Genomic DNA, 57530 nt, shown 5'->3' on the forward strand with positions numbered 1-57530 from the left:
GCGACCCACCAGATGAAGAAGCTCACGCTCGAGAACCTCAAGCAGTTCCGCGACGTGATGCGCATTCCGATCACGGATGCCGTGCTCGAGGAGAACCCGTACCTGCCGCCCTACTACCACCCGGGCGAGAACGACGAGGCGATCCAGTACATGCACGAGCGTCGCCGCGCGCTCGGCGGCAACGTGCCCGAGCGCCGGTCGAACCACGTCGCGATCTCCCTGCCCGACGAGTCGGCCTATGCCATCGCGAAGAAAGGCTCCGGCAAGCAGGAGATCGCCACCACCATGGCCTTCGCGCGTCTGCTGAAGGACCTGCTGAAGTCGAAGGACTTCGGTCACCGCATCGTGCCGATCATCCCGGATGAGGCCCGCACCTTCGGCATGGACGCCTACTTCCCCACGGCGAAGATCTACAACCCCAACGGCCAGCAGTACACCTCGGTCGACCGCGAACAGCTGCTCGCCTACAAGGAGAGCCCGCAGGGCCAGATCGTGCACGTCGGAATCAACGAGGCCGGAGGTTTCGCCGCGTTCACGGCCGCCGGCACCGCCTACGCCACCCACGGCCAGCCGCTGATCCCGGTCTACGTGTTCTACTCGATGTTCGGCTTCCAGCGCACCGGCGACGCCATGTGGGCCGCCGGAGACCAGATGGCGCGCGGATTCGTCGTGGGTGCCACCGCCGGCCGCACGACGCTCACGGGCGAGGGGCTGCAGCACGCCGACGGCCACTCGCCGGTGCTGGCCTCGACCAACCAGGCCGTCATCTCGTACGACGCGGCTTACGGCTACGAACTCGGCCACATCGTCAAGGACGGCCTCGACCGCATGTACGGAGGGTCGCACCCGCACCCCAATGTCATGTACTACCTCACGGTCTACAACGAGCCGATCGTGCAGCCGGCCGAGCCGGAGAACCTGGACGTCGACGGGCTGCTGCGGGGAATCTACCTCCTGAAGTCGGGCGAGTCGCAGGGACCGAAGGCGCAATTGCTCGCCTCCGGTGTCGCGGTTCCCTGGGCCCTTGAGGCCCAGCAGCTGCTCGCAGAGGACTGGGGAGTCTCGGCCGATGTCTGGTCCGTCACGTCCTGGACCGAGTTGCGCCGTGACGGCCTCGCCGCCGACGAGCACAACTTCCTCAACCCGAACTCCGAGAGACTGCTGCCGTATGTCACCCAGAAGCTCGCGGGGGCCGAGGGACCGTTCGTCGCGGTGACCGACTTCATGCATGCGGTTCCCGACCAGATCCGTCCGTTCGTGCCCGGCGACTTCGCCACCCTCGGCGCCGATGACTTCGGCTTCTCCGACACCCGGGCGGCCGCACGCCGGTTCTTCAAGATCGACGGACCGTCGATGGTGGTTCGCACCCTCGAGTCGCTCGTCGCGCAGGGCAAGCTGCACCCGGGCATCCCGCAGCAGGCGATCGAGCGTTACCGGCTGCACGATGTGACCGCGGGAACGACCGGCACGGCCGGCGGCGAGAGCTAGGGCGCCCGGCTCGACTACAGATGACACCGGTGGCGAAGACTAAGGAGCAGACGCTCGCGTGGCTCCGCGCTATCTCCGGCGAGCTCGCCACCGCGACGCTTAAGCGACTCGACGACACGCTGCCCTGGTATGGCGAGATGCCACCGGGGCGGCGGTCGGCGGTCGGACTCGTCGCGCAGGCGGGCATCACGTCGTTCATCCACTGGTACGACGAACCGACCTCCACGCCCTGGATCGCCGCCGACGTGTTCGGGGCGGCACCGCGGGAACTGCTCCGTTCGGTGAGCCTCACCCAGACTCTGCAGCTGATCAAGGCGACGGTGGAGGTCGTGGAGGACCGCGTGAAGGGCTCTGACGAGTCCGTGCGCGAGGCGATCCTGCTCTACTCCCGCGAGATCGCGTTCGCCGCGGCGGATGTCTACGCCCGGGCGGCGGAGGCCCGCGGCCTGTGGGACGCCCGCCTCGAGGCCCTCGTCGTGGACTCGATCCTCAGCGGCGAGTACGACGACGAACTGCCCAGCCGCATCGCGGCCCTGGGCTGGCACGGCCACGGCGAGGTGTCCGTGCTCGTCGGCACCGCGCCGAAGATGCTCGACGTTGACATGCTGCGGCGCACGGCGCGCCACCTCGATGCCGACGTGCTCATCGGGGTGCAGGGAAGCCGGCTCGTGCTCGTGATCGGCCGCGCGCATCCGACCCCCTCGGACGACGAACCGGCTGGCGCCACCCTCACCCCCTTCCTCGACATCGCCACGGCGCTCGAGCCGGGATTCGGCGACGGCCACCTCGTGCTCGGCCACGAGGTCGCGAGCCTCGTCGAGGCGTCGCGCAGCGCAAAGGCCGCCCTCGCCGGATTCGCCGTCGCCCGGTCGTGGCGCAACGCCCCGCGGCCGACCCTCGCCGACGACCTGCTGCCGGAGCGTGCCCTCGCCGGGGACGCCCTGGCCCGGTCGACGCTCATCAACCGCATCTACAAGCCCCTCCAGGCGCACTCCACCGAGCTGCTGGCCACGCTCTGGTGTTACCTCGACAACGGCCGATCCCTCGAAGCCACGGCCCGCGAACTCTTCGTGCACCCGAACACCGTGCGTTACCGCCTCAAGCGCGTCACCGAGGTCATCGGCTGGGATGCGACCGGGGCCAGGGAGTCCCTCATCCTGCAGTCCGCCCTCATTCTCGGCTCGATCGCCGAACCCGACGGCCCGCTGCGCCGCCGCTAGCCCGCGAGGCGCACGCGCCGATCGAACGCGTCCCCGGCCGGCTGGCCGGCGATCGCCCGCGCCAGCAGCTCGAGGGTCGGCCCGAGGTCGAGTCCGGCGCTTGCGGCATCCAGATCGGCGTAGAGGCGCTCCTCGATCTCGCGCACGCCCGCCTCGGCCGTGCGCCCGGCCGCGGTGAGCGTCAGCGTCACCTGCCGGCGGTCGTCGAGCGCGGTGGCGCGCGCCACGAGCCCCGCCCCGACGAGTCGGTCGACAAGCCGGCTGGGGTTGGTGCCGCTCTCGCAGATGAGCAGTTCGCCGAGGCCGGTGAGCGTGAGCGGCTGTCGGTCGGCCAGGATGCGCAGCACCTCGGACTGCGACGGGGTGAGCCCGAGAACCCGCAGGTTCTGGGTGAGGCGCCGGTTTCCCTCCCTCTGGGCCGCGAGCACCAGGTAGCGCAGCCTCTCTGCCGGTCTCACCGGGCACCGTTCCGATCGAGCGCCCGCCGAAGGAGGCCGGCCGCCGCCGGATCGTGCGCCGCGAGGATCACCAGGTCGGGGAGGCGCTCCCTGAGAGCGAGCACCTGGCGCGTGGACGCCAGGAGGCCTCCGCGCCCGCCCACGCCGGGCACCCGCTCGGCGACGAGGCGCTCCACGTCGTAGGTGAGGTCGCCCACGAAGAGCATGGGCGGCATCCCCTCCTGTCGAAGCAGCAGCGAAAGCGAACCGGGGGTGTGGCCGGGAGTCGGCAGCAGAACGAGGCTGCCGTCGCCGAAGAGGTCGTGCGACTCGGTGAACGGCGCGATCGACGGGTCGTCGACCGGGGCGGGTGTCACGGGCTCCCAGTGCAGCCCCGGGAGCCGGATGTGCCGCTCGAGCAGACCGTCGACCTCGGCGAACCGGCGGTCGAGCCGTGCCCACTCCCGACCGCTGACGATGATGCGCGCGTCGGGGAGCTGCGGGAGGCCGCCGATGTGGTCCTGGTGCAGGTGGGAGAGCACGACGGTGTGCACGTCCTCTGGCGCGTGGCCAAGCGCGCGCAGTCGGGCGGTGAGCGTCTCGTCGGCAGCGATCGAGAACCGCGCGAGCCGTGAGTAGAGCCAGCCGACGACGCCGCGGGGAAAGTAGCCGGGGTCGGTCACCGAGTGCCGGTCCTGGCCGGTGTCGAACAGCACGACGCCTCGCTCGTGCTCGATCAGGTAGACGTTGATCGGCCGCGCATCCGTCCACCGCCGCGAGGTGAGGAGCCACCACAGCATCGGCGACCCCGTCGACTCGACGTGCTGAGGCCTGATCCGCACGCTGCCCGTGCTCAGCACCGAAACCCGGCCGATCGGCTTCATCGTTCCGCCTCTATTCATGTCGTGTCATTCAATGTCGTGTCATGTATATCACCTTCCCGTTCCGAAATCCATGCATTTCTTCCCCCCTTGCGGCGTGGGGTCGCAGTTGAGCGGCGTGTTGAGGCGGATTGCATGGATTTCGGAAAGGGGCGGAGGTCGCCCGGCTCGCCTGGCCCGCCCGCCCGGCACGGCCGTTCCGCCCGCCGCGCTTTGCCCGCCCCACTCATCCGTCAACTAGTGCTGCCCGGAGCGCGCCAGAGAGCAGTTGCTGACGGTTGAGTTGTCCGGGCGGCCCGGCACCTGGCCGGGGCGGCGGTACCCCTTCCGAAATCCATGCATTTCTTCCCCCCTTGCGGCGTGGGGTCGCAGTTGAGCGGCGTGTTGAGGCCGAGTGCATGGATTTCGGAATGGGGGCGGACGAGGGCGGAGGCGGGAGAGGTGTGGATGCTCACCAAAGGTTCCCCGCGTTCTTGGTGCGCTTCTACAACCCGGCTCGTGCCGGATGGCACGATACTTGGTAAGTGATTGTCGTCGTCTGCCCGGGTCAGGGCTCCCAAACTCCCGGATTCCTCTCCCCCTGGATCGCCGAACCGAGATTCTCGGACCACCTGGGCGCCATCTCCGACGCGGTCGGCATCGACCTCGTCGCGCACGGCACGGTCTCGGATGCCGACACGATCCGCGACACGGCGGTCGCCCAGCCGCTCATCGTGGCCGCGGGGCTTCTCACCCTGTCGGCACTGCTCGACGGGCGCCGAGACCGCATCGGCGGGGTCGCCGGCCACTCGGTGGGCGAGATCACCGCGGCGGCGGCCGCGGGCATCCTGAGCGAACCGGATGCCATGACGCTCGTTCGCGAACGCGGTTCGGCGATGGCGAAGGCCGCCTCGCTCGTGGAGACCGGCATGAGTGCCGTGATCGGCGGGGACGAGGCCGAACTGCTGCAGAAGCTCGCCGAGCTGGGGCTCGAACCGGCCAACTTCAACGGCGGAGGACAGATCGTGGTGGCCGGCGAACTCGCCGCGTTGGACGCCCTCAAGGCGAGTCCGCCCACCGGTGCCCGGGTGATTCCGCTTCAGGTCGCTGGCGCATTCCACACCCGGTATATGTCTCCGGCCGTCGACCATCTCCGCGAGGTTGCCGACGGCATCGAGTCGCACGACCCGACCCTTCCGATCTGGACCAACCGCGACGGTTCCCGTGTCACCGAGGGGGCCGCCTTCGTCGACCTGCTCGTCGGCCAGGTCTCATCGCCGGTACGGTGGGACAAGACAATGGACGCATTCGCGGCCGCTGGCGTGACCGGACTTATCGAGATCGCCCCGGCAGGAGCCCTCGTCGGACTCGCGAAACGCGGCCTCAAGGGAGTGCCGACGGTGGCCGTCAAGACCCCGGATGACCTGGCAGCAGCCTTCGAACTGATTGATGGAAACTCATGACCCAGCTCCAGCAGTCCCACGGACCGCAGTTCACCCGCATCTACAGCTACGGCGCGGCGCGCGGTGACCTCGTCGTGCCCAACGACGAGCTCGTCGGCCCGATCGACTCGAGCGACGAGTGGATCCAGCAGCGCACCGGCATCATCACCCGCACGCGCGCCTCGGCCGGCATCCTCGCCGTCGACCTCGCCACCGATGCCGCCCGTGAGGCCATCGAGAAGTCCGGCGTACCGGCCGACCAGATCGACGTCGTGATCGTGGCCACCATCAGCAACGTGCAGCAGACTCCGTCGATGGCGGCCGTGGTCGCCGACCGCGTCGGCTCCAACCCTGCCGCCGCCTACGACACGAACGCGGCGTGCGCGGGCTTCAGCTACGCCGTCACCCAGGCCGATGCCCTCATCCGCGCCGGCGCCGCCCACTACGCGCTCGTCATCGGCGCCGAGAAGCTCTCCGACGTGGTGGACCCCACCGACCGCTCCATCTCGTTCCTGCTCGGCGACGGCGCTGGAGCCGTCGTGATCGGGCCGAGCGAGACCGTGGGCATCTCCCCCGCCGTGTGGGGATCAGACGGCTCCAAGGCGGATGCCGTGGGCATGAACGCGACCCTCACCGAGTTCCGCGACGGCGAGGCCCCGTGGCCCACGCTGCGCCAGGAGGGCCAGACCGTGTTCCGTTGGGCAGTCTGGGACATGGCCAAGGTCGCCAAGCGCGCCCTCGAGCTCGCCGGAATCACGGCGGACGACCTCGCCGCCTTCATCCCGCACCAGGCCAACATGCGCATCATCGACGAGTTCGCGAAGCAGCTGAAGCTGCCGGATTCCGTCGTCATCGCCCGCGACATCGCCACGACCGGCAACACCTCGGCCGCGTCGATTCCGCTGGCCACCCATCGCCTTCTTCAGGAGCACCCCGAGCTCAGCGGCGGTCTCGCCCTGCAGATCGGTTTCGGCGCCGGCCTCGTCTTCGGGGCCCAGGTCGTCGTCCTCCCGTAAGATAATCAACGGTCAAACGACACACCCCCAAGGAGAAAACACAATGGCATTGTCCACAGAAGAAGTTCTGGCAGGTCTCGCGGAGCTCATCAACGACGAAACCGGCATCGCCACCGACTCGGTCGAGCTCGGCAAGTCGTTCACTGACGACCTGGACATCGACTCCATCTCGATGATGACCATTGTCGTGAACGCAGAGGAAAAGTTCGACGTGAAGATCCCGGACGAAGAGGTCAAGAACCTCAAGACCGTCGGAGACGCCGTGAGCTTCATCGTCGGAGCACAGGGCTAACTCCCACGCACGACGCGGCTGGCCAGTCCTGGCCCTGGTCCGGGCTGGCCGCGCCCGCGTAACGATGCAGAATCGTTGATCCACAAGAGAGATGCCGTTATGACCAAAAAGATCGTTGTTACCGGAATCGGCGCGAGCTCCCCCCTGGGCGGAACCGCCCCGGAGTCGTGGAGCGCCCTGCTGGCCGGCGAGTCCGGCGTTCACTCGCTCACGCACGACTGGATCGACCAGTACGAGCTTCCCGTCACCTTCGCCGCCGAGGCCAAGGTACGCCCGGAGGACGTCCTGGAGCGGCCAGAGGCCAAGCGCCTCGACCCGTCGTCCCAGTTCGCCCTCATCTCCGCCCGCGAGGCCTGGGCCGATGCCGGATCGCCGCACGTCGCCCCGGAGCGGCTCGGCGTGGACTACGCCACCGGAATCGGCGGCCTCTGGAGCCTGCTCAACGCCTGGGACACCCTGCGTGAGAAGGGACCGCGGCGCGTCCTGCCGATGACCGTCCCCATGCTCATGCCGAATGCGGCATCCGCTGCCATCTCGATGGCCCTGCACGCTCGCGCGTTCGCCCACACCGTGGCGTCGGCCTGCGCGTCGAGCACCGAGTCCATCCACAACGCGTACACGAACCTGCAGCTCGGTCTCGCCGACGTGATCATCGCGGGTGGCACCGAGTCGGCGATCCACCCCATCACGCTCGCGTCGTTCTCGTCCATGCAGGCGTTGTCCCGCCGCAACGACTCCCCGGAGACGGCGTCGCGCCCGTACAACATCGACCGCGACGGCTTCGTCATGGGCGAGGGTGCCGGCAGCATCGTCATGGAGACCGAGGAGCACGCGCTCGCTCGCGGCGCGAACATCTACGCCGAGGTCGCCGGGGGCGGTGTCACGGCCGATTCGTACCACATCACCGCCAACGACCCGGAGGGCCGCGGGGCTTCGCGCGCGATCGCCCTCGCACTCGCCCAGGCCGGCGCGACACCGGACGACGTGGACCACATCAACGCGCACGCCACCAGCACCCCGGTCGGCGACATCGCCGAGTATGCGGCGCTCAAGGCGGCGTTCGGTGACCGGGTGCACAGCATCCCGGTCTCCGCCACCAAGGGCGCCACCGGCCACCTGCTCGGTGGAACCGGTGCCCTCGAGGCGATCTTCACGATCCTCGCCCTGCGCGACCGCACGGCGCCGCCCACAATCAACCTCACCGAGCAGGATCCGGCGATCCCGCTCGACGTGGTGACCTCGCCGCGCGCGCTGCCCGACGGGCCGCTGCTCGCGATCAGCAACTCATTCGGATTCGGCGGCCACAACGCCGTCCTCGCCTTCAGGAGTGTTTAGTCGGGCGAACCCCGCGTTGCCCATGCGAATTGCCATCCTCAGCGACTACTACTTCGACTATGTCGGAGGCGCCCAGACCTCCATGAGACAGCAGAAACTTGCCCTCGAGGAGGCCGGCCACACCGTGGTCGTGGTCTCCCCCGCCCGAGGTGCCTTCGGTGCGCGCTACCAGAGCGTGGCGGACGGGCTGCAGATCAAGCCCCTGTTCCGCCTGCCCGTGCTCGACCTCGCGGTGATCCCGAACACCGCCAAGAACGTGGCCGCGCTCGAGCGCTATCTGCGGGACGAGCACATCGACGTCGTGCACATCCAGACCGAGTTCGGCCTGGCGCACGTGGCGGATGCCGCGGCGGAGGCCATCGGAATCCCTCTCGTCCACACAGTGCACAGCTTCTATTGGGCGAGCGAGGGGCCGCCCCAGGCGTCGGTCGCCTGGTTCATCCGCTGGGCCCTGGAGAAGGCGATCGGCGAGAAGATCCCGAATGTGCTCTTCACGCCGCGCAAGACGGACAACCTGCTGCGCAACCTCGTGCTCGCCATGGCCCGCAAGGCCAAGCGTGTCGTGTCGCCGTCGGCGCACCAGGCTGCCGACCTGAAAGACGCGGGCGTCACCGGCGAGATCTTCGTGATCCCCAACCCGATCGCCACTCCCGAGTTGCCCTCCCAGGCGATCACGCTGAAGAGCGGCCAGCGTCCGCACTTCCTCTGGGTGGCGCGCTGCGAGCCGGTGAAACGCCCGCTGCCGTTCGCTCGCGCGGTGATCGACGCCCTCGCCCGCACCGACAATGGCTTCACGGTCGACTTCGTGGGCGAAGGCTCCGACCTCGCCGCCCTCAAGCGGCTCGCCGCCGGCCATCCCGAGATCCGCATCCAGGGCGCCCTTCCGCACGACGAGGTTCTCGCTCTCATGGACGCCTCCTCGGCCATCGCCCTCACCTCGCTCGGCTTCGACAACCAGCCGATGACGATCGCCGAGGCGGTCAGTCGCGAGCGCGGCGTGCTCTACTGCGACCCCAAACTCAGCGAGGGTCTGCATAACTCGGGATTCCTGGCCGACTCGCCGGATGACGCCGGCCTGGCCGACGCGCTCGTCACCCTGGTGACCACCCCGTCGCTTCTCGTCGAGCTGTCCAAGGGCGCGGTGATCGACCGCGAGCTGTTCTCGCCGAAACGCTACGTCGAGCGCATCACGAAGGTCTACACGGCCCGCTGAGGCCCTCAGCCGACCTTGTGCAGCCACACCACCTGGTTGGTGTCGCTGGCGTGGCGGAACGCCTCCAACTCGTCGTCCCAGGCCTGGCCGAGGGCGAGTCGCAACTCGCGGTGCAACTCGAAGGCGTCGGAACCGGCGATCTCCATCGCGTACCGGATGCGATCCTCGGGGATGACGACGTTGCCCACCGTGTCGGTCTGGGCGAAGAAGATGCCGAGGTCCGGAGTGTGCAGCCAGCGCCCGCCGTCGCTGCCGGGCGTCGCGTCCTCGGTGACCTCGAATCGCAGGTGCTCCCAGCCGCGCAACGCGGAGGCGAGCGCCGCACCGGTGCCCTGCACGCCCTCCCAGTAGAACTCGGTGCGCATGGAGCCCTTGAGCACGGGCTGCTCAACCCACTGGAAGTTCACGGCACGATCAAGGGCGCCTCCTGCGGCCCACTCGATGTGGGGGCAGAGCGCGCGAGGAGAAGAGTGCACATAGAGCACTCCTCGTGCCATAGCAACACTGTTGTGATCAGTGAGACCGGCATTGCGTGCAGCCACGATAACTCCATTCCGTTGAGGTGCGACTTCCCCATCGACCTCGGAATGGATCTTGCGTGCTGCGTATGAAATTGGACGGCAAGCCGTTTTCCTTATTATTGCTGATGGCGCCTCGAAATTACAACTGTGTAGTGCGATGGACTTCGTGTCGGGGCACAATCTCCCTATACTCGGTATAGCTTTGGCCGCAGCGAGGAGGTGCCGTGTCGGTTCGGGAAGGCATTCTGGCGATCCTCAGCATGGGGCCCGCGTACGGCCTGCAACTGCATTCGGAGCTGACGAGCCGCGCTCCCCACCGCAAGCCGGTCAACGTCGGCCAGATCTACGGCACCCTCGACCGCCTGGCCAAACAGGGATTGATCGAGCCGGCCGGAACCACGGATGACGCCCTGCCGCTCTACCGTCTCACCGCGGGGGGACGCGGCGCCGCCCGGGAGTGGATGCGGCATCCGACGCTCGACGCGCTGCCCGAGTGGACAGAGATGCTGGACCAGGTGATCATCTCGGGATCGATCGATCCCGTCGCGGCCAAGGCCGTCGCGGAGGACTACCGCCGTTGGTGGGAGGGCGATCTGCTGCGCACTCGAACTCCGACACCGGATGCCTCCCCCGCCACCGAGGCGCACCTGGCCCGGGTCGCCCGCGAGGCCCAGGCCGTGGCGGCAATCGCCTGGCTCGGAGCGGCGATCGCCGCCCTGTCGCACTACGACTCCTCGCGCGCCCTCTCGGATGTGCGGCCGAGGCGGGGGCGCAAGGCCCAGGTGTAACGGCCCTGCGCTATTTCGCCTGGCCGTAGTTGTCCACGACGGCCACCGTCAGGGGGAAGGTCACCGGCATCGGCCCGAACATGAGGCGCCCAGCATCCGCCGCCGCGGCGCGCACCGCGGCCTCGACCTGCACCGAGAGCGCCTCCGGACAGTGCACGACCACCTCGTCGTGCATGAAGAACACGAGGTGCGGCGAATCCGTGATCCACAGTCCGCCGCCGATCTCGTGCAGGCGTCCGCGGAGCCCGGCCATCCAGCAGAGGGCCCACTCCGCGGCGCTGCCCTGCACCACGAAGTTGCGGGTGAAGCGCCCCCAGCCCCTGGCCTGGCCGCGCGCGCGGCTCGCGTCGGCATCCGTCGCGGTCTCGCCATAGGCCTCGGCCTGGCTCTCACGCCACTCGGATCCGGGGCGCGGCGAGCTGCGGCCGAGTCTGGTCGTCACGATCTCGCCCTTCTCCCCGGCCCGCGCGGCCTCCTCGACCAGCCCGATCGCCCGGGGATAGGCGCGGGTGAGCGCCGGCATCAGCCGCCCGCTCTCGCCGGTCGTCGCGCCGTACATGGCCCCGAGCATGGCCACCTTGGCCTCGTCGCGAGTCGCGACCGCCCCGCTCGCCACGATCCCCGCGTAGAGGTCGCCCGCGCTCCCGGCCTCGGCCATGCCGCGATCTCCGGACAGGGCGGCGAGAATGCGGGGCTCCAGTTGCGAGGCGTCCGCCACCACGAACTTCCAGCCGGGGTCGGCGATGACGGCACCACGGATCTGCTTCGGCAGCTGCAGCGCTCCCCCGCCGCCCTTGCTTGCCCAGCGCCCGGTCACCACCCCGCCCGGCACATAGTCGGGGTGGAACCGGCCGTCGCGCACGTTGGTGTCGAGCCAGTGCCAGCCGTTCGCCGCCAGCAGCCTCGCGAGCTTCTTGTACTCGAGGAGCGGCTCGATGGCCGGATGCTTCAGCTTCTTGAGCTCCCACGACCTGGTCGACTTGACCATGAGGCCGGCCACGCCCAGGGCCTTCAGCAGGTCCGCCGGGGAGTCGGGGTTGAGCGTCGGGGCGTCGAGCGCGTCGCGCAGTCGGGCGAGGACCACCTCGAGCATCTCCGGACGCTGGCCGCCCGACGGTCGCGGGCCGAGGTGCTCGCCGAGCATCGTCTCGTGCGCCGCGGCGCTCCACGGGAGTCCGGCGTGCCGGATCTCCGCGGCGACGAGTGCCCCCGCCGACTCGGCGGCGATCAACAGGCCGATCCGTCGCGGATCGTCGGCGCCGGCGATCGCCTCCCGCTGCAGGGCGAACTCCACGAGGGTGTCCTCGGCTGCCGTCGATACTGAGGGCTCCTCCAGGTCGAAGAGCGTGTGCTCCTCGCGTTGCACCCGGGCCTCCGGCGTCGGCTGGTCCCACGAGTTCCTGGGGGCGCTCGCGAGTGCCGAGCCCGCGGTCAGCGCTGAGCCACGCAGGATGGCGTGCGAGAGCCGCAGGTCGACGCAGCGCTCGATGCGAACCCCGGCCGCGAGCAGAGTCGGGTACCAGCGGCTCGTGTCGTCCCAGACCCAGCGCGGGCGCTCTGCCTCGAGTGGCGCCACCGCCTCCGCCAGGGCGTCGAGCGGCACCGTCCTCGAGTCTTCGCTCGCGCGGCCGTCGTCGTCGATCGCCTGCAGGACGACGCCTTCGGGCGTAGGGAACAGGCACACGTGCACGGTCCCAGTCTGCCGCCTGCCCGCGACATCCGTCGCCCGGGTCGGCGCGGGTCACACGAACGGCGCGGCGGTCTCCATCAGGCGGGAACGGATCATGAATCGCACGCCCTCGGGCGCCTCGACCGAGAATCCACTCCCCCGGCCCTTCACCACGTCGACCGACAGGAAGGTGTGGCTCCAGTACTCGAACTGCTCGGCGGACATCCAGAAGTCGATCACCTGGGGTTCGCCGCCCTCCGGCGCGATGTCGAGTCGGCCGAGGAGCACGTCCTGGTCGGAGGTGAGGAAGTCGCCGGCCGGGAAGCACATCGGGCTCGAGCCGTCGCAGCATCCGCCGGACTGATGGATCATGAGCGGCCCGTACTGGTCCCAGAGCTTGCGCAGCAACTCGACGGTCACGGGCAGGAACTCGACCCGCGGGATGCTCTCGCCGGGAACCGTGACAGACGCGGTGACCACCCCGGAGCTTTCGATGACAGACATCGGTGTCCTTTCGATCTGAATCCAGTATGCGCCAGCGGAACGGGGATCGGGCCTGCCGAGAGGCTTCTCGACAGGCCCAATCCCCGAGTCGGTGACGGTTTAGAAGAACCCGAGCTTGTCCTCCGAGTAGGAGACCAACAAATTCTTCGTCTGCTGGTAGTGGTCGAGTGCCAGGCGGCTGTTCTCGCGGCCGATGCCCGAACTCTTGTAGCCGCCGAACGCCGCGCCCGCCGGGTAGGCGTGGTAGTTGTTCACCCAGACCCGGCCGGCCTGGATGTCGCGGCCCGCGCGGTAGGCCACATTGCCGTTCCGCGACCAGACGCCGGCGCCGAGACCGTAGAGCGTGTCGTTGGCGATCGCGATGCCGTCGTCGTAGCCGTCGAAGCTCGTGACGGCGAGCACCGGGCCGAAGATCTCCTCCTGGAAGAGGCGCATCTTGTTGTGGCCCTCGAAGATGGTCGGCTGCACGTAGTAGCCCTCGCTGAGGTCGCCACCGAGGTCGGCACGCTCTCCGCCCAGCAGCAGCTTCGCGCCCTCCTGCTTGCCGATGTCGATATAGCTGAGGATCTTCTCCAGCTGGTCGTTCGACGCCTGGGCGCCGACCATCGTGTCGGTGTCGAGCGGGTTGCCCTGCACCGCGAGTGCGGTGCGCTTCACGGCCGCGCCGAGGAACTGGTCGTAGATCGGCTTCTCGATGAGCGCGCGGCTCGGCGCGGTGCAGACCTCCCCCTGGTTGAACGCGAAGAGCGCGAAGCCCTCCAGCGCCTTGTCGTAGAACGCGTCGTCCTTGTCCGCGACATCCGAGAAGAACAGGTTCGGGCTCTTGCCGCCGAGCTCCAGCGTCGCCGGGATGATGTTGGCGCTCGCGTACTGCAGGATGAGACGGCCGGTGGTCGTCTCCCCCGTGAACGCGATCTTGCGGATGCGCGGGCTCGACGCGAGCGGCTTGCCCGCCTCCACGCCGAAGCCGTTGACGATGTTGACGACCCCGGGCGGCAGGATGTCGCCGATGAGTTCGATCAGCACGAGGATCGACACCGGGGTCTGCTCGGCCGGCTTGAGCACGATCGCATTGCCGGCGGCGAGGGCCGGTGCGAGCTTCCAGACGGCCATGAGGACGGGGAAGTTCCACGGGATGATCTGCCCGACGACGCCGAGGGGCTCGTGATAGTGGTACGCGGTCATGTCGCCGTCCATCTCCGCGAAGCTGCCCTCCTGGGCGCGGATGGCCGCCGCGAAGTAGCGGAAGTGGTCGGCGGCAAGGGGGATGTCCGCGTTGAGGGTCTCGCGGATCGCCTTGCCGTTGTCCCAGGTCTCAGCCAGCGCGAGCAGCTCGGTGTTGGCGTCGATCAGGTCGGCGATCTTGTTGAGCACCGCTGCGCGCTGGGTGGCGCTCGTCTTGCCCCAGGCCGGAGCGGCCTTGTGGGCGGCGTCGAGAGCGAGGTCGATGTCTTCCGCGGTGCCCCGCGCGACCTCGGCGAACGGCTTGCCGTTGACCGGGGAGATGTCTTCGAAGTACTGCCCCTTGACCGGCTTGACCCACTCACCCCCGATCCAGTTCTCGTACCGTGGCTTGAAGGTGATCTTCGCATCCGGGGAACCCGGGGCCGCGTAAACGGTCATTGCAACTCCTGTCGACGTCGTTGTCCGATGGCCCACTGGTGGCCTTCAGGAAGACTAGGAGCGGCGAGGTTGCGTCAGGGTTGCAACTTGTTGCACCGCACCGAGTTCGCTCTCGATGCGTTCCAGCCGCGACACGACGGCCGCCCTCTTGGGCGACTTCGGCGGCAACATCATCAGGCACGCCCGCCACACCTCGGCGTCGTAGACCGCCTCGTCCGAGCGCGCGTAGCTGAGAAGGGTTTCGACGGATGCGTCGGTGAGGAGGGCGTCACGCAGTCGTGCGCTCAGCTCCGCCCGGATCGCGACGATCCCGGGGGCGCTCGAGGTGGGAAGCAGCGCGCCGGAGTAGGCCGCCAGGGCCACCCTGTGGGCCCCTCGATCGAGGAAGGCGAGCACGCGATGCGCGTCGAGCTCCAGCTTGCGCGGCAGCCGATACGGTCGCGACAGCGGCACGAGCGCCTCGTCGGCGACCTCGAGCACCTTACGCAGGCGCACCATCTCGGCGCGCAGGGTCATCACCGAGCCTTCACGCTCGTAGACGAGGCCCGCGAGTCGGTCCACCGACAGCCCGTCGGGGTGCCAGGCGAGCAGGGTGAGGATCTCCGCGTGGCGCATGCTCAGTTCGACGGCCTTGCCTCCGCTGGCGAGACGACCGGTGTCGCTGCCGAGCACGGCCAGAAGCGGCTCCGCCGCCACGACCGAGGGCCGGCGCGGGGGCGCGGATCGCCTGGGCCGGGAGGAGAGCTCGTCGAGGCGCCGGATGCGAAGCTCCGATTCGACGGCCGCGACCGCGGCTTCGAGCAGCGGAAGGGTCGCGGGGGCCACGGCGTCGTCCCCACCCGTGATGTCGATAACGCCGAGTACCCGCCCGGACCCCGGATCGTGTACAGGCACCGCAGTGCAGCTCCACGGATGCACGATGCGGTTGAAGTGCTCGGCACCCTGAATCTGGATCCCGTGGTCGAGGGCCAGCGCCGTGCCGGGGGCGCTCGTGCCCACCGCGCGCTCCGACCAGTCCGCGCCCTCCACGAACAGCATCCCCTCGGCCTTGCGACGCAGGGAACGATCGCCGTCGATCCAGAGCAGACGGCCGGCCTCGTCTCCGACGGCGACGATCAGCCCCGAGTCGAAGGTGTGCCGGATCAGCAGGCTGTGAATGGTCGGCAGCACGAGGGACATCGGATGCGCATCCCGGTACTCCCGCAGTTCGTCGTCGTCGAATTCGAGGGCGGTGCCGAGGCGATCGGGATCGAGCTTCAGCTGAAGGGACCGCTGCCACGACTCTTCGACCAGGCGCCGCACTCCCGTCGCCGGCATCCGAGTGCCCACGACGGAGCCGTGCGCGCTGGCGATGCGCGCGCGATCGCGCACGTCATCCGTGTGGGTGACGATCCAGGGACTGGCCACAGCACTCCGATCATCGTTGGTCGAGTGTGCATAGCGTACTCGGTCCGGCTTACGCCCGGCAGACAATCTGAGCGGAGGTCAGCAGTCCTGGTTTACGTTGGCCGGGGCGTAGATGATCGAGATGAGCAGGGTCTTCGGGTCGGAGTCGGCGACCACGCCATTCTGGTCGGAGTCGAGGTCGAAGAAGACGCGGATGCCGAACACACTCGGATCGTCCTCGCCCTGAGTGACCGCGTTCGGATTCTTGGCGATCAAATCCTTCACCGGATCGCCCACGGAGAATCCCTGGGCGGTCTCGACCGACACGTCCCCACTTGTCGTTGCCGAATTCGAACGCACGGTAAACATCTTCGCCGCGCCGCTCTGGTCGTCGGTTACGTAGGTCAGGCTGAAGCCGCGACCCCAGCGCGCGGTCGTCAAGGGATAGGAGCACGCGGTGGCGGCAAAGGTCTCGGTGGCAGGGGCCTCCCCGAGCCGGGTGGTGATGGCAGCGATGGCGTCCACGGGATCAGATTTGTACAACACGGTCTGCAGAGTCGAGCCGTCGCTGCCCAGAATGGTGATCCCGTCCCGTGCCACCTGGAGCGTCGCCGTGGTGACGGGCGTCGGGGTCGGCGACTCCGACGGAGAGTCGGATGCCCGCCCACCGCTCTCCGGGGCGCATCCGGCCAGGGAGGCGACGGCAAGCACGACGAGCAATGGCGAGAATCGGTTAAGTCGAGATTGCTTCATGGCGCAAGCCTAGGGGTGAGCGAGAATCTTCACCCGACACGGCTGGTCACGATTCCGCGACGGTAGTCACTCCTCGTGCAGCAGCGAGCCGTCCTTCTTGAGAACCTGCTTCTCGCCGGCCTCGATCGAAACCGAGAACCTGTTCTGCTTGGGTGGCATGGGGCAGTTGAACGCGTAGCTGAAGGCGCACGGCGGCAGGATCGCCCGGTTGAAGTCCAGCGTGATCGTGCCGTCCGCGTTCGGGGCGACGAACAGGAACCTGCCGACGCTGTAGGTGCTGTCCCCGCTGGTCGAGTCGGAGAACACGAGCTGCAGCGCCCGGCCGGCCTTGAACGCCGCGAGGTTGTAGTCCACGCCATCCTTGGTGAAGGTGATCTCTCCCGGCACCGGCAGTTCACGGGACTTGCCATCATCCTTGAGGTGCTCGAAGCCGACGGTGGTGCCATCCGGCAGCTCGGTGAATGTGCCCGTGACCACCCAGTCCGGGTTGTAATCGAAGGCGGAGATAGAACCGAACTCCTGGATCCCCTCGGAATTCGAGTCGAACACCCGCAGCGCATAGCTTCCGGCCTCGCTCGCGATGACGAATCCCGACGTGGTGTCGTTGAACGTGATCTCGCTCGGAGTCGGCGAATCCTTGCCCCGCACCACCGCCTCGCCGTCGACGAGCACGCCGTCGACCTGGATGCCGTCGGCCGCGGTCGCCGTCAGCGCCAGTCCGGACTCACCGTCCGGGAGCGGAGCCCAGGTACCCGGCACGCCCCAAATGGTCTGCTCGGAGTCGATCCACTGGGTGTTCACCAGGGCGAGACTGCCCTTCGGCTGCACGACGGAAAGTTCTCGTCGCGAGTGGAAGGTGGCAAGTTGCTCGGCTGGCGTGGCTGTGGTGGCGGTGTCGGTCATGGTTCCATCCTTGCTGAAGTCCCTCACTGTAACGAGCCGGGACATGCCGTGATTCCCTTAACGAGAAAACCGGCCCTCGCACCGAGGTGCGGGGGCCGGTCTCATGGAGTTTCAACGTCTACGGCTGACATCAATCAGCATTAGTTGCATCCAGTTCGGCCACTACGGCCGGAAGACTTGCGTCTTACAGGGGGCGAATGTTCTCGGCCTGGGGTCCCTTGGGGCCCTGGGCGAGGTCGAATTCGACCTTCTGGTTCTCGTCGAGGGACTTGTATCCGCTCGAGGCGATCGCCGAGTAGTGTGCGAACACGTCCGGGCTTCCGTCGTCCGGGGCGATGAATCCAAAGCCCTTTTCAGCGTTGAACCACTTCACTGTTCCTAGTGCCATAATTTTCTCCTTCAGGAGTCTTCGCGCGACCCGACTGTCGGGCCGCTCGTCGCGGTGTTCATCGTCCGCTCCCGAAAGAGACATGGCACCCAGCCGAGTGATTTCTCAGGCGGCCGATCTTATGGGTTCCAAGCATTCAAGATGTGCGAGGTACTGCAACTGCATGTCCCAGCGTAGACCACGAGGCCGAATTTTGCGCGGACGCCCGAGAAAACCCAATAAATAACTCGTGGCGACTACTAAGGCGCAATTGAATTCGCACCGGAATTCCGGGCCTTTCGGCGGAATGAGACGAGTTATAGGGTCGGAGAGTGCCCGAGACATTCACCACAACCGTTCTTCAGGCGCCTGGGCTCAAGGCGACCGGACTGCCCATTCCCGACCACGCTGTCGAGGGTCTCGGCGGCTCGAGGAGGCCGGCGGTGACGGTGAAGATCGGCGACTATAGCTACCGCACCACGGTGTCGAGCCGGGATGGCGGATTCATCGTGCCGCTCAGCGCTGAGCACCGCATGGCCGTGGGGGTGGTGGCCGGTGACAGCGTTCTGGTGACCCTCGAGTTGGACACCGCACCCCGAGAAGTGGCGGTGCCCGAAGACCTGGCTGCGGCGCTCGCCGCGTCGCCGGGAGGAGCGGAGGCCTTCGCCGCGCTCTCGTACTCACGCCAATCGGCGTTTGTCGGCCCGGTCGAGGCGGCCAAGACTCCCGAGACTCGGTCGCGTCGAATCACCGCGGTGATCGACTCGCTACTGCCCCACTGACGCGGACGCTAAGGTCGACGACCGCCCGCGCGGCGCAGGAAGCCGACGACGGCTGTGATCGCGAAGAGCACGATTCCGAGCACCGCGAGCCACAGCAGGCCCTTGATCACGAAGCCCAGAATGGAGAGGACCAGCCAGAGCACGAGCAAAACGACGACGATCACGATGAGCATGGCGATCAGTTTACGCCGCGGCATCCCCTCCCCTCGGCGGGTCACCGGGCGGTCGGGACGTCACTAGGCTGTGGCCCATGGAAACTCTCGTGAATGTCTTGCATGTCGTCGGCGCCGTGTTCATCGTCGGACCGATGGCGATCCTGCCGATGAGCGCGATGCGAGCGATCCGTGCTCGCAATGCGTCCCAGGTGGGGCTGCTGGCCAAGTCCACCAACCTGTTCAGCCTCCTCTCGCTGCTGGTTGTCGTGTTGGGATTCGCTCTCATGGGCATGACAGACCCGAAGGAGAAGCTCTCGATGACCACGCCGTGGATCCTGATCTCCCTGATCCTCTACGTGATCGCCATCGTCTTGAGCCTCGCGCTGGTGGTGCCGACGCTGCGTCGAGCGGCGGCCGACCTCGAGTCTGCGGGTGCGACGCCCGCTGCAGCGACGGCTGTGGCCGCGCCCCGCTACCCGGCGATCGCCGCCGGCTCGGGGATCGTGTCGCTCCTGCTCGTCGCCGTGGTCGTGCTCATGGTCTGGCAGCCCTGACCCGACCGCCGGTCAACGGCCGAGTCGGCGGTCCGGCCGCTCCACGAGTCCCCGCAGGGCGTACAGGATGACCAGGAGGTCCACGACCTCCTGCAGCGCCGCCCCGACGATGGCAGGGAGCACGCCGAACGTCGCCACGATCATGAGCGCGAGGCTCAGCGCGATGCCGAGCCAGATCGCTCGCAACGCCGTGCCGTTGGTCTGCCAGCCGATGGTGATCGCGCGAACGACGCGTGACAGGTCGTCGACCATGATCACGACATCCGCCGATTCGCTGGCTGCCGTCGACCCTCGCGCGCCCATCGCCACCCCGATGTCGGCCACCGCGAGCACGGGCGCGTCATTGACCCCGTCCCCCACCATCATCACCGGCCGGTCGGTGATGCTCCTCACGGCCTCCACCTTCTGCTCCGGGAGGCACTGGGCGCGCACCTCCGTGATTCCCAACTCCTCTGCCACGTGCTGCGCGGTGGCGGCGAGGTCGCCGGAGATGAGGATCGTGCGTCGCACGCCGAGTCGCGACAGCTGAGCCAGGGTGGACTTCGCGTTGTCCCGCACGCGGTCGGAGAGCACGATTTCGCCCGCAAAGTCACCGTCGACCGCCGCATAGACCGCCAACTGCCCGGACCGCGGGGGCGGCGAGTCGATCTCGCCGGCGAGCCCGGACACGAACCTCCGCTTGCCGACGGTGATCCGCCTGCCGCCGACCGTGGCGGTGACCCCGGCGGCCGTCTCCTCGTGGATGTCGGTGGCCGGCTGGAGTGCCAGGCCGGCCGCGAGGGCGGCATCGACGATCGCCGAGGCGAGCACGTGCGGGGAATACTGCTCGACGGAAGCCACGAGCGAGAGCAGGTCGTTGGCGGCGAGCGATCCACGAGGCAGCACTCCGACGACCGTGGGCAACCCCAGGGTGAGGGTGCCTGTCTTGTCGAAGGCGACGGTCTTCACCCGGGAGAGCTGCTCGAGCACCTGCCCCGACTTGACGATAACGCCCGCCTTGGCCGATCGGCTCATCCCGGCGATGAAGGCCACCGGCGCGGCGATCAGGAGCGGGCACGGGGTCGCCACCACCAGCACCTCCGCGAACCTCACCGGCTCCCCGCTCACCCACCAGGCGAAGCCGGCGATGGCGACGGACACCAGCGTGAACGGCACCGCGAATCTGTCGGCGAGCCGCACGAGCGGCGCCCGACTCTGGGCAGCGGAGGCGACGAGCTGCACGACCCGCTGGTATTGGCTGTCGGCCGCCACCGCGGTCGCGCGGAGGCGGATGGCCGACTCCCCGTTCACGCTGCCGCTCAGCACCAGCTCCCCCGCGCCGCGCTCGACCGGGAGGCTCTCTCCGGTGAGCTGCGACTCGTCGAACGTCGCGATCTCGGAGAGCAGCGTGCCGTCGACCGGCACGACCTCGCCCGGTCGCACCAGCAGCTCGTCTCCCAGGGCCACACCGTCGATGGGGATCTCGACGACCGAGTCCCCGTCCCCGACCCGATGCGCCGACTGCGGCGCCCGCGCGAGGAGCGCGGTCAATTCCCGGCGCGCACGGCGCCCGGCGAAGTCTTCGAGCGCCTCCCCGCCCGACAGCATCAGCACGATCACCAGGCTCGCCCAGAACTCGCCGACGGCGACGGTGGCCAGGATCGCGGCGATCGCGAGAATATCGACGCCGGCATGCCCCCGGATGAGGTCGCGCAGCATCCGCCAGCCGCGCACGGCGGCCATCACCAGGGCGTACCCGCTCACGACCCACCGGGCGACGTCGTGGGCGCCGGCAAGCCAGATCACTCCCCCGAGCACACCGACCAGGACGGTCGCCGCGACGACGGGATACCGGGCGAAGACACGCGACGCGGTGCGGACCTCGGCGGCGACTCCCGCCCGGGACTCCAGGCGCGTTTCGCTCACGTCGTGGCTGCCGCCGCCGTGCGGCTCGGCGAGCTCGTCTGGGCCGCGTCCGGCGCCGGGCTGTGCACCACGACCGCCGGCACCTCGAGATTGAGCATCACTTCGTGACTGACGGAACCGAGCAGAGTGCGACCAACGAGGCGTCGGCTCTGGCTTCCGACCACGACGAGCGCCGCGGACGGCGAGGCCTCGAGGATCGAGCGCGGGATGTGGCCGCGCGCGGTGCGTCCAGAGACGCGGAGGTCCGGGAATTCGTGGGTGATGATCGCGAGGCACTGGTCGAGGACGAGGTCGTGGGCCTCCTGCAACTGAAGCAGGAACTCCGGCTCCAGCGGGAACGCGTCGAGCCAGATGTTCGGTTCGAGCCAGCCGTGGATCACGGTGAGCACCTCGCCGCGTCGCTCCGCCTCGCGTGCCGCGAACCTCGCGGCGTTGAGGGATGCTTCGGACCCGTCGACCCCCACCACGACTCCCTCCCGCTCGCCCCGCGACGCCGGGACGATGGCCACCGGACCCGGGGCGGATGCCGCGAGTCTGAGTCCGATGGACGCGCCACGCAGCACTCGCCTCGCGGTTCGATCGTGGACACCGACGGCGATGAGCGAACCGGGCTCCGATCGGGAGAGGAGCCTGTCATACGGTTCGCCCAGCACGACCTCACTGAGCACTGTCACCCCGGGCGCCGACTCCATCGCCAGCTGGGCATCCTTTGCGGCAAGAGTTCGCGCGGTCTCCAGGTCGTGCCGGCTGGTGGCGATGTCGCCGAAGACCCAGAACAACGTCACGGTGCCGTTGCGCGGACGTTCCCGGTCGATCGCCCAGGCAAGGGCGGCGTGGGCGGCGGGAGAACGATCCCACCCCACGACGGTCTGTTCGGCGCGATTCGTAGCATCCATGAGCCCATGCTCACGGCGTCCCCTTCGAGACGTTAGAGCACAAAGTCCCCCGCTGCCGGGGCGACGGCTACTGGTCGGTGTGCAGCGTGCCCAGGTGGAGCACGGCCGCCTGGGTCCTGCGCTGCAGGCCGAGTTTGCTGAGCAGGCTCGACACGTAATTCTTTACCGTCTTTTCGGCGAGCGAGAGCTCCACGCCGATCTGCCGGTTGGTGAGGCCGTCGGCGATGAGGGAAAGGATCTGGCGTTCGCGGGCACTGAGCGAGCCCAGGCGGGGATCGCTGTCCCTGGTGTGTTCCATCCGCTGGACGACCCGCCTCGACAGCGCCGGATCGATGAGCGTGCGGCCGGCCGCCACCTTGCGGATCGACTCGACGAGTCCGCTGCCTCGCACGTCCTTGAGCACATAGCCGGCCGCCCCGGCCACGACCGCGGCCGAGAGCGCCTCGTCGTCGTCGTAGGCGGTGACCATGAGGCACCGAACCTCCGGGCTCTTCGAACGCACGTCGCGGCACACGTCGATGCCGTTCCCGTCCGGCAGGCGCACGTCGAGCAGCGCCACGTCGGGCAGGGTCGCCGCGATCCTTGCTCGGGCCTGGGCGGCGGTTCCGGCCTCGCCCACAACCTCGATGTCGGGCTCGGCGTTGAGCAGGTCGGCAATGCCTCGGCGCACGATCTCGTGATCGTCAACCAAGAAAACTCGGATCATCGGGTCGCTCCGTCCATCGGTCGTTCAGTCTGCCAGGTCGAAGGGGACGCTCCACCGCACACGCGTCCCGGTGTCGTCGGACTCCAGGCTGAAGGTGCCACGGCGCCGCAGGGCGCGCTCCTCCAGATTAGCGAGGCCGCTCCGGCGTGGACTAGCGGAGACTCCCCCGACCCCGTCGTCGGCGATCTCGAGCACCACCCAGCCGTCCGTGGCGGCGAGCGAGACGGTGGTGTTCTCCGCCTCGGCGTACTTGGCGGAGTTCGTGAGCGCCTCCCGGGTCACGGCGATCACGTCGTCGGCGAGGCCGTCGGTCACCACGAGGTCCACGGGTCCCGAGAACTGCACGGCGGGGGTGCGAGCGAGGCCGGGGGCGAGCTCGTTGGCGAGGTCGATGATCCAGTGCCGCACCGTGTCCCTACGGTCGGCCGACTGCGAGGAGAGCGCGAAGATCACGGTCCGGATCTGCGCGATGGCCGCATCCAGACTGGAGACGCTCTGAATCACCCGGTCCGCCTCGGGCGACGGCGCGATCGCCCCGGCGAGGCTCTGCAACTCCAGCCCGGTGGCGAAGAGCTGCTGGATGACGTGATCGTGCAGGTCACGGGCGATGCGTCCGCGGTCCTCGAGGAGCAGCATCCGCTGGCGGGTCGCCCTGGCCTTGGCGAGCTCCATGGCCACGCTCGCCTGGCCCGCGAAGTCCGCGGCCATTTCGAGGTCGGCGGGAGAGAAACTCATCGAGTCATGGAGTCGGGCGACGATGAGGGCGCCCTCGGCCTGGCTGCCGACCATGAGCGGGAGCGCCATCACCGGGCCGAGCCTCGCACCGCTGGGCAGCGAGATCTCGTCTCGGTCGCCGTCATTGACGAGGCGGGGATGCAGTCCCTCGAGCACGCTGCCCGCGATCGAGCCCTCGGCGTCCACGAGCGTCCCCTCGAGGGACTCCTCATCCACGCCGCGGGCCGTGCCCACCGCGAGTTTCGCGGGGTCGTCGGTGGGGAGCACGACACAGACGAGATCCGCCTCGGAAAGAAGAAGGACCCGGCCGACGAGGATGGAGATCGAGTCGCTGCGCTCGGAGGAGAGAAGCGCGGACGTCACCTCGGCCGATGCGGCCGCCCAGGCCTGGCGACGCCGGGTCTCGGCGAAGAGGCGGGCGTTGTCGATGGCAAAGCCGGCGGTGGCGGCGAGCGCCGTCACGAGTTCTTCGTCCTCCTTGCTGAACTTGCCCGACGCCTGGTTGGTGAGGTAGAGATTGCCGTACACCTCGTCGCGCACGCGGACCGGCACGCCGAGAAAGCTGTCCATGCTGGGGTGCGACGCCGGGAATCCGGCGGAACGGGAGTCCTCGGAGAGGTGACGCAGCCGAATCGGCCGCGGGTCGTCGATGAGGGCGCCGAGCAGCCCGTGCCCCTCCGGGAGATGCCCGATCGACTTCGCCTGCTCCGGCGGCATCCCGACGTTGATGAACTGCTCGAGTCCGCCCTGCGGCGCGATCACGCCGAGCGCGCCGTACTGGGCCCCCACGAGCCCCACCGCGGACTCGACGATCCTGCGCAGCACCACCGGGAGTTCGAGTTGCGCGACCACCGCCTGGTTGGCCCTGAGGAGCGCGCGGAGCCTGCCCTGGGTGGTGAGAACCTCCTGGGCGCGGTCCACGAGTTCGCTCAGCGCCCGGTCGAGCTCGGCGCGCGGTTCGTCGGGGAAGGTCAGGGAGTCATCTTCGCTCGTCACGGCTACACCTCAACTCACTGGCGACGCGGACATCCGCCCGGCACGGTCCTCGTAAGCGTGAGTTTATCCCCGGTTTGCCTTCTTTCGTGCGCAAAGGAGCGGCTCCGTCGGCCGGTGGGACCAAAGCCCCTTTCGCAGATGGGCCGAGTTCGGCACTATGGACGAGCCGACAAGCGGCACACGGCAGGGAGGCCCGCACCATGGAACGCACCATCCTGGCGGGGATCGATGGGTCGTCACCCAGCCGCTCCGCGCTCACCTGGACGATGCGGCGCGCCGCGGCCACCGGCGCGGGCGTGCTGCTCGTGCACGTGGTCGATGACGAATGGGGCATGATCGGCACCCTCGCCCTCGAGGAGATCCACCGCTCGGCCCGAGAACTCGTGGAGGCGGAGTCGGAATACGCGCGGTCTCTGGAACCGACGGTTGCGGTGACGAGCGAGGTGCTCCGCGGCGACCCGATGGTCGAACTCGCGAGCGCCTCCGCACGCTCGGAACTGGTGGTCGTCGGCACCCACAAGACCGGGTTCCTGCACGGAAGGGCCTTCGGCTCCCGAAGCCTCCAGCTCGCGGCGAGCGCCCAGGCGCCGGTCGCGATCATTCCGGAGTCCTCGGTGCGAAACCGCCGGGGAATCGTGGCGGGAGTCGACGACTCCACTGCGGGCTGGGCGGCCGTGCGATTCGCCGCGGCGGAGGCCGAGCGCACCGGGCAGGACCTCACCCTCGTCCGCTCGTGGCGGCTCCCCCAGTTGCGGCTGGACCCGGATGACCGCACCCTCCAGCACGAGAAGCTCGTGCACGCGGCCGTCGAGCAGATGATGGCCGACGCCGTGTCGCTGGCCAAGGAGCACTGCGTCACCGTGTCGGTGAAGTCCCGCACGATGCGCCGAACTCCGGCGGAGGCCCTCATCGAGGCCTCCACCTCTGCTCGGTTGCTCGTGATCGGTAGTTCACGCCGCCACGGTCTGGCCCAACGGGCCCTGGGCCCGGTGAGCCACGATGTGCTCCTCAACCTCGCCGGCCCGACGCTCGTGGTCCATGGTGACCAGGATGCCGACGACACCGAACGGGAGGAAGCCCGGGATGAAGGCGCTCGTGATCTACGAGTCGATGTTCGGTAGCACCAGAAGAATCGCGGAGCAGATTGCAGCCGGCCTCGCCGGGTCGTCGACGGTGGTGCTCGTGACGGTGCACGACGCGGACCCGCTGGGCATCGGGCTGGCCGACCTCATCGTGGTCGGGGCACCGACCCACCTGCACGGCATGAGCATGCCCGCCACCCGAGCCGCAGCGGTCGCCATGTCCAACGACCCGCAGCGGCACCTCGCGCTGGAGTCCGGCGCCGTCGGCGGCGGGGTGCGCGAATGGCTCGAGACCGTGCCGACCGGGCCCGGGCTCTTCGCGGCGTTCGACACACGGCGGGACATGGCCCGCATCCTCACCGGGGCGGCGTCCGTGTCGATCGGAAGGTCCCTCGCCCGCCGTGGTCTGCATCAGGTATCCCGCCGTTCGAGCTTTCTCGTAGACGACAGCGAGGCCATCAAGGCCGGCGAACTCGAGCGTGCCCGCGCGTGGGGCGAACGGATCGGGCGCCTGGCGACGGCCGCCCTCACGACCGCGCCCTAGACCTTCGCAACTGTCGGGACCAAAGACCCTCTCCGGCACACCCTCGGAAAATAATCTTGCCCTGCCCCGATGACGGTGTGACCGCCTGAACGGACACGCCCACGCGGCGGCATTCGACACCCTTCGTCGCGAACACAGCGTTCGCCGGAAAAGGAGCGCCCCGTGAACGACCTGCTCAGTCCCCTCGTGCTATCGCAATGGCAGTTCGGGTTGACGACGATCTACCACTTCCTGTTCGTGCCGATCACCATCGGCATGGCAACGACGACGGCGGTGTTCCAAACGGCCTGGGTGCGCACCTCCAAGGCCAAGTACCTTCAGCTCACCCACTTCTTCGGCAAGCTGTTCCTGATCAACTTCGCCATGGGCGTCGTCACCGGCATCGTGCAGGAATTCCAGTTCGGCATGAACTGGTCGACCTACTCCCGCTTCGTCGGCGATGTCTTCGGGGCGCCTCTCGCGCTCGAGGGCCTGCTGGCGTTCTTTCTCGAGGCCACCTTCATCGGACTGTGGATCTTCGGCTGGGACAAGCTGCCCCGCGGCCTGCACCTCGCCACCATCTGGCTCACCGCGGTCGGCACGATCCTGTCCGCCTACTTCATCATCGCGGCGAACGCCTTCATGCAGAATCCGGTGGGCTTCGAGCTGAACAAGGTGCGCGGGCGGGCGGAACTCACCGACATCTGGGCGGTGCTCTCCAACAAGGTCGCTCTCGCCGCCTTCCCGCACACGATCGTCGCGTCATTCATGGTGTCCGCCGCCCTTGTGATCTGCGTCGCGGCCTGGCACCTGGCCCGCAACCAGCACCTCGACACCATGCGTCCCGCCATCAAGTTCGGCATGTGGACGATGATCGGCGCCGGCATCCTCACCGTGCTGACCGGCGACCAGCTCGGTCTCGCGATGGTGTCCACCCAGCCGATGAAGATGGCCGCGGCGGAGGCGCTGTACAAGACGTCGAGCGGGGCCGACGCCTCGTTCTCGATCTTCACCCTCGGCACACCGGACGGGGTGAGCGAGCTGTTCTCCATCCGCATCCCGTACCTGCTGTCGTTCCTGTCGACCCACACGCTCAACGGGACGGTCGAGGGAATCAACGACCTGCAGTCGCAGTACACGACGCTGTACGGACCGGGCGACTACACGCCGGTGATCTGGGTCACCTACTGGGCGTTCCGCTGGATGATCGGCCTCGGCCTTCTTTCGGTGATCATCTCGATCGTGGGCCTCTGGCTCATCCGCGGTGGCCGGATGCCGAAGCAGCGCTGGGTCTGGCGGGTGGCGGTCTGGGCGTTCCCGCTCCCGCTGGCCGCGATGATCATGGGCTGGATCTTCACCGAGATGGGGCGCCAGCCGTGGATCGTCTTCAGCCTGCTCAAGACCAAGGACGGGGTCTCCCCCAACATCACCGGTCTCGACGTGCTGATCTCGATCATCGCCTTCACCCTCATCTACGGGGCCCTCGCCGTCGTCGAGTTCCGCCTCATCAAGCGGGCGGCGCAGAAGGGTCCGGATGACGCGGTCCCCCTCGACGACACCTCCGGCCGTCCGTCCGACGCCGTCACGGTCTACTAGGAGCACACCATGGATCTCTCCCTACTCTGGTTCGGCATTGTCGGCTTCCTCTTCATCGGGTGCTTCGTGCTCGACGGCTTCGACTTCGGCGTGGGAATGGCCCTGCCATTCCTCGGCCGCGACGAGATCGACCGACGCGTCATGATCAACACGATCGGCCCGGTCTGGGACCTCAACGAGACCTGGCTGATCGTGGCCGGTGCCTCTCTCTTCGCCGCGTTCCCCGAGTGGTACGCCACCCTCTTCAGCGGCTTCTACCTGGCGCTGCTGCTCATCCTGCTCGCGCTCATCGTGCGCGGGGTGTCGTTCGAGTACCGCCACCACCGCCCGGAGTCCCGCTGGAGGAGCTGGTTCGACGGGATGATCGTGGTCGGCTCGGCCGTGCCGGCCCTGCTCTGGGGCGTCGCCTTCGCCAACATCGTGCAGGGAGTGGCACTCGACTCGAACCACAACTACACCGGAACGCTGTTCGACCTGCTCAACCCCTACGCCCTGCTCGGCGGCCTGACGACCCTGCTGCTGTTCTTCACCCACGGCGTGGTCTTCATCTCGCTGCGGACGGACGGCGACCTTCGGCTTCGGGCGCAACGGCTCGCCGTGCGCTCCGGCATCGTCACGATCGTCGTCGCGGCGTCGTTCCTGCTCTGGACCAACCTGGCCCACGGCAAACCGCTCTCCTGGATTCTGGCGGGGGCGGCGGCCGTGCTGCTCATCGGCTCGTTCATCGCCAACTTCCGGGCGAAGGAGCGTGGCGCGTTCAGCCTCATGGCCGTCACCATCGCGGTCGCGGTGCTGAGCCTCTTCGCCGCCCTCTACCCCAACGTGATGCCGGCGAGCAACAACCCGGCGAACAGCCTCACGATCGCGAACGCGTCGAGCACGCCGTACACGCTCACCGTGATGAGCTGGACGGCCCTGATCTTCCTCCCGCTGGTCGTGGTGTACCAAGGCTGGACGTACTGGGTGTTCCGCAAGCGCGTCACCCGGGCATCCATTCCGCAGCCCACGAGCACGACGGTGAGCTGACCAGGCGGTGCGACCGTTCGACCCCCGCCTGCTGCGCTACGCGACCGCCGCGCGCGCCTTCCTGGTGCTCTCCGGCGCGCTCGGGGTCGCACGCACGGCGTGCACTGTCGCGTTCTGCTGGCTCTTGTCACGCGTCCTGGTGGACGCCATCCACGGCGTCCCGCTCGAGGCGGCCTGGGGCGGGATCGGGGCCCTCGCCGCGGTGGGGGTGCTGCGGGCCTCCCTCGTCTGGCTCGCCGACTCCGGCTCCGCCCGCGGCTCCGCGCTGGTGAAGAGCCAGTTGCGCCGGCGGCTCGTCGCCGGGCTGGCGAGGCTCGGTCCCGGCTGGCTCGCCGGCCGCAACCGGGCCGAGATCGTCACCACGGCCGGGCACGGTCTCGAGGCCCTCGACGGGTACTTCTCGCTCTTCCTGCCGCAGCTGGTGCTCACCGCGGTGGCCACGCCGGTGATCGTGATCGTGATGATGCTGCAGGATGCCACGAGCGGCATCGCGGTGCTCGTCACGCTGCCCCTGATCCCGCTCTTCATGGTGCTGATCGGCTGGGCGACCCAGACCGTGCAGCGGGCACAGTGGCGCAGCCTCACCCACCTCTCCAGCCGGTTCCTCGACCTCGTGAACGGGCTGGCCACGCTCAAGATCTTCGGACGGGCCGAACGCCAACGATCCCGCATCCAGGCGATCACCGAGGGCTACCGGGCCGAGACCATGAAGGTGCTGCGCATCTCCTTCCTCAGCGGGTTCGCCCTCGAACTCATCGCCAGCCTCTCTGTGGCCCTCGTCGCCGTCTCGGTCGGCCTGCGGCTCGTGAACGGCGACCTCGGCCTCGGAGTCGGCCTGTTCGTTCTCCTGCTCGCCCCCGAGGCGTTCCTCCCGCTCCGGCGGGTCGGCGCCAACTACCACGCCGCGGCAGACGGCATCGCGGCCGCCGAGGACGTCTTCGTGATCCTCGATGCGGCGGACGCGGTCGCACCGGCGCCGAGTGTCGCCTCGAACCGGTCGCCCGGCGCACTCTCGCCGGCCGGCATCCGCTTCTCGCAGGTGACCGTCGACTACGACGGTGACCGCGCCGTGCATCCATTCAGCGCCGAGATCGTTGCCGGGAGGGTGACAGTGCTCGCCGGGCCGAGCGGGTCTGGCAAGTCCAGCATCATCGCCTCCCTGCTCGGATTCGTGCCGTATGCCGGCGACATCGACATCGCCGGCGACCCGTCCGCCGACCGGCTCGATTCGGTTGCCTGGGCCGGGCAGAACGCCGGCCTCCTCGAGGGGACCGTCGCCGCAAACGTCGCGCTCGGCGCGCCGAGCGTCGACCGCGCCCTCGTGGAGCGGGCGCTCGCGCTGGCGGCCGCCACGGAACTGCACCCGGACTCGCCGGTGTCGGCGAACGGCGGAGGGCTCTCCGGCGGGCAGGCGGACCGGGTGGCGGTGGCCAGGGCCATCTACCGCTGCCTCGACCGCGGCTGCCCCATCCTCGTGCTCGACGAACCGAGCGCCGCACTCGACGGCGACACCGAGGCCGAGCTTCTCGTCGGACTGCGCGCTCTCGCGGCGGCCGGGGTCACCGTGCTGGTGGCGAGCCACCGGCCGGCCGTGCTCGCGGCGGCCGACGACGTGATCCGGATGGCGGTGCCCGCGAATGCCTGACTCGCGACTGCCGGATGCTCGAACGCTGGCCGTGCTGCGCCTCGCCCAGCCGCGCCTCGCCCGGTTCGCCCCTGGCGCTCTGCTGGGCCTGTTGTCGGCGGCGAGTTCCGTCGCCCTGCTCGCCACCTCGGCGTGGCTCATCACCCGGGCGGCCGAACATCCGCCGATCCTCTTTCTCTCCGCGGCGATCGTCGGCGTGCGCGCCTTCGCGCTGGGCAGGGCCGGATTCCGCTATGCCGACAGGCTCGCCAGCCACGATGCAGCCTTCCGCCAGCTCGCTGCCGTGCGGGTGGGCATCTATTCGCGGCTCGTGCCGCTCGCGCCGGACGGACTGGGCGCGACCGGGCGCGGCGACCTCCTCACCCGTCTCGTCAACGACGTGGACGAGTTGCAGAACCTGCCGCTGCGGGTCGTTCAGCCTCTCGTGACCGCCGCGGTCACCGCCGTACTCAGCGTGATCGGCATCTTCCTTGTCCTTCCCGCGGCGGGGCTCGCCCTCGCGGTGGCCCTGGCGGTGGGGTTCACCGTCTCGACCGCCGCCCACTCGGCGATCGCTGCGGGAGCAGAACGAGCCATCGCCCCCCTCCGCGGCGCCCTGGGCGACCGCCTGCTCGAGTTCGTCAACGGCCTCGACGTGTTCATCGCCTTCGGCGCCGTCGCGGAGCGCCAGGCCGCCGTTGACGAGGCGGATGTCCGGCTTCGCCGGGCGACTCTCGCTCGCGCCGCCGGCGCGGGGGTGACCGCGGCTGTACTCTCGGCGCTCGCCGCCCTCGCGGCGGTCGGCGGGCTGGTCGTCGGCATCCCGGCCCTCGCCCAGGGCGCGATCACCGGCCCGGCCCTGGCCGTCATCGCCCTCGTTCCCCTTGCGGTCTTCGACGTGGTCGGCACCGCCCCGCTCGCCATGGCGGCCTGGCGGCAGGTGCGATCGAGCGCCGAACGCATCGCGGCGTCCGTGCCCGCCGACCCCCCGGTGGAACTGCCGTCGGCGCTCGCCGGCGCACCGAGTGCGAAGACACGGCGCCCACGGCCCGCAGCACCAGACGGAACCGTGCTCGAACTCGTCGACGTGGCGGCGACCTGGCCCGGCGCCGCCGAACCGGCCGTGCACGGGGTGAGCGTGCGGCTGCAGCGCGGGGACCGCCTCGTCGTGCGCGGTCCGAGCGGCTCGGGAAAGACGACCCTCGCCCATCTGCTCGTGCGCTTCCTCGACTACTCGGGCAGCTTCCGCCTCGGCGGAGTCGAGGCCAGGGACCTGCCGCTCGAGACCGTGCGCGCCACCATCGGCCTGGTCGAGCAGTCGCCGTATCTCTTCGACGAGAGCGTTCGTCAGAACCTGCTGTTTGCGCGGGACACCGCCTCCGACGACGAGCTGGTGGCCGCACTGGAGCGGGTCGGTCTGGCGTCCTGGCTGCGCGAGCGGGGCGGGCTGGATGCCCTGGTCGGTGACGCCGGATCGCTCGTGTCTGGCGGACAGGCCGGGCGGATCGCCCTCGCCAGGGCACTCCTGGCGGACTTCCCGGTGATCGTCTTCGACGAACCGACCGCGAACGTCGAACCGCGGCTCGCCGAGCTGCTGCTGCGCGACATCCTGTCGATCGCGACGGACGAGCACCGCACGGACATCCTCATCTCGCACCTGCCCGTGCCGGATGAGCTCGTCTCGCACCGCCTCGACCTCGACTCGGGACGCGCGCTCGAGGTGGCAGGGACCTTCGACCCTACGACGAGGAGCACCCCCGCCCTTTAATGACAGGACGGGAGGAGCACGCCATGTCACAACAGGAAGAGAACGTCGATCTCTGGTCTCCCCAGGGGCCGGTCACGGTGCTCACCGAGGCCGAGTCGTGGGAGTTGCTCGACGGATCGGCCTTCGGCAGGCTCGGCGTGAGCGTCGCGAACCAGCCCGAGATCTTCCCGATCAATTACTACGCCGACGGGGACACGATCCTCTTCCGTACCTCCGAGGGCACCAAGCTGCTCGAGTTGACCATCAACTCGAACGTCGCATTCGAGGCGGATGCCTACACCGACGAGTGGGCTTGGAGCGTGATCGTGAAGGGCCGCGCCCAGGTTATCGAGAACCAGGAACAGATCTTCGAGGCGGACCAGCTTCCGCTCAGCCCCTGGATCCCGACCCTCAAGTACATCTACGTGCGCATCACGCCGACAGAGATCACCGGGCGCCGCTTTCTGCGCGCACCGGAACCGGAGCGCTACTAGCCGCCCCGGACGGGACCAGGCCGCACCCACCCTCCTGGGCACATTTGTGGTGCTGGTGCGACCTGGTTCCCGAACTCAGGATCGGGGTGGGGAGAGCCTCTCCGGGCTGCTGAACCGCGCGGCGCGGCGGGCGATCCGGTGGGCTCTTCCACGCACTCGCGGCACCACCACAGCGGGGCGCGGGCGGGCGAACAGCCGGGTCTTCGCCAGCTCCACGAGAACGAGGTAGACCAGGATCATGCCGACGAGCGCAATGAAGAACGGTGCGGGCAACGGCGTGAATCCGAGAACGCCGGAGATCGGCGAGAACGGCAGGTACGCGCCGATCGCGACGACACCGAGCACCGCGCTGAGCAGCCCGACCGAGGTCCGGCTCCTGAAGAACGGCACCCGCCGGGTACGGATCGCGAAGATGATGAGCGTCTGGGTCGCGAGCGACTCGATGAACCAGCCGGCCCGGAACTCCCCCGGTGCCGCATGGAAGACCACGAGCATCAGGGCGAAGGTGGCGAAGTCGAAGAGCGAGCTGATCGGGCCGAACACGAGCATGAAGCGCCGGATGAACTTGATGTCCCAGTGCGACGGCGCCACCAGCTGCTCCCGGTCCACCCGGTCTCCCGGAATCGCCAGTTGGCTGCTGTCGTAGAGCAGGTTGTTCAGCAGAATCTGGCCGGGCAGCATCGGCAGGAAGCTCAGGGCCACCGACGCGACGGACGCGCTGAACATGTTGCCGAAGTTGCTCGAGGTGCCCATGAGCACGTACTTGATGGTGTTGGAGAAGATTCGGCGCCCCTCCATCACGCCCTGGGCGAGAACGCCGAGGTCCTTGTCGAGCAGGATGATGTCGGCGGCATCCTTGGCGACATCCGTGGCGCTGTCCACCGAGATGCCGAGGTCCGCACGGTGCAGGGCGAGCGCGTCGTTGACACCGTCGCCCAGGAATCCCACCGCGCGCCCCTGGTGCCTCAGCTGGGCGATGATGCGGGCCTTCTGCTCCGGGGAGACCCGGGCGAAGATTCCCGCCCGACGCACGGCGTCGGCCAGCGCGACATCGGAGAGGGCATCGATCTGCACCCCGGTGAGAGTCTCGCCGGACTCCAGCCCCAGGTCCCGGCACACCTTCTCCGCCACCTTCGCGTTGTCCCCCGTGGCGATCTTGACCGTGATGCCGAGGGCGGCGAGCTGGGCCAGAGACTCGCGGGCATTCGCCTTCGGAGGGTCGACGAAGACGAGGAATCCGGCGAGGGTCAGGTCCTTCTCATCCGCGGCACTGATGGAGCCGAGCCCGGTCGCCACGCGAGTCGCCACGGCGACGACGCGAGAGCCTTGGTCGTACTGGCCGTCGAGCAGCGCCTGGGCCCCCGCTGGCACGTTCACACAGCACGCCATCACGTCTTCCGGCGAGCCCTTCGTGAGAAGGAGCACCTGGCCGGTCGCCTCGCGCACCAGTACGCTCGTCATCCGGCGCTGGTGGTCGAAGGGCGTCACGTCGAGCTGGGTGACCGTGGCCACGTCGACGGCCGCGGCATCCGGCGATTCCCAGAGGGCCGAGTCCAGGGGGTTCTGGCCCAGAACGGACACCTTCGGCCGCGAGTAGTCCACCTCGGTCGCCAGCAACCCCCAACGGAAGACCTCCCGGGCGGTCGGCCCGCCGTCGGCGGGGAGGGCGGCCGTGAAGCCGATCCGGCCCTCGGTGAGGGTGCCGGTCTTGTCGGTGACCAGCACATCCATGTCGCCGAGGTCCTCGATGCAGATGAGGCGCTTGACGAGCACCCGGCGACGGGCGAGCGCCCGGCTGCCGGTGGCCAGGCTCGTGCTCACCACGGCCGGCAGCAGCTGCGGGGTGATGCCCACGGCGATGGCGAGCGAGAAGAGCAGCGATTCGAGCAGCGGGCGGTGCAGCAGAAGGTTCGCCACAAAGATCAGGGCCGTGAGGGCGATGGCCACCTCGAGCAGCAGCACCGAGAACCGGCTCAGGCCCAGCTGGAACTCCGTCTGGGGCTGCCGGGTGCTCAGGCCCATCGCGATGCGTCCGAATTCGGCCCGGCCGCCGGTCGCCACGACCATCCCCGTGCAGCTTCCGGCGTGGATGATCGTGCCCATGAAGACGCAGGAGCTGAGGTCGCCGAGGGCGGCGCCGGCCAACACCGGCGCGACCGACTTCTCCACCGGCAGCGACTCCCCGGTGAGGATCCCCTCCTCACAGAGCAGGTCTTCGCTGGCGATCACCCGGATGTCCGCCGGGATCACCGCGCCGAGCGCGAGGCGCACGACATCGCCGGGGACGAGGTCGATCACGTTCACCTCGATGGGGCTGCCGTCGCGAATCGCGATCGCGCGATGGGCGATGTTGGAATGCAGCGCCTCCGACGCCCGTTCGGCCCGGTATTCGTTGCCGAAGCCGAGTCCCACGCTCACGATCACGATCAGGCCGATCACGATCGAGTCGGTGGTCTGCCCGACGAAGAGCGAGATGCCGGCCGTGACCACCAGCAGGATCAGGATGGGGCTGCGCAGCTGGCGGCCGAGCACCGCCCAGCCGTTCGCCTTGTGGGTTCTGAGCGCGTTCGGCCCGACCAGCGCCAGCCGACGAGCCGCCTCGGCGCTGGTCAGGCCGCCGGGCGTCGAGCCGAGCGCGTCCGCGACCTCGTCCACGTCGCGCGCCGCCGCATCCTCGATCGACAGCGAACCGACCGTCTCCGGCGCGAGAGATCGCCCGGCGACTCCCGTTGTCATCCCACGCCTCAGGCGCCCAGGACGGCGTCCGCCCCGGTGTCCATGGCGTCTCCGGTCGGCTCCTCGGTCTGGCCGGGCCGGGGGTCGAGCCAGCCCCAGCCGAGAACATCCGGGCTGTCGATGCCATTCTCGTAGGCGTAGGCACGATGGCGGGCGCGCTCGTCGTCGAAGTGCTGGGCGAGCCCCGCGTAGCGTTCGCCGAGCCCTGGCACGTGCCGGATCACGTCCATCGCGAGGCGGTAGCGATCGAGATCGTTGAGCATGAGCATGTCGAACGGCGTCGTCGTCGTGCCCTTCTCCTTGAAGCCGCGCACGTGGATGTTGTCATGGTTGGTGCGGCGATAGGCGAGCTGGTGCACGAGGGCCGGGTAGCCGTGGAAGGCGAAGATCACCGGCTTGCTCGTGGTGAAGATGGCGTCGAAGTCGTTGTTCGGCATGCCGTGCGGGTGCTCGAGCGGATCCTGCAGCCGCATCAGGTCGACGACGTTGACGAAGCGCACCCGAAGCTCGGGGATGTTCTGCCGAAGCAGGTGCACCGCCGCCATGGCCTCGAGCGTCGGAACGTCCCCGGCCGCCGCGAGAACGACGTGGACGTCTTCTCCATCGCGCTCGGTGCCTGCCCAGTCCCAGATGCCGATTCCCCGCGCGCCGTGGATGCGCGACTCCTCGAGGCTGAGGAAGGTCGGCGCCGGCTGCTTGCCGGCCACGATCACGTTCACGTAGTCGCGGGTGGCCAGGCAGTGCTCGGCGGTCACGAGCAGGCCGTTGGCGTCTGACGGGAGATACACCCGAACGACCTTGGCGCTCTTGCTCACCACGTGGTTGAGGAATCCGGGATCCTGGTGCGAGAACCCGTTGTGATCCTGCCGCCAGACGTGCGAACTCAGCAGGTAGGTGAAGGAGGCGACCGGGCGCCGCCAGGGCACGTGCGCGCTCGACTCCAGCCACTTCGCGTGCTGATTGAACATGGAGTCGACCACGTGGATGAACGCCTCGTACGAGTTCATCAGCCCGTGCCTGCCGCTCAGCAGGTAGCCCTCGAGCAGGCCCTGGATGAGGTTCTCACTCAGGATCTCGATGACCTTGCCCTCGGGTTCGAGGTGTTCGTCGGTCGGCTCGAACGAGCCCTGCCACTGCTTGGCGGTGACCTCGTACACTCCGTCCAGGCGGTTGGAGGCCGTCTCGTCCGGTCCGAAGATGCGGAAGTTGTCTGGATTGGCCTTGACCACATCGGCGAGCCAGTGTCCGAGCACCCGAGTGGCCTCCGACGTGACCCCGCGGCGCGCGCTCACATCCACCTGCCGGTTCTCGATCGGCGGGAGGGCGAGGTCACGCAGCAGCAGGCCGCCATTGGAGGCGGGGATGGCGCTCATCCGCTTCGTGCCTCGGGGCCTGATCGACTCGAGGGTGGGAGTGGGCTTGCCCTCGCGGTCGAAGAGCTCCCGCGGGTGATAGCTGTGCATCCACGCCTCGAGCAGGGCCAGGTGTTCCGGGTTCTCGCGCACCTCGGCGAGCGGCACCTGGTGGGCACGCCAGGTGCCCTCCACCGGCACCCCGTCGACGAACCGAGGGCCCGTCCAGCCCTTCGGCGTGCGCAGGATGATCATCGGCCAGGCCGGCCGCCCCACGGAGCGGCCGCTTCTCGCGCGACGCTTGATGCTCTGGATGTCGTCGAACGCCTGCTCGAGCACCGAGGCCATGGCGTCGTGCACGGCCATCGGATCCTCGCCGTCGAACCCGCCCGAGACGATTCGCGGTGAGTAGCCGTAGCCGCGGAAGAGGGCGAGCAGCTCGTCCTCCGGGATCCTGGCGAGCACCGCGGGGTTCGCGATCTTGTAGCCGTTGAGGTTGAGGATCGGCAGCACGACGCCGTCGGTCTGCGGGTTGAGGAACTTGTTGAGGTGCCAGCTCGCGGCAAGGGTGCCCGTCTCGGCCTCTCCGTCGCCGATCACGCAGGCCACGGTGAGCGACGGGTTGTCCAGCGCGGCCCCGTAGGCGTGAACCAGCGAATAGCCGAGCTCCCCGCCCTCGTGAATGGATCCGGGCGTCTCGGGCGAGGCGTGCGACGGGATGCCGCCGGGGAAGGAGAACTGCCGGAACAGCTCCGCCATGCCGGCGGCATCCTGGCTCACGTTGGGGAACAGGTCCGAATACGTGCCGTCGAGCCAGGCGTTGGCGACCATGGCCGGTCCGCCGTGCCCCGGTCCCGCGACGTAGAGCACGTTCGCCTCGCGCTGCACGATGATGCGGTTCAGGTGCGCGTAGATGAGGTTGAGCGCCGGCGACGTGCCCCAGTGGCCGAGCAGCCTCGGCTTGATGTGCTCGGGGGTGAGATCGGCGGTGAGCAACGGGTTCGTCTTGAGGTAGATCTGTCCCACTGTGAGATAGTTGGCGGCCCTCCACCATTCGTCCACCACGTGAAGCGGGTAACTGGATCGGGTTGCGAGTTCGTGCGAGGTGGATTCCGAGGACGATGCCATTCGGTGATGATCCTTTCGTTGCCTCTGACAGGGTAGACAGAGGGCCAAACAGGCGGACAGGGCCGAAGGTCCTAGACTGCCGCCAGCGTACTCTTAAGCACGACTCGCCCTCGAAGTCCCACCCCTCCCGCGTCGTGGGGAGGAGGGTCAGCCGAAGAGTTGTCGGCCGTGTTTCTCGAGCAGTTCGTGCGCGTCGGTGTAGGTCTTCGGCAGCGGGTCCCCCGGCTGTCCGTACTTGGCGAGCAGGATGCTCAGCAGGGCGACGGCGGGCGGGCTGAGGGCCGGGCCTCCGCTCGCCCCCGTGGCGGGCGCCGTGGCCTCGGGGTTCGGCGGCACATAGTGCGCGGTGGTGACCGGCCAGGTGGACGGTTGCCGAGGCGAGGTCCCGGTCGTGGCGGTGGCGAGGGTCCTGGTCTGCCGGTCGCGCTCGGTGAGCGGCGGCAGGTCGTACTTCTCGCAGAGTGTGCCGATCACCGCTCCGTGGTGCATGCGCTGATTGATCACCGTCCCCGCCGGGGTGTAGGCCGAGATCGCTATCGTCGGCACGCGCACCCCGAGCCGGTCGAAACCGAAGCCGAACTCGCCGGGGCTCGACGCCGAGTCGCCCGGGGGCGCGGCGGCCGGCGGCGGCACGTGATCGAAGGTGCCACCGGTCTCGTCGAAGGTGACGAGCAGCATCGTGTTGAGCGCGTTCGACCCGTCGTGCGAGGCGCTCGTGCGCACCGACTCGTAGACCTCGTGCAGCAGGGCGTCCCCCGCCCGGGCATCCGAGACCCCGCCGCCCACGACCGTCTTGCCGTCCACCTCGGCGGCCGTCATTGCCCCCACCGGTGGATGCATGTCGTTGTGGTTGTAGATCATGCGCGGCTCGATGAAGCTGTAGGCGGGCAGGGTCCCGGCCGCCGCATCCTCGTGGAACTGCTTCATGGTGCGGAAGTTGGTCTTCCAATACGGTTCGAGCTGCGGCGCGTGGATGAGCCCGGTCAGAGACACCAGTTGGCTCTCGTCGAAGTAGACGGCCCAGCGGATGCCCGCGTCCTCGAGCCGGTTGAAGATCGTGGGCGCGGTGTTGCGCTGGGGATCTATCCACTTGGCGAAGCCCAGCTTGCCCTTATTGTCCACGAAGCCGTGCGAGGTCGACGCGTGGAAGAACGAGCGGTTGCAGAAGGTCTGCGACGGCACGGCGCTGAACCAGTGGTCGTAGACCGCGAAGTCCTTCGCCAGGGTCGAGAACACGGGCAGCATCGACGGGGTGAAGCTGCCCATGATCACGCCGTACTGCTCGGGCGTGGGCTCGACGCCCTGGTGGTGCACCCGGTAGGCGTTGATGTAATCCTCGACGAAGCCCGACATCGTCGGCCGTGCGCCAGTGGGCGGGGCGTTGAAGGGCGCCCGCATCGACCCGACCTTGGCCGTGGCATTTTCCGGCGGGTCGACCACCCCGAAGAGTTGCGTGTTGATGTGCGGATACTCCTCGCCGGCGTTCGGGTTGGGGCTGCTCATGACGGCGTCGGTGGGCCCGCTGTACGGATGGGCGGAGACGACAGTGCCGTCTGGTGCGGTGTTGGTCTTCGGGGTGCCCTCGAGCCCGTCGAACACCTGGCCGGCCGGCAGGGGGAAGCCCTGCGACGAGTAGAGGTAGCCGAGCAGATTATCGAACGAGCGGTTCTCGAACATCAGCACCACGAGATGGTCGAAGCCGGCGCCCCCGCTCCGTTCCGGAAGGTCCGTCTTTCGGGGCGTCGAGGTGCCGACGAGCGAACCGATCCCGACGCCCGCCGCGGTTCCGACGGCCAGCCCGGCCGCCGTCCAGGCCGCCCCGCGGAGGAATCGGCGCCGGTACGGGGCTCGCTCGCTGTCGTCGCCGGTCATGGGGCTGAGGTTACATCAGGATGCGGGCCCGTCGGCTACACTATGCCGGTCGTGCCGAGGAGCGCACCGATGGCGAAGGTGACGATGAGGGCCAACGCGCCCCCGACGACGACGCGCACGGCGGCGGTGAGACGCGAGCTGCCGCCGAGATGCGCCCCGACCAGACCGGTCGCGGCGAGGGCGATGAGCACGACCACGAAGGTGGCTGGAACCCGCCAGGCGGCCGGCGGCAGAAGGATCACGATGAGGGGAAGCAGGCCGCCGATGAGGAAGGCCACGGCCGAGGCGAACGCCGCGTGCCAGGGGCTCGCTACGTCGTTCTCCACGATGTTGAGCTCGGCCGAGAGATGGGCGGCAAGAGCGTCGTGTTTGGTCAGTTCGGTGGCCACCTGCCACGAGGTCTCCTCGGAGAGGCCCTTCGACCGGTAGATTCCGGCGAGCTCGGCCAGCTCCTCCTCTGGCGACTCCAGCAGTTCGCGTCGCTCCTTCGCGATCAGGGCACGTTCGCTGTCGCGCTGACTGCTCACCGAGACGTACTCGCCCAGCGCCATGGAGATGCCACCACCGACGAGGGCGGCCACGCCGGCGGTGAGGATCACGGCGGTATTGGTGGTCGCCCCGGCGACTCCCACCACGAGCGCGGCGACGGACACGATGCCGTCGTTGGCACCGAGCACTCCCGCTCGCAGCCAGTTGAGACGCTGGGCGGTGCCGTCCCGATGGGGTTCGAGGTCGTGCTGCTGGGGAATCGGCTGGTCTGTGCTCACGTGCACAGCAAAACACGCCCGGGCTCGCCCGTCCAGCAAGGTCAGGCTTCCCTGACCTGCTTCTTTTACTGCGGACGCGGTCGATTGTCAACCGTCACGCCGAAATCTTGCCCCGGTCATTCATTACGCGAGAATTAACTCGCACCCGCACCCGAGCGGAGGCGCAGTCAGGAGATGGCAGACGTGGATGCACCGGAGCAAGTGCTGCTGCGCGGTCGGTACCGTGTCGGCGAACTCCTCGGACGCGGTGGCGGCGGTTCCGTCTACCGCGCTCACGACGAGTTCCTCGCGAGGGACGTCGCCGTCAAGATCTTCCCGGCGAGCACCGACGAGACCGAGACCCGCCGCCAAGAGGCGGAGGTCAACGTGCTCGCCAGTCTCAACCACCACAGTCTCGTCACCCTCCTCGACGCGGCCATCGACCGGGACGAGTTCGACAGCCCTCGCATCTACTTCGTTATGGCGCTCGTCGAGGGCGAGGACCTGAAGAGGCGCATCGCCCGCGAGCCGCTCACCCCGCGGGAGATCGCCCACATCGGCTACGACCTGGCCGAGGGCCTGCAGTACATCCACCACCTGGGGGTGGTGCACCGGGACATCAAGCCGGCGAACATCCTCATGGTGGACTACCAGAACCACAGCACGCGTCCCCGGGCCAAGCTCACCGACTTCGGGATTGCCCTGCGCACCGACGACGAGCGCTCCACCGCGGTCGGCCTCACCACCGGCACGGCGGCGTACCTCAGCCCGGAACAGGTTCGCCAGACTCCGGTCGGTCCTCCGAGCGACGTCTATTCGCTCGGTCTGGTGCTTCTCGAGTGCTTCACGCGTGAGGTCGCCTTCCCGGGCGACCCCGTGCCATCCGCCGTAGCAAGGGTGCTCGGCGCGCCGCACCTGCCGGACGACCTGCCGGAGGACTGGCGGATACTCCTCTCCGCGATGACCGCGCAGAATCCGGACGACAGGCCGGATGCCGACGACCTCGTTCTCGCGCTGAGGCAGGCGGTGATCTCCGAGACCGGACGGCACCGGCACGATCTTCAGCTCATCCCGGCGAACGAGTCGGAGCGCCTCGAGGCGATTCGCCGCTACGACCTCGTCAACGCGCCGCAGAACGGATCGTTCGACCGCATCACTGCGATCGCCGCCCGAGTGTTCTCCGTTCCGATCGCGATCGTGAGCGTCGTGGACCACGACAGGATCTGGTTCTCCTCGCATCACGGTCTCGACATCGACGAGATCGGACGCGATGCGGGACTCTGCGCATCCGCGATCCTGCAGGACGGACCGTGGGTGGTGGAAGACGCACGAATCGATCCGAGGGCGTTGGCCAATCCTCTCGTCGCGGGAGAATTCGGCCTCCAGTTCTACGCCGGAGTGCCGCTTCGCACCCACGACGGGTTCCAGCTCGGCACCCTCTGTGTTCTCGACTTCTCCCCGAGGAAGGCCACAGATGCCGAACTCGCCACGCTCACAGACCTCGCCGCCCTCGTGATGAATGAACTCGAACTGCGTCTCGCGGTTCGGGGCATCGAACGCATGGTGGCGACACCGACCGCCGAGATGCGCGTCATCGCCTGACCGACGGCGGCCCAACGTAGCCGCTGGAAGAGCTCACACGTCGTCGGAGTACTCCGACGTCGAATCAGCGCTCTCGAACGGCGAGGCGTGCAGCACATGGCTCGACGCGCCGAGAGTCGCTGCCCGCTCTCGCAGGAGCCGCACGGAATCAGAGGTGTCGGGCTCGTCGAAGTCCGAATCCACGTCGAAGGCGATGAGTTCGCTGGCCGGTCCGATCACGAGGCTGACCGTGATGAGCCGCCCGTCGTCGCGCAACGAAGGCACCTCGATGACCTCGGCGATGTTGTTGATGGCGGCGGCGGCCGCAAAGAGCAACAGCGCCTCCGCCGCGTCGTCGCTCGTGATGAAGGACTCGCCGCCGTACGAAACGATTTTCATATCAACACCGTCCTCCTGTTTCGCCGAATTGGGGAGGCCCTTGCGCAAACTCGAAGGTTTCTCCTCGTGACCGCGGCGCCCGTGGGACTTTAGGCTCTCTCCCCCTCCCCGCTGCGCGGCAGCATGGTGCGCAGACGACGCCCGCCGCGGCGGGAGAAACGAGGCGACTCATGGATCTCTCCCGGGCTGTCCGCCAGGTGCTCACTTGGGTGCTCGCGCTCGTCGCGGTGAGCGCCATCGCCGGCGGAGTCGCGCTCATCATCGGCTCGGTCTCCCCCGATCTCGCGACCGTGCTCTCGCCGCCCACGGCCTACCTGACAGGCTCCCCCTTCTCGTCCTACCTCGTGCCCGGAATTCTGCTTGCGGTGCTGGTGGGTGGACTGCACGGCGCGGCCTTCGTCCTGACCTTCCGGCGCGAGCGCTGGCACCTTCTCGCGGCCGCGACCTGCGGGTACGAGATGCTCATCTGGATCTTCGTGCAGATGGTCTTCATCCCCTTCAGCCCGTTGCAGGTCGCGTACATCGTGATCGGGATGCTCGAGGTGGGGCTGGTGCTCGTGCTCCTCGGTTTGTTCTCCCCGGCTGCGACGAACGGCCGCCGACACGGGCTGCTGCACATCGAGTTCGACGTCGACGCGAAGGCTCGACGCTGATGCTGCTTCGACTCCGAAACACCGCTACGGACGTTCGCGTGTCGCGGTCGGCGATGTTGCGGATCTCGTGGTTGTGGACCTCGACCGCTCGCGGCCGCCCTCCGCCGTCGGTCGGACCGTGTTCTGCAGGACGGGGCCCGGAGGCTTGGGTGTATACCCCGCAGACTCTAGTTGTGCAGGACAGCCTGTGCAGGACACTGCAGGCAACCTCGCCGTCCGCCCGAGTCGTCCTGCGGAACCCGTCCTGCCGTCCTGCGCAACGCGTCCTGCACATCTGGAGTCTGCGGGGGTGGGCACCCGTGGACGGCGGCACCGTCCTGCACAACGCGTGCCAGGCGATCGGAGCCCGCCCATCAGCCGGTGAACCAAGGTCCACGGGCAGTGCACCTAGCGGGTCATGATCCAGGCGAGCAGGTAGCTGCGGGAGTTTCCGTCGTCGATGAACTTCTCCGGCAGGTCCCGAGCTGCGGCGAGGGCGGTCTTCGCCTGCTCGGGCCCGGCGAGGGCCGAGTACATCAGCAGGTAGTCGCCGAACTGCACGCTATAGCCTGCCGGTGTCGCCTCGGCAACGTTCTTGCCGATGCGCGCGGCGTCCCCGGCGAGATACGTCGAGACAGGGCTCATCGGAATGAGCTGGATGCCCATCTTGGCATTCGCCTCCGCGCTGAACCAGGTGGAGTAGTCCCGCTTGCCGCCCCAGTTGAGGGCGACTATCGAGTGCGCGTATCCGGTGTACACGGCATCGGTGGTGGTGAAGTCGGTCCAGTACGCCTTGCCGGATGCCGCCTCGCCCGAGAGTATCCACAACGCCTCCTTCTTCAGGGGCGTATTCCCCGTGACGCCGCTCCAGAGCGCGAGACCGTTCCAGGCGCTCACCGCCTCCGAACTCGACTCGAGGTTGTTGCCGTCTGCGAACGGCGAGTAGCCGGATGCCCAGGAGTGCCCGGCGTAGGCGTCGAATCCGCGGCGGTCCGGGAAGTACTTCGACGGGCCGCTGGTGGCGAGATCGGCCGCGATGAGGTTCATCACCGGGGTGATGTCCTTGCGCAGCACGACATCCTGCGCCGCGGCGACGCTCGCCGCGTAGAGGAAGTAGCCGTAATGGAAGTTGTGGTCGTTGAACTCCTCTGACCCGAACGACGCCGGGAGCCCGACGAGTCCCTTCATTTTCGCGTCGTAGACGAAGCAGCGCTCCGTGCCCGACTTGCAGCCTGCCTGATTGGTCCACTGGCGCAGGGCCGCGCCCAGGGTCGACCCGACGGACTTGGCCGCAGCGGTATCGCCGAGCTGGTCGGCGAGGGTGAGCAGGTTGGCGAGCCGGTAGAGCGCCTTGCCGCCGAAGTAGGTGTCCGCCGGCAGTGCGATCGTCGCGGCGACGTCCTTGCCCAGTTGGGTGCGCAGGGCGCTCTTGTCCGACTCGCTGAGCGACTTGACATCGAGGGCGTCTGACGGCGTGACGACCGGGGTGCTCCAGGCCAGGGAGGTGCCGGCACAGAGGGACATTGTGCCGTAGGCGGACGGATAGCTGCCGAGGGTGCACGCCGGCGTGGACATCGCCTTCTGCTGGTGCGGCAGCGTGGCGATGAGCGTGTCCTTCTGTCCCTGCGTGCGGTAGCCGAGCCTGGTCGTGGCGTTCGGGCTGTCCGCGGTGTAGTCGAGGGTCACCGACTGCAGGGGTGCCGCGTGGGCGGCGACGGCCTTGAGCGTGCCGTCCTTTGGCACGGGGAACCAGACCGCGGCATCCCCCTTGTCGAGCGAGAGGGTGGTGCCGTCCTTCGCCACCGTGCCCGCCGTCCGCAGGCCGTAGGTGGTGTCGCCGACCCTGGTGGACCAGACGCCGGCGCCGGCCTCCGTGAATTGCTGCCCCATCCGCATAGTCAGCTTCTTCGCCGCGGTGAAGCTCACGAGCGGCGAACCCTCGGCGATCACGGTCGAGCCAAGCTGGGCGCCCGAGCCGTCGAGCTGGGCGATTGTCACCGAGACGTCGTCATAGGCGGTGATCTGGCTCCGTGCCGCCCCGGCATCCACCGTGACGCTCGGAGTGTTGCCGCCCGTGATGGTGTTCGGAGTGGTGGTGACGGTGGGCAGTCCGAGCGTGAAACCGGAGTCGGTGAGACCGAACGAGAGCGGGAGCGGGAAGACAGGAAGCGGCTTCTCGCCGAAGACCAGGCCGGAGAACCAGCGGTTGGTCGGCGGAGCGAGCCCCTTCGCCAGTCGCATGGTCGGCACCTTTCCCACCGATTTGGCGGGCAGCTTCGCCACGGTCGAGCCGATCTGCGAGTCGGGCAGAACGGAGGTCGTCGAGGGGTCGGCGGGCGCGCTGGGGCTCCCGCAGGCAGCGACGGCGAGCAGAATCGCCACCCCCGCCGCCAGGGTGACCGTGCCGCGGGTGATGGTCGTGCGATTCATCAGATTCCAATCTGCTCGAGCAGCGAGAAGAACGAGTCCTTCACGCCGGCGAGGGGTCCGTCGTCGCGTAAGTGCATGATCGCCGTCACCGGGGTTCCCGGTTCGACGAGCCCGTCGTGGCTTCCCGCGATGAGGTCCTTGCTCGTGATCTTGATCGCGGCATCCGCTGCGCCGGCAACCGTCTGCACCTTGACGTCGGCCACCGTGCCGGTGACCCGCTGGTGGTTGGGCAGCACGATTTCCACGCGAGCGCCCTTCTCGACGCGCGCGAAGTCGTAGGAGTCGACCCGGAACTTGGCGAGCACGAAGAAGGGGCCGGTGCGGTCGATCGTGGCGAGCGGCTGGCCGGCACCGACGAGTCCGCCGACCTGGGCCTTGATGTCGGATACCACACCGGGCTCGGTGGCCATGAGCGTGAGGGTGCCGTCCTTCGACGTGGTGTACGCGGCGCTCACCGGCACGGTCTTGGGCGATGAGAGGTCGCGCAGGAGGGTCGCGCTCTGAATGGTCATGAGGGGGTCCCCCTTCTTGACCTTGTCACCCGCCTTCACGGCCTGGCTCACGACGGAGCCGGCGTAGTCGGAGCCGACGGAGTACGAGATGGCGTTGATCGACGCGGAGCCGCTCGCCACCTGGTTCTCGCGTTGGTTGAGCACGAGCGTGGCTCCCGCGACGATCGCGAGCACGATGAACAGTCCGCCGAGAAGGCGGAATCGGTTTCCCCAGGTCATCGGGTCACCATTCCTTTCGAGTCAAAAGCATGGGAAGGCACCGTCGGAGCGGCCTGCGTGGCCGGTACGGCCTGCGTGGCTGGTACGGCCCGCATGGCCGGAGCGGCCTGAGGGGCCGGAGCGGCTTGAGTGGCCGGTACGACCTGCGTGGCCGGAACCGCCTGCGTGGCCGGGACCGCCCGGGCGGCCGGGGCGCGGTGCGCGGATCGAGCCACGGGCGGCCGGGCGAAGGTCGGATAGAGCTGGGGAGCATCGGGCACCGTCACGCGGGCGACGTGCGCCTCCTTCAGTGCCGCAACGATGAACACCGCGAAGACGGCCGTGCTCGTGAGATTCCAGGCGGTGGCGAGGGTGAGCGTGCCGTGGCCGACATCCTTCATGATCGCCACCCCCGAGGTCAGCAGCAGGAACGCGAAGACGAGCACCTGCGGAATCATGAAGTTGAATGGCGAGACTCGTTTGCCGGCGCCTCCCGTGACGTGCCACTTCTGCTCCCGTGCGGCGAACACGTTGATGAACGCCCGGATGTAGATGGGGAACGACACGGTGGCCATCACGAGCGTGGCCGGTCGGAACGAGCCCATGGTGTTGAAGGCGAGCATGATCTGCAGGCCGTAGAAGCCCAGGTAGAAGAGCAACCAGGTGAGCCAGGTCACGGTGAGGTTCACCGGTCGCAGATCGAAGTAGATCTCGAGCGGCGGCACGAGCAGCAGCAGCAGCGGGGTGATCCCGACGAGGTAGTGGGTGGCCGTGACCGTGTACTGGAGCCGCTGGTCCATGGTGAGGCGGTGGCGCGGGTTGAGCGGGTTGTGCCGCATGAGGATCTCGAAACCGCCGGATGCCCAACGCAGCTGCTGCTTGGTGTAGTCCTCCACGGTCTCCGGAGCGTCGCCGACCGCGAGCGTCACGGGGATGTAGACGGAACGCCAGCCCTTCTCGTGAAGCATGAGCGAGGTCCATACGTCCTCCGACTTGGAGTCGGTGAACATGCCGCCGATGTCGTTGATGGCCTCGCGACGGAAGATCACGTTGGTGCCGACGCAGAACGCGGCATTGAAGCGGTTGCGACCGGGCTGGATGAACCGGTAGAACACAGACTGCATGAATCCGGCGCCGCTCGAGACGAGGTTCTTGATGTTGCCGTAGGTCTGCGGCGTCTGCACGAATGCGACGTTGCCGTCGATGAAGAACGGGACCGTCTCGTAGAGGAAGTCCTCCTTCGGCACGAAGTCGGCGTCGAAGATCGCGTAGAACTCGCCGTTGCTGATCGACAGCGCGTGGTTGACGTTGCCGGCCTTCGCGCCGTGGTTGCTCAGTCGCCGCACATAGCGGGCCCCGACGTCCGCCGCCATGTCGCGCACAGCATCCGACCCGCCGTCGTCGAGGATCCACGTGACGTGCTCGCCGCGCATCGCGACGGCCGCCGTGGCGGTGCGGCGGATCTTCGCCAGCTCCTCGCCGTAGACGGTGATGAACACGTCGACGCCGACACGCTTGTCGTCGAGGAAGATCGCCCAGTCCTTCGGGCTCGACTCGGTGCCCTCCTCCTCGATGGTTCCGGCATCGAAGATGCGCTCCTGGGAGTGATGGAAGGCGAAGTCCCGGGGATCGACTCCTCCCGAGAGGATCGTCCACATCGAGACGAGGGCCTGGGTCACCAGGATCACCTCGGCGGTGATCACGAGGCTATAGGGCAACCAGTCCCCGCGATTGGCCGGGTTGAGGAGGAAGAACGTGTACGCGAGCACGCCGATCGTGGCGATGAGCACGAAGAGCACGAGTGTCGGCGAGTTGGCCGCGCCGTTCTCGGCGACACGGGCGAGTGGGGTGTGCTGGGAGCGGCGGTTGCCGCGAAAGGGTCTGTCTTTCCAGAGTGGTGCCATGATGCTGATCTCCATTCCGTTGGGCAGGCGCGATCACTCGCGCCCGGCACGTGTGTGTCGGGCAACGGCGACGATGGCGTTGGCGGTGGGGCTCTCTGTGCCCTTCACCTGCTGAACTGAAACGACACGATCAACGCGCGTGACCCACATGACCTAAAAGTCAACCGGAGGTGTCGCGGCGGATGGTGCCGATTACAGGCTAAACACAGCACGGCTGAAAAATCCCCTATATTCGCCCGGTTGTACCCCTTTTCGAGGGCCTTTTGGGGGTATTGTCCCCCGTTCAGGGGACAGCTCCGTCCGCCCAAAAAGTCGAGGAATCCATTGGTCATCCGGGCTCCGTGAGCGGGACCAAAGCCACTGTCGGAGGCGGCCGGCGGCACGAGACTGGACCGATGAGCGAGCGGCCAGGCAGCACTCACGAAACGCCCTCGTCGCCATTCGACGCCGTCATCCTCGACCTGGACGGTGTCGTCACCGACACCGCGAGCGTGCACGCGAGAGCGTGGAAGAGGCTCTTCGACGAGGCGCTCCCCCGGCTCGCTCCGACGGCCCAACCCTTCGACGACGCCGACTACCGCAGCCACCTCGACGGTCGCACGCGGGAGGACGGTATCCGGGAATTCCTGGCCTCGAGGGCAATCACGCAAGACGCCGAGTCGATCGCGGTCCTCGCTCTGCAGAAGCAACGCCTCTTCGAGGCAGAACTCGCGACGACCGGAGTCAGCACGGTGCCGGGCACCGTCGAGTTCCTGCGGGCGGTTCGCGGACGCGGCATCCGCACCGCCGTCGTCACGTCGAGCCGGAATGCCGAGAGAGTTCTGGAGGCGGCGGGGGTCGGTGGCCTCTTCGACGTGCGCGTTGACGGCAACGACCTCCGACGCCTGCGACTCGCCGGCAAGCCGAGTCCCGCCCCGTTTCTCGAGGCCTGCCGTGCCCTCGCCGTCGAGCCGGACCGCACGGTCATGGTCGAGGACGCCGTCTCTGGAGTGCGGGCCGGGGCGGCAGGCGGCTTCGGCCTCGTGGTGGGACTCGATCGATCCCCCGAGAACTCGCCTCTTCTGGTCGCCGGCGCCGACGTGGTCGTGCGCGATCTTCGCGACCTGGACCTCGATGCGGCGGGCCGCGATGGCGCCACAAGCCAGTGGATGCTGAGCTACGACGGATTCGATGCGGCGCAGGAGGGCACCCGAGAGGCGCTGTGCACCCTGGCCAACGGCTACTGGGGAACACGCGGCGCCGCGGCGGAGACCGACGCAGACGGCGTTCACTACCCCGGCACCTACTTCGCCGGCGTCTACAACACCGTCAGGAGCGAACGGGACGGCGTCGCCACCGAGAGCGAGGCCATGGTGAATGCCCCGAACTGGCTACCCCTCTGGTTCCGGGTGGATGGCGGGGCCTGGTTCGCGCCGTCGACCGCGCGGCTGCTCGACTATCGGCAGGAACTGGACCTGCGGCGGGCCCTGCTGACCCGTGACCTCCGATTCACCGACGACGACGGCCGGATCACTCGCGTGCGGTCTCGGCGGCTGGTCTCCCAGGCCAGCGCGCACACGGCGATGATCGAGACCACGATCGAACCGGAGAACTGGAGCGGAGCGCTCACCGTGCGGTCGGCCATCGACGGTCGGGTGACTAACCGCAACGCCGCCGGGTCGCCCCTGCTCACCCGGCGGCATCTCGCGGCCCGCAAGACGCAAGAGCTCGATGCGGAGAGCATCCTGCTCGAGATGGAGACCATCCGGTCCGGCATCCACATCGCGACCGCCGCCCGCACGCGGGCGTTCGACGGGGCCCACCGGCTGACTCCGACCCGCAGCTTCCTGGTCGACGAGGAGGGCTGGGTCGCCCACGAACTCGACCTCACCGTGACCGCCGGGCACGGCATCCGAATCGAGAAGGTCGTGGTGGTGCGCACCTCGCGGGACCGCGCGATATCCTCACCGGCCGAGGCGGCCGCGACCCTGCTCGGCCGGACACCGGGTGCGGACGCCCTGCTCGCCGCGCACGAGCGGGCGTGGCGGATTCTCTGGGACGAGTTCCGGGTCGAGTTGCGCTCCGGCGAGCGCCAGTCCCTCGCCCTCAACCTCAACACCTTCCACGTGCTGCAGACCCTCGCCTCGGTGACCGCCGACCTCGACGCCGGTGTCCCGGCGCGGGGGCTGCACGGCGAGGGCTATGGCGGGCACGTCTTCTGGGATGAGCTCTTCGTCTACCCGTCGCTCACCCTCCGCCGACCGGACCTCAGCCGCACGCTCCTCGGCTACCGCTACCGGCGGCTGGACGAGGCCAGGTCAGCCGCGCGCGCCGAGGGGCTCAGCGGCGCGATGTTCCCCTGGCAGAGCGGCATCGACGGCCGGGAGGTCACGCCTCGCGAGCTGTTCAACCCGCTGACCGGAACCTGGATGCCCGACAACTCCTATCGCCAGCGCCACGTCGGCCTGGGGATCGCGTACAGCGCCTGGCAGCACTACCAGTCCACGGGCGACCTGAACTTCCTGGTAGACCAGGGCGCCGAGCTGGTGATCGAGGTGGCCCGCTACTTTGCGGATCTGGCCGGGCACGAGCCGGCCACCGGCCGGTACTCGATCAGCGGGGTGATGGGGCCGGACGAGTTTCACGACGGCTACCCGGACGAGCCGGGAAAAGGGCTGCGCAACAATGCGTACACGAACGTGATGGCCGCGTGGGTGCTGCGACGGGCGGCAGACACCGTGACGCTCCTGGCCAGCCGGTCGTGTCGGCCGCTCTGGGACCGGCTGGGGCTTCTCACGACAGAGGCGGATCGCTGGCTGGACATCGGCAGGCGCCTCACCGTGCCGTTCCTCCGCGACGGCGCGATCGCGCAGTTCGAGGGCTACGAGAGTCTCGCCGAGCTGGACTGGGAGCGTTACCGAAGCCGCTACGGGTCGATCGGTCGCCTCGACCTGATCCTCAACGCCGAGGGCGACAGCACCAACCGCTACAAGGTGTCCAAACAGCCGGATGCCCTCATGCTGCTCTACCTGTTCTCTGCCGAGGAACTGCGCGAGCTCCTCGGCGAGATGGGCTATCCGCTCCCCGCCGAGGCGGTCGTACGCACCGTAAATCACTACACCGAGAGATCTACCTACGGCTCGACCCTGTCCAACGTCGTGCACTCGTGGATCGAGGCGCGGCAGCGACGGGAGCGATCGTGGGACTTCCTCACCCGGGCGCTTGAGAGCGATCTCTCCGACATCCAGGGCGGCTCGACCAGGGACGGCATCCATGTCGGCGCCATGGCCGGCTCCATCGACATGGTCGGCCGCTGCTACCCGGGGCTGGAGCTGCGTTCCGACATGCTGTGGCTGCATCCTCTGCTGCCCCCGGAGATCGACTCGATCGCGTTCGACTTCACCTACCGGTCGCAGCAACTGCGGCTGGAACTCTCCCACACGCTGCTCACCGTGTCGGTGGAGAGAAGCGGCGCGGCCCCGATCACGGTGGTGGTGGACGGCCTTCGCTCCGAACTCGCGCCGGGTGAGTCGAGGCAGTATGTGCTCGACGGCACATGAGGCTTGCCCTGAAGCCACCGTGTCCAGCGCCGCTCGCTGCGCAGCTCTCGCCTGTGGCGGGGGAAAGGGTCTCGCGGAGGGAGTCATTACTCCCTCCGCGAGCACATTTCCCCGCCAAGGCGTGACACGACTCCCTCCGCGAGGCAGAGCCGCATCGGCAGTTGCACGCTACTTCGAGAGGCCCCGAAGCATCTCGGCGACCTGCACGGCGTCGCCCTGTGGGGCGTCGGAGTGACGGTCCGGCCGCGCGATGAACAGGTAGAGCAGGCCGGTGCCCACCACCACGCCCAACCCGATCAGCACGATCCAGTCGTTGAGCAGCACTCCGCTGCGGCCGGGCCAGGCCAGCAGCAGCATCGCGGCGATCCCATAGAGCAGCGCCGCCACGTTCACCGCGAAGCCGACGCGACCGAGGTTGAACGGCCCCGCGGGCCGCCAGCCCTTGAGCCGCTGGCGGAGGGCGGCGAGAACCACGGCCTGGAATGCCACATAGATGCCGATCACCGCGAACGCGGTTACCTGGGTGAGAAGCCCATCCGGCCCGACGTAGATCAGCACACAGATGAGCACCGGGATGCCGCACGCCACGATGAGCGCGTTGATCGGCACCCTGCTCTTGGGCGACACCCTGGCCAACCAGCGGTGGCCGGGCACCATGCCGTCGCGTCCGAATGAGAAGAGCAGTCGGCTCGCCGCGGCCTGCAGGCTCAGCACGCAGGACAGGAAGGCGGTGAGGGCCACCACCAGGAAGATCTTCGCCCCCACCGCACCGAGGCTCGATTCGAGGATGTGCGGGATCGGATCCGGGTCCTTGCCGCTGACGATCGACGCGAGGTCCGGCGCGGCGAGCACATATCCCCCGAACGCAAACAGCGCGGAGACTCCGCCGACGAGGATCGTCATGATCATCGCCTTGGGGATCTGGCGTGCCGGGTTCGCGACCTCCTCCGCGACATCACCGCAGGCCTCGAACCCGTAGAACAGAAAGAGTCCGGCAAGAGCTGCGCCGAGGAAGGCGCCGAAGTAGCTCCCGTTTCCCTCCACGCCCATGCTGTTGAAGAAGACCTCGAAGCCCTGGTGCCGCTGGAAGATCAGCAGGTAGAGCCCGACGCCGATCACGCCGACGAGTTCGGCCGCGAGCCCGATCTTGGCGACCCGCGCGAGGGTCTTCGTTCCGGTGAAGTTGAGCCCGAGCGCGATGAAGAGCAACACGAGGGAGAGCAGGAGGGTGATCTCCTTGGTCAGCGCGAAGCCGAACAGGCTGGCGAAGAATCCGCTGCCGAACTCCGCGATTGCGGTGATAGACACGATCATCGCCCAGATGTAGATCCACGCCGCCATCCAGGCGTAGCGCCGCCCCCAGAGCCGACGCGCCCAGGGATAGATGCCGCCGTGGATCGGGTACTGCGAGACGACCTCACCGAACACGAGGGACACCAGCAACTGGCCGGAACCCACAATCACGAGCCAGAAGATGGATGGCGGACCGCCGGCGCTGAGCGCGAGCGCGAAGAGCGAGTAGACCCCCACGAGGGGCGAGAGATAGGTGAAGCCGAGGGCGAAGTTGCCCCACAGCGTCATCGAACGGTGGAAGGAATCCTGGTAGCCGAGGGCCTCGAGGTGTTCGCTGTCACCGAGAACTCTGCCGGCGGGCTTTTCTTCTGGCATCGTTGCCTTTCAGATCTATCCGGCGGGGCCGTGGAAGGACCCGCCGGTGACACCCAATATGTCGAGCCAAACCTAGCGCCGCGCGCACCCTCGCCGCCCCGAATTGGTCGGCGACCGGTCCGTCCGCGTGTCGCGGCGCCTACAACCCGAGCCGCAGTCCGCGCCGGTGCATCCACCATGCCACCGCGGACAGCACGGTGAGGATCACGATCAGTTGCAGCGCGGCGAGCCAGCCCGGAGCCTCGGCGTACCACCACGCGGCGGGAGGCACAACGACAAGGGAGAGGATCACCAGGTGCAGGAAGTACAGCGCGAGCGCGTTCTCGCCCCACCAGCAGAAGAATCCGGCGCCCTGTGGGGCGAATCGGGCGCCGTACTCGAACGCGAGGAAGACGAGCGCGCTGATCGCCAGGGTGATCAAGACGAAGCTCAGCGACACCCGGTTCTTGCTCACCGGCACCACCACGGCGGAGAGTGCGGCCGCGACGGCCAACGCGGCACAGCAGATGGCGTAGGGAGCGCGCCCGCTGCGCCAGACATCCGCCACGGCCGTGGACAGCACCAGCAGCGCCGCCCAGGACAGCGCGCCGAAGAGTCCCCCGTGCACGGTATGGAGCACGGTCGAGAGCATCGACAGGCCGAGCACGTATTGATAGCCGATCAGCATCAGCGCCCCCATGGCGAACCGGGCCCAGGTCGGGAGCCGAATCACCGCCAGGCAGATCAGGCCGGCCACCCCGAGAGCCTGGAGCACTCCCCAGTCGGTGGGCACACCGGACACCACCGCCCCGCCCGCGACGAGGGCGCCGAGCCCGATCAGGGCGAGATACCTCACGACGAAGTGTCGATAGGCGGCGGCCGTGCCGGATCGAGCCCGCCGCGCGAAGGACGTGCCGTAGTTCAACCCGATCACGAAGACGAAGGCCGAGGCGACCGTGTCCGCCACGGTGAAGCCGATGTCGGGGGCGTGCTTGAGCAACGCCGGAACCACCCGCACGCCGCTGAGATAGTCGCCGCCCACCATCAGGATCACGAGCACGCCCCTGAACCGGTCGATCGCGAGGTTCCTCACCGATTCGGGCGCCGCGTGCGCACGCGCGTTCGACTCTCCCCGCTCGACTCCGGTGCCGGCTCGCATGGTGCCAACCGTACCCCTCCCGAACCCGCCGGCGACCTCGGCTCTGGCCGAAAACACCCTCGGCCGAGGAACGGCGGCGGCGCGTGCAATCGGGGTCAACGCGTGCGCCCCGGCCGGGCAGCCGGGATTGTTAGGCCAGCATCGTTCGGGAATCGGCCGCGTCGACGAGGTGCCCGCGTCCCTCACACGGTGAGTGGGCCACGGGTTCCTGCGAAGACCCAAGCATCGGCTGACGCCTCTCGAACCTCCCGTGTGCGTGAGCAGATCAGGCCCGTGGGTTCACGCGTCGGCCTCGGCCTCGCCGTTGTATTGGGCGTCGGTGATGTGTTCCAGCCAGGTGGTGGTCGTGGCGGGGTCGTCCGCGTTCTCCGTCATGGCGATATGTTCCATGAAGCTGCCGTCGGCAGCCGCGTGCCAGTGCTCCTGACCGGGCGGGGTGTAGACGGTCTGGCCGGGGTGGGCGTCGATGATGCTGCCGTCTCGGGTGCCGAATCGGCCGATGCCCTGGGTGATGCGGACGTATTGGCCGCGGGCGTGGGAGTGCCAGGCGGTTCGTGCGCCGGGGGCGAAGCGAACGGTGGCGACGGTCAGGTGCTGACCGTCCTGGTGGGGGACGGCGATCATGTCCAGCCACACGTCGCCGGCGAACTGTTCGGGCGGGTTCTTTGTGGTTGGTCTGGTCGGTTCGAGATTCACGGGTGATTCCTTTCGAGAGGTGGGGCAGCAGCTAGAAGGTGATCATGACCTTGAGGGCCTCGCGGTCGTCCATCGCGCGGTAGGCCTCGGGCACGCCGTCGAGGCCGACGGTGCGGTCGAAGACTCTGCCGGGATTGACACTTCCGCTGAGGATGGCGGGCATCAGTCTTTCGATGTACCCGCGCACGGGCGCCGGGCCTCCGGTGAGGGTGATGTTCCCGCCGAAGAGGCTGGCGAATCCGACGGGGGCGTTCTCGTACTGCGGCACTCCGACGCGGCTGATGACGCCGCCGGGGCGGACGATCTTGTAGGCCTGCTCGTACGCGGGCATGTGGCCGACCGCTTCGAGCACCTTGCGGGCACCGAAACCGCCGGTGAGTTCGCGGACCTTCGCGATTCCTTCCTCGCCGCGTTCGGCGACGACGTCGGTGGCGCCGAACTCGATGCCGAGATCGGTGCGGGCCTTGTGGCGTCCCATCAGGATGATGCGCTCGGCACCCAGCTGCTTAGCGGAAAGCACGGCCAGGAGGCCGACGGCCCCGTCACCGATGACCGCGACCGTGTCGCCGGCGGTGACGCCGGCGCGGTGAGCGGCGTGCCACCCGGTTCCGTACACGTCAGACAGGGTGAGCAGCGAGGTCAGCAGCGGCGAATTCTCGTCGACGCCGGGAACCTTCACGAGAGTGCCGTCGGCGAATGGGACGCGGATGGCTTCGGCCTGGCCGCCGCCCATACCGGGCATGTCCCAGAAGCCGCCGTGCACACACGAGGTGTAGAGACCTTCTGTGCAGAACTCGCAGGTGCCGTCGGAGAACGCGAACGGTGCGATGACCAGGTCGCCGACCGCCAGGGTGCGCACGTCGGAGCCCAGCGCTTCGACGACGCCGATGAATTCGTGCCCCATCGAGACTCCCTCGGGAGTCTCGTTCATGCCGTGATACGGGTGAAGGTCGGATCCGCACACGCACGCGCGCACAATGCGAACGAGGGCGTCCGTGCTGTCCTTCAGTGCGGGGTCCGGGGCGTCGATGATGCGGACGTCGCCGGGTCCGAACATGTAGGTGGCTTTCATAGTTGGCTCCTTGTGCGTTAGAGGTGGGCGGGGAAGGCGTTTCGGCGCCCGTAGATGGTCAAGGCGAGTGCGGCGAGGCCGGAGACCATCATCACGATGGTCAGAACAAGGCCGTCGAAGTTGGTGAGCAGTGCGGCGCCGAGGATGCCGGCGGTGAAGATCGCGAGGTTGAACGCGACCGGAAGGAACGAGTTCGCTACGTCTGAATCGGCGCCGCCGGTGGTCGTCAGGGCTGCCTGGAGCTGGGCTGCCGCACCGCCGAAGGTGATTCCCCACAGGACCGTCGCGACGATTATGGCGACGGTCGAGGTGTGTCCGACCGGCAGAACCCCGCCAGCCGCGATGAACACCAGGACGCTGCCGTGGAGCAGCGGGCGGGGATAGCGGTCCAAGAGCGCGCCGGTGATGACAATGCCGACGATCGAGGCGACACCGAAGATGAAGAGTTGCAGGTCGACGGTGAGGTCGCTGTTTGCGGCACGCAGGTACGGGGAGATGTAGGTGTAGATGGTGTTGTGCGCGAGCATCCACGTGAAGATCACGGCGAGGATGATGAGGAGGCCCGGGATGCGCAACACGCGCACGATGGGGAGGCGGGATTTGCCGGACTGGCCCGGCGCATCGGGGGCGATGACGGCGATCGCGGCTCCGGCGACGAGGGCGACTGCCGAGAGTCCGATGAAGGCCCACCGCCAATCGAAGGTCATTCCCAACCACGAACCGAGTGGCGTCCCGAGGGCGAATCCGACCGGCGCCCCGGCGGAAACGATCGCCAACGACAGTCCCGCCCGCGATGGGGGGCTGATCGTGCGCCCATAGGCAGCGAGCATGCCCCAGATGATGCCGGAGAACGAGCCGGCGACGAATCGCGACGCCAACGACAGGGTGACGTCGGACGAGAGCGCCGTGGTGGTATTGGCCAGAATGAGTCCGAGGATGGCGACAAGGATCAGCGGCTTTCGACGCATGCCCCTGGTCAGGGTGATGGCGGGAATCGTCACGATGACCGTGCCGAGCGCGTATGCACTCACGTACAGACCGATAGTGCCTTCGGAAGTGCTCATCCCGTTGGCGATGATCGGCAGCAGTCCGGCAGGCATGGTTTCCATCGCGACGAGCACGAAGCCGATCACCGCCAGCGCTGCGAGAGTCGCGAGGGGTAGGCGTGTCCGCGTTTCGGCGGCCGGAGGCGTTGGAGCCTGAAGGGTGGTAGCCACTGTGTCCTTAAGTCGATCCATACGGTTGCTCAGTCGTGTTCCAGTGAACGCCCCAACCCGGTCGCGAGGGAG

The 57530-nt window shown here is 68.3% G+C and carries 48 protein-coding genes; 20 read left to right on the forward strand and 28 right to left on the reverse strand.

The features are described from left to right. Both ACHZD8_RS04305 and ACHZD8_RS04310 read left to right on the forward strand, forming a co-directional pair. The coding region (locus tag ACHZD8_RS04305) for a transketolase-like TK C-terminal-containing protein (protein ID WP_394768920.1) at positions 1–1488 on the forward strand (1488 nt) is incomplete at its 5' end. 20 nt (positions 1489–1508) lie between these two features. Then, positions 1509–2708, forward strand: coding sequence for a CdaR family transcriptional regulator (locus ACHZD8_RS04310; protein WP_147784654.1), 1200 nt, complete (start codon positions 1509–1511; stop codon positions 2706–2708). Here the strand turns inward: ACHZD8_RS04310 and ACHZD8_RS04315 are convergent. Next, on the reverse strand, positions 2705–3166 hold the full coding sequence (locus ACHZD8_RS04315; protein ID WP_394768921.1) for a MarR family winged helix-turn-helix transcriptional regulator: 462 nt from the start codon (positions 3164–3166) through the stop codon (positions 2705–2707). The two genes, ACHZD8_RS04310 and ACHZD8_RS04315, sit on opposite strands and share 4 nt — an antisense overlap. Further along, positions 3163–4047, reverse strand: coding sequence for an N-acyl homoserine lactonase family protein (locus ACHZD8_RS04320; RefSeq protein WP_394768922.1), 885 nt, complete (start codon positions 4045–4047; stop codon positions 3163–3165). The genes ACHZD8_RS04315 and ACHZD8_RS04320 overlap by 4 nt, the downstream gene beginning before the upstream one ends. Before the next feature lie 503 nt (positions 4048–4550). On the opposite strand from ACHZD8_RS04320, the gene ACHZD8_RS04325 reads away from it, so the two are divergent. From ACHZD8_RS04325 to ACHZD8_RS04345, 5 genes are all read left to right on the forward strand, one after another. After that, positions 4551–5468: an ACP S-malonyltransferase gene (locus ACHZD8_RS04325; RefSeq protein ID WP_394768923.1), complete on the forward strand. Its 918-nt coding sequence runs from the start codon at positions 4551–4553 to the stop codon at positions 5466–5468. Next, positions 5465–6463, forward strand: coding sequence for a beta-ketoacyl-ACP synthase III (locus ACHZD8_RS04330; RefSeq protein ID WP_394768924.1), 999 nt, complete (start codon positions 5465–5467; stop codon positions 6461–6463). Before ACHZD8_RS04325 ends, ACHZD8_RS04330 begins: the two co-directional genes overlap by 4 nt. Before the next feature lie 43 nt (positions 6464–6506). Continuing rightward, positions 6507–6755 carry an acyl carrier protein gene (locus ACHZD8_RS04335; RefSeq protein ID WP_147784649.1) on the forward strand — a complete coding sequence of 83 codons (249 nt, stop codon included), beginning with the start codon at positions 6507–6509 and terminating at the stop codon, positions 6753–6755. 99 nt (positions 6756–6854) lie between these two features. After that, positions 6855–8090 carry a beta-ketoacyl-[acyl-carrier-protein] synthase family protein gene (locus ACHZD8_RS04340; RefSeq protein ID WP_394768925.1) on the forward strand — a complete coding sequence of 412 codons (1236 nt, stop codon included), beginning with the start codon at positions 6855–6857 and terminating at the stop codon, positions 8088–8090. 22 nt (positions 8091–8112) lie between these two features. Continuing rightward, positions 8113–9303 carry a glycosyltransferase family 4 protein gene (locus ACHZD8_RS04345; protein ID WP_394768926.1) on the forward strand — a complete coding sequence of 397 codons (1191 nt, stop codon included), beginning with the start codon at positions 8113–8115 and terminating at the stop codon, positions 9301–9303. Between the two features lie 5 nt (positions 9304–9308). Here ACHZD8_RS04345 and ACHZD8_RS04350 read toward each other — a convergent pair whose 3' ends face one another. Continuing rightward, a complete protein-coding gene (locus ACHZD8_RS04350; RefSeq protein ID WP_331901502.1) occupies positions 9309–9800 on the reverse strand; it encodes a DUF3145 domain-containing protein in 492 nt (163 codons plus the stop codon). A gap of 248 nt (positions 9801–10048) precedes the next feature. Between ACHZD8_RS04350 and ACHZD8_RS04355 the strand changes: the two genes are divergently transcribed. Beyond that, positions 10049–10612 carry a PadR family transcriptional regulator gene (locus tag ACHZD8_RS04355; RefSeq protein ID WP_394768927.1) on the forward strand — a complete coding sequence of 188 codons (564 nt, stop codon included), beginning with the start codon at positions 10049–10051 and terminating at the stop codon, positions 10610–10612. 10 nt (positions 10613–10622) lie between these two features. On the opposite strand, the gene ACHZD8_RS04360 is transcribed toward ACHZD8_RS04355, so the two are convergent. From ACHZD8_RS04360 to ACHZD8_RS04390, 7 genes are all read right to left on the reverse strand, one after another. After that, a complete protein-coding gene (locus ACHZD8_RS04360) occupies positions 10623–12302 on the reverse strand; it encodes a bifunctional 3'-5' exonuclease/DNA polymerase (protein ID WP_394768929.1) in 1680 nt (559 codons plus the stop codon). 51 nt (positions 12303–12353) lie between these two features. Beyond that, positions 12354–12785, reverse strand: coding sequence for a DUF779 domain-containing protein (locus ACHZD8_RS04365; RefSeq protein ID WP_394768930.1), 432 nt, complete (start codon positions 12783–12785; stop codon positions 12354–12356). A gap of 99 nt (positions 12786–12884) precedes the next feature. Beyond that, positions 12885–14408, reverse strand: coding sequence for an aldehyde dehydrogenase family protein (locus ACHZD8_RS04370; RefSeq protein ID WP_394768931.1), 1524 nt, complete (start codon positions 14406–14408; stop codon positions 12885–12887). A 54-nt stretch (positions 14409–14462) separates the two neighbouring features. Further along, a complete protein-coding gene (locus ACHZD8_RS04375) occupies positions 14463–15815 on the reverse strand; it encodes a GAF domain-containing protein (protein WP_394768932.1) in 1353 nt (450 codons plus the stop codon). Between the two features lie 78 nt (positions 15816–15893). Next, positions 15894–16547, reverse strand: coding sequence for a hypothetical protein (locus tag ACHZD8_RS04380; RefSeq protein WP_394768933.1), 654 nt, complete (start codon positions 16545–16547; stop codon positions 15894–15896). A 66-nt stretch (positions 16548–16613) separates the two neighbouring features. Further along, entirely contained in the window at positions 16614–17450 is an 837-nt protein-coding gene (locus ACHZD8_RS04385) for a DUF1684 domain-containing protein (protein ID WP_394768934.1), read from the reverse strand. A 184-nt stretch (positions 17451–17634) separates the two neighbouring features. Next, positions 17635–17838 carry a cold-shock protein gene (locus ACHZD8_RS04390; protein WP_147784641.1) on the reverse strand — a complete coding sequence of 68 codons (204 nt, stop codon included), beginning with the start codon at positions 17836–17838 and terminating at the stop codon, positions 17635–17637. Between the two features lie 311 nt (positions 17839–18149). Here ACHZD8_RS04390 and ACHZD8_RS04395 point away from each other — a divergent pair, with 311 nt between their 5' ends. After that, positions 18150–18599: a YdeI/OmpD-associated family protein gene (locus ACHZD8_RS04395; RefSeq protein WP_394768935.1), complete on the forward strand. Its 450-nt coding sequence runs from the start codon at positions 18150–18152 to the stop codon at positions 18597–18599. An 8-nt stretch (positions 18600–18607) separates the two neighbouring features. Here the strand turns inward: ACHZD8_RS04395 and ACHZD8_RS04400 are convergent, their stop codons facing one another. After that, entirely contained in the window at positions 18608–18796 is a 189-nt protein-coding gene (locus tag ACHZD8_RS04400; RefSeq protein ID WP_394768936.1) for a hypothetical protein, read from the reverse strand. Between the two features lie 53 nt (positions 18797–18849). Between ACHZD8_RS04400 and ACHZD8_RS04405 the strand changes: the two genes are divergently transcribed. Next, positions 18850–19308 (forward strand): DUF2269 family protein, encoded by a 459-nt coding sequence (locus ACHZD8_RS04405; protein ID WP_394768937.1) that lies wholly within the window; start codon positions 18850–18852, stop codon positions 19306–19308. Positions 19309–19320: 12 nt separating this feature from the next. On the opposite strand, the gene ACHZD8_RS04410 is transcribed toward ACHZD8_RS04405, so the two are convergent. The 4 genes from ACHZD8_RS04410 to ACHZD8_RS04425 all read right to left on the reverse strand — a co-directional run bounded on the left by ACHZD8_RS04410 (position 19321) and on the right by ACHZD8_RS04425 (position 24546). After that, complete coding sequence (locus ACHZD8_RS04410; RefSeq protein ID WP_394768938.1) at positions 19321–21213, reverse strand: heavy metal translocating P-type ATPase; 1893 nt, start codon at positions 21211–21213, stop codon at positions 19321–19323. Continuing rightward, positions 21210–22109 carry a universal stress protein gene (locus tag ACHZD8_RS04415; protein ID WP_394768939.1) on the reverse strand — a complete coding sequence of 300 codons (900 nt, stop codon included), beginning with the start codon at positions 22107–22109 and terminating at the stop codon, positions 21210–21212. Before ACHZD8_RS04415 ends, ACHZD8_RS04410 begins: the two co-directional genes overlap by 4 nt. Before the next feature lie 67 nt (positions 22110–22176). After that, on the reverse strand, positions 22177–22815 hold the full coding sequence (locus tag ACHZD8_RS04420; RefSeq protein WP_394768940.1) for a response regulator: 639 nt from the start codon (positions 22813–22815) through the stop codon (positions 22177–22179). A gap of 24 nt (positions 22816–22839) precedes the next feature. After that, positions 22840–24546, reverse strand: coding sequence for a GAF domain-containing protein (locus ACHZD8_RS04425; protein ID WP_394768941.1), 1707 nt, complete (start codon positions 24544–24546; stop codon positions 22840–22842). A gap of 200 nt (positions 24547–24746) precedes the next feature. Between ACHZD8_RS04425 and ACHZD8_RS04430 the strand changes: the two genes are divergently transcribed. From ACHZD8_RS04430 to ACHZD8_RS04460, 7 genes are all read left to right on the forward strand, one after another. Next, positions 24747–25667 (forward strand): universal stress protein, encoded by a 921-nt coding sequence (locus tag ACHZD8_RS04430; RefSeq protein WP_394768942.1) that lies wholly within the window; start codon positions 24747–24749, stop codon positions 25665–25667. Further along, positions 25630–26172, forward strand: coding sequence for a flavodoxin domain-containing protein (locus tag ACHZD8_RS04435; protein ID WP_394768943.1), 543 nt, complete (start codon positions 25630–25632; stop codon positions 26170–26172). Before ACHZD8_RS04430 ends, ACHZD8_RS04435 begins: the two co-directional genes overlap by 38 nt. 162 nt (positions 26173–26334) lie before the next feature. Then, on the forward strand, positions 26335–27747 hold the full coding sequence (locus ACHZD8_RS04440; protein WP_394768944.1) for a cytochrome ubiquinol oxidase subunit I: 1413 nt from the start codon (positions 26335–26337) through the stop codon (positions 27745–27747). Between the two features lie 9 nt (positions 27748–27756). Then, positions 27757–28773: a cytochrome d ubiquinol oxidase subunit II gene (cydB, locus tag ACHZD8_RS04445; protein ID WP_394768945.1), complete on the forward strand. Its 1017-nt coding sequence runs from the start codon at positions 27757–27759 to the stop codon at positions 28771–28773. Positions 28774–28780: 7 nt separating this feature from the next. Then, positions 28781–30418 (forward strand): thiol reductant ABC exporter subunit CydD, encoded by a 1638-nt coding sequence (gene cydD / locus ACHZD8_RS04450; RefSeq protein WP_394768946.1) that lies wholly within the window; start codon positions 28781–28783, stop codon positions 30416–30418. Next, complete coding sequence (gene cydC, locus ACHZD8_RS04455; protein WP_394768947.1) at positions 30411–32165, forward strand: thiol reductant ABC exporter subunit CydC; 1755 nt, start codon at positions 30411–30413, stop codon at positions 32163–32165. Before cydD ends, cydC begins: the two co-directional genes overlap by 8 nt. A 23-nt stretch (positions 32166–32188) precedes the next feature. Then, positions 32189–32638 (forward strand): pyridoxamine 5'-phosphate oxidase family protein, encoded by a 450-nt coding sequence (locus tag ACHZD8_RS04460; RefSeq protein ID WP_394768948.1) that lies wholly within the window; start codon positions 32189–32191, stop codon positions 32636–32638. A gap of 75 nt (positions 32639–32713) precedes the next feature. On the opposite strand, the gene mgtA is transcribed toward ACHZD8_RS04460, so the two are convergent. The 4 genes from mgtA to ACHZD8_RS04480 all read right to left on the reverse strand — a co-directional run bounded on the left by mgtA (position 32714) and on the right by ACHZD8_RS04480 (position 40493). Continuing rightward, the gene (gene mgtA, locus ACHZD8_RS04465) at positions 32714–35374 is read right to left on the reverse strand and encodes a magnesium-translocating P-type ATPase (RefSeq protein ID WP_394768949.1); all 2661 of its coding nucleotides are present in this window, start codon (positions 35372–35374) and stop codon (positions 32714–32716) included. Positions 35375–35382: 8 nt separating this feature from the next. Continuing rightward, positions 35383–37854: a phosphoketolase gene (locus ACHZD8_RS04470; RefSeq protein ID WP_394768950.1), complete on the reverse strand. Its 2472-nt coding sequence runs from the start codon at positions 37852–37854 to the stop codon at positions 35383–35385. Positions 37855–38001: 147 nt separating this feature from the next. Further along, positions 38002–39726: an alkaline phosphatase family protein gene (locus ACHZD8_RS04475; protein WP_394768951.1), complete on the reverse strand. Its 1725-nt coding sequence runs from the start codon at positions 39724–39726 to the stop codon at positions 38002–38004. Positions 39727–39761: 35 nt separating this feature from the next. Further along, positions 39762–40493 (reverse strand): VIT family protein, encoded by a 732-nt coding sequence (locus ACHZD8_RS04480; RefSeq protein WP_394768952.1) that lies wholly within the window; start codon positions 40491–40493, stop codon positions 39762–39764. A gap of 174 nt (positions 40494–40667) precedes the next feature. On the opposite strand from ACHZD8_RS04480, the gene ACHZD8_RS04485 reads away from it, so the two are divergent. After that, positions 40668–42074 carry a protein kinase gene (locus ACHZD8_RS04485; RefSeq protein WP_394768954.1) on the forward strand — a complete coding sequence of 469 codons (1407 nt, stop codon included), beginning with the start codon at positions 40668–40670 and terminating at the stop codon, positions 42072–42074. 33 nt (positions 42075–42107) lie between these two features. Here ACHZD8_RS04485 and ACHZD8_RS04490 read toward each other — a convergent pair whose 3' ends face one another. Beyond that, a complete protein-coding gene (locus tag ACHZD8_RS04490; RefSeq protein ID WP_394768956.1) occupies positions 42108–42452 on the reverse strand; it encodes a hypothetical protein in 345 nt (114 codons plus the stop codon). A 170-nt stretch (positions 42453–42622) separates the two neighbouring features. On the opposite strand from ACHZD8_RS04490, the gene ACHZD8_RS04495 reads away from it, so the two are divergent. Beyond that, a complete protein-coding gene (locus ACHZD8_RS04495) occupies positions 42623–43105 on the forward strand; it encodes a hypothetical protein (RefSeq protein ID WP_394768958.1) in 483 nt (160 codons plus the stop codon). Between the two features lie 387 nt (positions 43106–43492). Here the strand turns inward: ACHZD8_RS04495 and ACHZD8_RS04500 are convergent, their stop codons facing one another. Genes ACHZD8_RS04500 through ACHZD8_RS04510 form a run of 3 tightly spaced genes read right to left on the reverse strand, consistent with a single transcriptional unit; the run spans position 43493 to position 48128 of the window. Then, positions 43493–45514, reverse strand: coding sequence for a glycosyl hydrolase (locus ACHZD8_RS04500; protein ID WP_394768959.1), 2022 nt, complete (start codon positions 45512–45514; stop codon positions 43493–43495). After that, on the reverse strand, positions 45514–46245 hold the full coding sequence (locus tag ACHZD8_RS04505; RefSeq protein ID WP_394768960.1) for an HlyD family efflux transporter periplasmic adaptor subunit: 732 nt from the start codon (positions 46243–46245) through the stop codon (positions 45514–45516). The genes ACHZD8_RS04500 and ACHZD8_RS04505 overlap by 1 nt, the downstream gene beginning before the upstream one ends. Next, on the reverse strand, positions 46242–48128 hold the full coding sequence (locus tag ACHZD8_RS04510) for a glycosyltransferase family 2 protein (RefSeq protein ID WP_394768962.1): 1887 nt from the start codon (positions 48126–48128) through the stop codon (positions 46242–46244). Before ACHZD8_RS04510 ends, ACHZD8_RS04505 begins: the two co-directional genes overlap by 4 nt. Before the next feature lie 395 nt (positions 48129–48523). Here ACHZD8_RS04510 and ACHZD8_RS04515 point away from each other — a divergent pair, with 395 nt between their 5' ends. Continuing rightward, the gene (locus ACHZD8_RS04515) at positions 48524–51667 is read left to right on the forward strand and encodes a beta-phosphoglucomutase family hydrolase (protein WP_394768963.1); all 3144 of its coding nucleotides are present in this window, start codon (positions 48524–48526) and stop codon (positions 51665–51667) included. A gap of 168 nt (positions 51668–51835) precedes the next feature. Here the strand turns inward: ACHZD8_RS04515 and ACHZD8_RS04520 are convergent, their stop codons facing one another. The 5 genes from ACHZD8_RS04520 to ACHZD8_RS04540 form a co-directional block, all read right to left on the reverse strand. Then, positions 51836–53335 carry an APC family permease gene (locus ACHZD8_RS04520; protein WP_394768964.1) on the reverse strand — a complete coding sequence of 500 codons (1500 nt, stop codon included), beginning with the start codon at positions 53333–53335 and terminating at the stop codon, positions 51836–51838. Positions 53336–53474: 139 nt separating this feature from the next. Next, on the reverse strand, positions 53475–54473 hold the full coding sequence (locus ACHZD8_RS04525) for a heparan-alpha-glucosaminide N-acetyltransferase domain-containing protein (RefSeq protein ID WP_394768965.1): 999 nt from the start codon (positions 54471–54473) through the stop codon (positions 53475–53477). 279 nt (positions 54474–54752) lie between these two features. Further along, entirely contained in the window at positions 54753–55169 is a 417-nt protein-coding gene (locus ACHZD8_RS04530) for a cupin domain-containing protein (protein ID WP_394768966.1), read from the reverse strand. A gap of 31 nt (positions 55170–55200) precedes the next feature. Next, on the reverse strand, positions 55201–56241 hold the full coding sequence (locus tag ACHZD8_RS04535; RefSeq protein ID WP_394768967.1) for an alcohol dehydrogenase catalytic domain-containing protein: 1041 nt from the start codon (positions 56239–56241) through the stop codon (positions 55201–55203). A gap of 17 nt (positions 56242–56258) precedes the next feature. After that, positions 56259–57458, reverse strand: a complete 1200-nt coding sequence (locus tag ACHZD8_RS04540; protein ID WP_394768968.1) for an MFS transporter — start codon at positions 57456–57458, stop codon at positions 56259–56261. Positions 57459–57530 lie beyond the last annotated feature (72 nt).

The sequence above is a fragment of the Lacisediminihabitans sp. genome (genome assembly GCF_043726815.1).
Taxonomy (GTDB): domain Bacteria; phylum Actinomycetota; class Actinomycetes; order Actinomycetales; family Microbacteriaceae; genus Lacisediminihabitans.

What these genes read in the sequence shown, in the direction of transcription:
- ACHZD8_RS04320 (WP_394768922.1), bottom strand. Translation starts at nt 4,047, where the DNA reads ATGAATAGAGGCGGAACGATGAAGCCGATCGGCCGGGTTTCGGTGCTG.
- ACHZD8_RS04400 (WP_394768936.1), bottom strand. Translation starts at nt 18,796, where the DNA reads ATGCCGCGGCGTAAACTGATCGCCATGCTCATCGTGATCGTCGTCGTT.
- ACHZD8_RS04365 (WP_394768930.1), bottom strand. Translation starts at nt 12,785, where the DNA reads ATGTCTGTCATCGAAAGCTCCGGGGTGGTCACCGCGTCTGTCACGGTT.
- mgtA (WP_394768949.1), bottom strand. Translation starts at nt 35,374, where the DNA reads ATGACAACGGGAGTCGCCGGGCGATCTCTCGCGCCGGAGACGGTCGGT.
- ACHZD8_RS04510 (WP_394768962.1), bottom strand. Translation starts at nt 48,128, where the DNA reads ATGGCACCACTCTGGAAAGACAGACCCTTTCGCGGCAACCGCCGCTCC.
- ACHZD8_RS04340 (WP_394768925.1), top strand. Translation starts at nt 6,855, where the DNA reads ATGACCAAAAAGATCGTTGTTACCGGAATCGGCGCGAGCTCCCCCCTG.
- ACHZD8_RS04470 (WP_394768950.1), bottom strand. Translation starts at nt 37,854, where the DNA reads ATGGCATCGTCCTCGGAATCCACCTCGCACGAACTCGCAACCCGATCC.
- ACHZD8_RS04310 (WP_147784654.1), top strand. Translation starts at nt 1,509, where the DNA reads ATGACACCGGTGGCGAAGACTAAGGAGCAGACGCTCGCGTGGCTCCGC.
- ACHZD8_RS04370 (WP_394768931.1), bottom strand. Translation starts at nt 14,408, where the DNA reads ATGACCGTTTACGCGGCCCCGGGTTCCCCGGATGCGAAGATCACCTTC.
- ACHZD8_RS04500 (WP_394768959.1), bottom strand. Translation starts at nt 45,514, where the DNA reads ATGAATCGCACGACCATCACCCGCGGCACGGTCACCCTGGCGGCGGGG.
- ACHZD8_RS04350 (WP_331901502.1), bottom strand. Translation starts at nt 9,800, where the DNA reads ATGGCACGAGGAGTGCTCTATGTGCACTCTTCTCCTCGCGCGCTCTGC.
- ACHZD8_RS04475 (WP_394768951.1), bottom strand. Translation starts at nt 39,726, where the DNA reads ATGACCGGCGACGACAGCGAGCGAGCCCCGTACCGGCGCCGATTCCTC.
- ACHZD8_RS04525 (WP_394768965.1), bottom strand. Translation starts at nt 54,473, where the DNA reads ATGCGAGCCGGCACCGGAGTCGAGCGGGGAGAGTCGAACGCGCGTGCG.
- ACHZD8_RS04460 (WP_394768948.1), top strand. Translation starts at nt 32,189, where the DNA reads ATGTCACAACAGGAAGAGAACGTCGATCTCTGGTCTCCCCAGGGGCCG.
- ACHZD8_RS04330 (WP_394768924.1), top strand. Translation starts at nt 5,465, where the DNA reads ATGACCCAGCTCCAGCAGTCCCACGGACCGCAGTTCACCCGCATCTAC.
- ACHZD8_RS04335 (WP_147784649.1), top strand. Translation starts at nt 6,507, where the DNA reads ATGGCATTGTCCACAGAAGAAGTTCTGGCAGGTCTCGCGGAGCTCATC.
- ACHZD8_RS04345 (WP_394768926.1), top strand. Translation starts at nt 8,113, where the DNA reads ATGCGAATTGCCATCCTCAGCGACTACTACTTCGACTATGTCGGAGGC.
- ACHZD8_RS04515 (WP_394768963.1), top strand. Translation starts at nt 48,524, where the DNA reads ATGAGCGAGCGGCCAGGCAGCACTCACGAAACGCCCTCGTCGCCATTC.
- ACHZD8_RS04405 (WP_394768937.1), top strand. Translation starts at nt 18,850, where the DNA reads ATGGAAACTCTCGTGAATGTCTTGCATGTCGTCGGCGCCGTGTTCATC.
- ACHZD8_RS04430 (WP_394768942.1), top strand. Translation starts at nt 24,747, where the DNA reads ATGGAACGCACCATCCTGGCGGGGATCGATGGGTCGTCACCCAGCCGC.
- ACHZD8_RS04380 (WP_394768933.1), bottom strand. Translation starts at nt 16,547, where the DNA reads ATGAAGCAATCTCGACTTAACCGATTCTCGCCATTGCTCGTCGTGCTT.
- ACHZD8_RS04385 (WP_394768934.1), bottom strand. Translation starts at nt 17,450, where the DNA reads ATGACCGACACCGCCACCACAGCCACGCCAGCCGAGCAACTTGCCACC.
- cydC (WP_394768947.1), top strand. Translation starts at nt 30,411, where the DNA reads ATGCCTGACTCGCGACTGCCGGATGCTCGAACGCTGGCCGTGCTGCGC.
- ACHZD8_RS04485 (WP_394768954.1), top strand. Translation starts at nt 40,668, where the DNA reads ATGGCAGACGTGGATGCACCGGAGCAAGTGCTGCTGCGCGGTCGGTAC.
- cydB (WP_394768945.1), top strand. Translation starts at nt 27,757, where the DNA reads ATGGATCTCTCCCTACTCTGGTTCGGCATTGTCGGCTTCCTCTTCATC.
- ACHZD8_RS04535 (WP_394768967.1), bottom strand. Translation starts at nt 56,241, where the DNA reads ATGAAAGCCACCTACATGTTCGGACCCGGCGACGTCCGCATCATCGAC.
- ACHZD8_RS04420 (WP_394768940.1), bottom strand. Translation starts at nt 22,815, where the DNA reads ATGATCCGAGTTTTCTTGGTTGACGATCACGAGATCGTGCGCCGAGGC.
- ACHZD8_RS04495 (WP_394768958.1), top strand. Translation starts at nt 42,623, where the DNA reads ATGGATCTCTCCCGGGCTGTCCGCCAGGTGCTCACTTGGGTGCTCGCG.
- ACHZD8_RS04520 (WP_394768964.1), bottom strand. Translation starts at nt 53,335, where the DNA reads ATGCCAGAAGAAAAGCCCGCCGGCAGAGTTCTCGGTGACAGCGAACAC.
- ACHZD8_RS04415 (WP_394768939.1), bottom strand. Translation starts at nt 22,109, where the DNA reads ATGGATGCTACGAATCGCGCCGAACAGACCGTCGTGGGGTGGGATCGT.
- ACHZD8_RS04390 (WP_147784641.1), bottom strand. Translation starts at nt 17,838, where the DNA reads ATGGCACTAGGAACAGTGAAGTGGTTCAACGCTGAAAAGGGCTTTGGA.
- ACHZD8_RS04490 (WP_394768956.1), bottom strand. Translation starts at nt 42,452, where the DNA reads ATGAAAATCGTTTCGTACGGCGGCGAGTCCTTCATCACGAGCGACGAC.
- ACHZD8_RS04505 (WP_394768960.1), bottom strand. Translation starts at nt 46,245, where the DNA reads ATGACCTGGGGAAACCGATTCCGCCTTCTCGGCGGACTGTTCATCGTG.
- ACHZD8_RS04435 (WP_394768943.1), top strand. Translation starts at nt 25,630, where the DNA reads ATGAAGGCGCTCGTGATCTACGAGTCGATGTTCGGTAGCACCAGAAGA.